The following is a 49,097-nucleotide window of genomic DNA, read 5'->3' on the forward strand; positions in this document are numbered from 1 at the left end:
GAAGGCAAGCAATTGCTGGTATTGGCAGGCGAGCTTGGGCTAAAGGCCGACGGAGGCGTGGAATGACCCGCAAACAAAAGCGCCTTGTGATCATTGGTGGCGGTGTGACGTTCATCGCCGCAGCCGTGCTGCTGGTGATGGTCGCGTTCAGTCAGGCAATCGCCTATTTCTACGTCCCCGGCGATCTCGCCAAGGCTGATCTTGTCCCGGGGACCCGTATACGGCTCGGTGGTTTGGTCGAGAATGGGTCACTCAAGCGCGGTGAGGGCATGACCATCACGTTCAGTGTCACCGATACACTGGACAAGGTACCAGTGACTTATACCGGGATTTTGCCGGACTTGTTCCGCGAAGGGCAGGGTGTTGTCGCTGAAGGCAGTTTCAAGGAGGGAAGCCCGGTTTTCGTTGCCGATACCGTGCTGGCCAAGCATGACGAAACCTACATGCCCAAGGACGTAGCGGACCGGCTGAAGGCGCAGGGCGTCAATCTCGGCGGCAAGGAAAATATTCAATGATCATCGAGCTTGGTCACTACGCGCTGGTTCTGGCGCTCGCCACATCGCTTCTGCAGGCGGTGCTGCCGATTATCGGCGCATTGCGAAATGACCAGGCTCTGATGGAGATCGGCACCGTGGCGGCCAAGGCCACTTTCCTGCTGATGGCTTTGTCGTTCGGTGTTCTCACCTATGCCCATGTGACATCCGATTTCTCGGTCCAGAACGTCTGGGAGAATTCGCATTCGCAGATCCCGCTGATCTACAAGTTCTCCGGCGTCTGGGGCAATCACGAAGGCTCGATGCTGCTGTGGGTGCTGATCCTGACCTTTTTTTCAGCACTGGTGGCGGTGTTCGGCAACAATCTGCCGGAGACGCTGAAAGCCAATGTACTGGCAGTCCAGGCCTGGATCACGGTGGCGTTCTCGCTGTTCATTCTCTTGACGTCCAATCCTTTCAACCGGTTGCTGGACGCACCAGGCGAGGGGCGGGACCTCAATCCGGTGCTGCAGGATATCGGCCTCGCCATCCATCCGCCGCTGCTCTATCTCGGTTATGTCGGCTTTTCCGTCTGTTTCTCCTTTGCCATCGCTGCGCTGATCGAAGGCCGCATTGACGCTGCCTGGGCCCGCTGGGTGCGGCCTTGGACGCTGGCGGCCTGGACCTGTCTGACGGCCGGCATCTCGATGGGGTCTTACTGGGCCTATTACGAACTCGGCTGGGGCGGCTGGTGGTTCTGGGATCCGGTCGAGAACGCGTCCTTTATTCCGTGGCTGGCCGGGACGGCGCTGTTACATTCGGCGCTGGTCATGGAAAAGCGCGAGGCATTGAAGATCTGGACCGTGCTTCTGGCGATCATGACATTCTCGATGTCGCTGCTCGGCACCTTCCTCGTCCGCTCCGGCGTGCTGACATCGGTTCACGCCTTTGCCACCGACCCGACGCGCGGCGTCTTCATCTTGATCATCCTCATCCTTTTCATCGGTGGCGCGCTGTCGCTGTTTGCCTTCCGTGCAGCGCACCTGAAGGCGGGCGGTTTGTTCGCGCCAATTTCGCGCGAGGGCGCATTGGTCCTCAACAATCTGATCCTGACGACCGCAGCGGCGACCGTGCTGATCGGGACACTCTATCCGCTGGCGCTGGAAGCGGTGACGGGCGCGAAAATCTCTGTCGGTCCGCCCTTCTTCAACATGACCTTCGGATTGCTGATGCTGCCGTTGATGCTGGCCATACCCTTCGGCCCGCTTCTGGCATGGAAGCGCGGCGATCTCCTTGGCGCCGGGCAACGTCTGTTTGCAGCAGTGGCCTTCGGTTTGGTTGTCGGGAGTGGCATCTATTACGCACAGAATGGCGGTCCGATCATGGCGCTGTTCGGCATCGCACTCGGCGCCTACATGATTGCCGGTTCGCTGACTGAACTTTATCTGCGGTCCGGCCTTGGCAAGGTAACGGGCGCTATCGCTCTGCGCCGCCTGTCCGGTTTGCCGCGTTCGGTTTTCGGTACAGCGCTGGCCCATATCGGCATGGGTGTGACGCTGATCGGCATTGTCGCGGTCACGGCCTTCGAGACTGAGCATATTGTCGAGATGAAGCCGGGTATGACGACGGACGCTGGCGGTTACACGCTGCGTTTTGATGGTTTACGTAACGGCAACGGGCCGAATTATAGCGAGGAATCCGGGCATTTCACCGTCAGCAAAGCAGGCATTGAGGTTGCTCAGGTCTGGTCGTCAAAGCGGTTCTATACTGCAAGGCAGATGCCGACCACCGAGGCTGGGATCCGGACGTTCGGCCTGAGCCAGCTTTATGTTTCGCTCGGAGACGACATGAAAGACGGCGGCATCGTCGTCAGGGTCTGGTGGAAGCCGATGATCCTCTGCATTTGGCTGGGCACGGTGTTCATGATGGCGGGTGGTGCCGTTTCACTGAGCGATAGACGCCTCAGGGTCGGTGCACCTGCACGCGCCAAGAAGCAGAAGAATCCGGTTCTGGAGCCTGCGAAATGATCCGCCGGTTGCTCGTCATCGTCTTTCTCATGCTATCGGCGTGGCCAGCCTTTGCCGTCAATCCCGACGAAGTCTTGGCTGATCCGGCGCTGGAAGCACGCGCACGCGGACTATCGGCGCAATTGCGCTGCATGGTCTGTCAGAACCAGTCGATCGACGATTCGAATGCCGAGCTTGCCAAGGATCTGCGGCTCCTGGTGCGCGAGCGGATCACCAACGGCGATAGTGACGAAGCGGTCATCGCCTACGTCGTATCCCGCTACGGCGAGTTCGTTCTGCTCAATCCCCGCTTCGAGACAAAGACGTTGATTCTGTGGGGTGCGCCGGTGCTGTTGCTTCTGGCCGGTGCTGCGGCAATGCTTGTTGCTGCAGGGCGCAGGACTGGCAAGGTGACGGGAACGGCACTGTCTGCGGAAGAGCAGGCGCGGCTGGATGCTGTTTTGAAGGAGTGATTTTCTTCCGTTTTGCTGCGGGAAGGGGCTTGCTCAAGCGCCGCTCCTTTTTCCGCCGTGTCCTGCCTTAGAGACCCGCTTCGATTAATTCCCTAACATTACCAAAAGTTCATTCTACGGACACAAGTCAGTAAGGTGCGTTCGACTATTCCTTTCTCATCGGCTGTTCCTCCAGTCAGCCAAATACACATAAAGAGAAAAGGCAAACCGGATGTTTCAAACAAACGCACTGCGTCCTTCCCTCAAGACCGTTTTGAAGACCACGACCGTTGCTGGTTTGGCGGCCGTCATGCTGTCGACCGGCATCCCTGCTGCCATCACCCAGTCCTTTGCCGCCGCCGTTAAGATCGAGGCGCCGCAGGTTCCAAGTTTTGCCAATGTCGTCGATGCTGTTTCGCCTGCCGTCGTTTCGGTGCGCGTGCAGTCGCGCGCCAACCCGGTTTCCGATGACGCCAGCGGCGGCAACGGCTTCAGTTTCGATTTTGGCGGCCGTGGACTGGATGAACTTCCAGACGATCACCCGCTGAAGCGTTTCTTCAAGGAATTCGGCGGCCCGAACGGCGATAAGCGCGCCGAGCGTGGCCATGGACCGCGCGACGGCAAGCCGGGTCGCCTGCGTCCGACCTCGCAGGGTTCGGGCTTCTTCATCTCTGAAGACGGCTATCTCGTTACCAACAATCATGTCGTTTCCGACGGGTCCGCCTTTACCGTCATTCTCAACGACGGCACGGAACTGGATGCCAAGCTGATCGGCAAGGACAGCCGCACCGACCTCGCTGTGCTGAAGGTTGATGACAAGCGCAAGTTTGCCTATGTCGGCTTCGCCGACGACAGCAAGGTTCGGGTTGGTGACTGGGTCGTTGCCGTGGGCAACCCATTCGGTCTCGGTGGTACTGTGACCGCCGGTATCATCTCGGCGCGTGGCCGTGATATCGGTTCCGGTCCGTATGATGATTACCTGCAGGTCGACGCTGCGGTGAACCGTGGCAACTCCGGCGGCCCAACTTTTAATCTCAACGGCGAAGTCGTCGGTATTAACACCGCGATCTTCTCGCCATCGGGCGGCAATGTCGGTATCGCCTTTGCCATTCCGGCATCGGTCGCCAAGGATGTCGTTGCCGATCTGATGAAGGATGGTGAAGTCTCCCGCGGTTGGCTCGGCGTTCAGATCCAGCCGGTCGACAAGGACGTGGCCGAATCGCTCGGCCTTGCCGAAGCAAGCGGTGCGCTTGTCATTGAACCGCAGGCCGGTTCTCCGGGCGAAAAGGCCGGGATCAAGAAGGGTGATGTGATCACCGCCGTCAATGGCGACACGATCAAGGGACCGCGCGAGCTGGCTCGCAAGATCGCGTTGATGCGTCCGGGGACCAGCGTCGATGTCGCCCTGTGGCGCGACGGTAAGGCAGAGAGCGTCAAGCTCGAAGTCGGGACCTTGCCTGCTGATACCAAGGACGCTGCTGCAACGACTGACCAGCAGCAGGAAGAACAGCAGCCTTCAAGCGAAAAGGCTCTGGCCGACCTCGGCGTGACGGTAACGCCTTCCGAGGATGGCAAGGGCGTGACGATCTCTTCGGTTGATCCGGAATCCGACGCCAGCGATCGTGGCCTGAAGGAAGGCCAGAAGATCGTCTCGGTCAACAACCAGGAGGTCAAGTCGGCTGACGACATCCTCAAGGTGATCGAAGCTGCAAAGAAGGACGGCCGCACAAAGGCTCTGTTCCAGATTGAGGCTGACAATGCCAGCCGCTTCGTGGCGCTGCCCATCAGCCAGGGCTGACGAGGGCTGACGTAGCTCCACTTGACGGGCGCCGCGGACCTTCACCAGGGTTTCGCGGCGTCTGGCGTTTCAGGGCACGGCTTATCTGCGCAACCGGGCAGGCAGGTGTGATTTCCCCAGGGCAAAACCGGTTGTGGAAGATACGGGTCAGGGACTATGGTCACGCGTATGAAGATTCTGATTATCGAAGATGACCTCGAAGCGGCCGCCTATCTGGCGAAGGCCTTTCGCGAGGCTGGTATCGTCTCCGACCATGCCAGCGACGGCGAGAGCGGCTTGTTCATGGCGAGCGAAAATAGCTATGACGTGCTCGTCATCGATCGCATGCTACCACGCCGCGACGGACTATCGGTCATCTCCGAATTGCGCCGAAAGGGCGTTCACACTCCGGTTCTCATTCTTTCCGCCCTCGGCCAGGTCGATGACCGGGTCACGGGATTACGCGCCGGTGGCGACGATTATCTGCCCAAACCCTACGCCTTCAACGAGCTTTTGGCGCGCGTCGAAGTGCTCGGACGCCGAAAGGGGGCTCCTGAACAGGATATGGTCTACCGTGTCGGCGATCTGGAGTTGGACCGGCTGTCGCATACGGTGCGCCGCCAGGGCCGCGAGCTCTTGCTGCAGCCACGCGAATTCCGGCTGCTTGAATATCTGATGAAGAATGCGGGGCAGGTGGTGACGCGCACCATGCTGTTGGAAAATGTCTGGGATTATCATTTCGATCCGCAGACCAATGTCATTGACGTGCATGTGTCGCGGTTGCGCGCCAAGATCGAAAAGGATTTCGATCAGCCGTTGCTGCGCACCGTGCGCGGGGCAGGGTACATGATCAAGGAAGACGGACGCACCGACGCATGACCAGGTTGCGCGTTCTCTTCCGCACCACGGCCGTTCGTCTGTCAGCGCTTTACCTCCTGCTCTTTTCGCTCTGTGCCGCCTTTCTGGTCTTTTACGTCACTGCCATGTCGCAACGGCTGCTGGAACAGCAGACGAAGGATGCAGTGACGGCAGAAGTTTCCCAGATCGAGCAGATCTACAGCCGCGCAGGCGTCAACGGGTTGCTGCGAACGCTGGAGCGGCGGGCGCGGCAGCCGGGTGCCAATCTGTATGTCATTGCCGGGCCGACCGGCGAAATCCTGGCGGGCAATGTTGCGTCGCTGCAGCCCGGGCTTCTGGATAAGGAAGGCTGGACAGGCGAAGCATTCCGCTACCAGCGCTATACCGACGAAAGCCGCAAGGAGGGCCACGTGGCATTGGCGCATGTGCTGGTGCTTGACAACGGCCTGCGCATTCTCGTTGGCCGCGACTTGCAAGAGCCCGAGAAATTTCGAGTCCTTGTGCGGCAGGCTCTTGTACTCGCCCTCGGCATCATGGGCATTGGCGCGCTGATCATCTGGTTCGCGATTGGCCGCAACGCGTTGAAGCGGATTGATCGCATGTCGGACGCAAGCACGCGGATCATGGCAGGAGACCTCTCGCAACGTTTGCCGATGAGTGGATCCGGTGATGAATTCGACCGATTGTCGGAATCGCTCAATGCCATGCTCGGACGGATCGAAAAGCTGAACGAGGGCCTGAGGCAGGTCTCCGACAATATCGCCCATGACTTGAAAACGCCGTTGACACGTCTGCGCAACAAGGCCGAGGCCGCATTGGCGCACAAGGCAACCAATTCCGGCTATCGCGCCTCGCTGGAAGAGATCATCGGCGAATCCGACCAGTTGATCCGTACATTCAACGCGCTGCTGATGATCTCCCGTGTCGAAGCTGGGGCTGCGGCTGCGGAGATGAGCGATGTCAACCTTTCGCAAAGTGTCGCCGACTGCGTTGAACTTTATGAACCGGTGGCCGACGAACAGGCGTTGAAGCTGGAGGCCGACGTGCCTGCCGATATTCACATTTCCGGCAATCGGGAACTGATAGGGCAGGCCCTCGGCAACCTGATCGACAATGCCATCAAATACGCTGACGGCGCGGTCAATCCGTTGATCAAGGTCAGTCTCGCCAGACGGGACGGGGCAATCGTCTTGTCCGTGGCAGATCATGGTCCCGGAGTGCCTGCCAATAAGCGGGAGGACGTGGTGGAGCGTTTTGTGCGGCTCGACGAAAGCCGTAGCAAGCCGGGAACAGGGCTGGGCCTATCGCTGGTCGAGGCGGTGATGGAGATGCACCAGGGTTCTCTTGAACTGAGCGATACCGTTCCAGATGTTGAAAACAATCGTGGTTTGACCGCCAGCATGGTTTTCCCATTGCGCTCTGCCTGATAGGCATAGGGCAGCCGAAATCGGGAGCGGCTGGGAGAGACCAATATGCAGATGGATACGCGGCGGTTATCGGACATCGGCACATGCGCGCTGCGGCCGATGAGCCAGACGGATGCCAGGTCCGTGCTTTCAAGTCTCAAGGATATGGCCAAGAGCCATCCGGATATTGCTGATCTGCTGGCCTCTGAAACGCCGCTCAGGGATTTTGTTGTCGCGGCATTTTCGCTTTCGCCTTATTTGCGGGACACGGCTGTTTCCCATCCGCAGGTCCTCGTACGGGCTCTTGCCGGACCTCTGATCCCTTATCTGGAATCCTGCATTCATGCGGCCCGGGACGCATGGAAAAACGCCGACGCAGGCAAGGCGCTGGCCGATACCGAGATCATGACGCGTCTGAGGCAGGCAAAGCGCGACATCGCCTTTGCAATCGCGCTCGCCGACTTGTCGCGCCTTTTCGATGCGCGGGAGACAACGCGCTGGCTGAGCGATTTCGCTGGCGCGGCGGTGTCCGCTACCATCGACCATCTGCTGTTGAGCGCTCATGACGGTGGCAAGCTGACCGTCGTCGATGTTGCCCATCCGAGCGACCGGTCGGGTGTGGTCGTTCTCGGCATGGGGAAGCTGGGCGCCTTTGAGCTGAATTATTCCTCGGATATCGATCTGGTGGTGTTTTATGAGCCGCATGCGCCTTTAATCAAGGCCGTGGACGACGCGCCGGAGACGTTTGCCCGGCTGCTCCGCCGGCTGATCCGCATCCTGCAGGAGCGCACCGGCGATGGTTATGTCTTTCGTACCGACCTGCGCCTGCGGCCTGACCCCGGCGCGACGCCGCTTGCCATTCCGGTGGAGGCGGCGATGCTCTATTACGAAAGCCGGGGCCAGAACTGGGAGAGGGCAGCGTTCATCAAGGCGCGTCCGGTGGCGGGAGATATCAGAGCAGGCGAAGCGTTCCTGCGGGAACTCACCCCGTTCATGTTCCGCAAATATCTCGACTATGCGGCGATTGCCGATATTCATTCGATCAAGCGGCAGATTCATGCGCACAAGGGGCATGGCGAGATCGCGGTCAAAGGCCACAACATCAAGCTGGGCCGCGGCGGGATCCGGGAAATCGAATTCTTCGTGCAGACGCAACAACTGATCGCAGGCGGGCGAATGCCGGAGCTGAGGTTGCGCGCCACAGAGCCGATGCTGGATGGTCTGGCGCGGGCAAACTGGATCGACACGGAAACCGCCGAGGAACTGATTTCCGCCTACTGGTTCCTGCGCGATGTCGAACACAGGGTGCAGATGGTGCGCGATGAGCAGACGCATGTCCTGCCGACCACCGACGCCGAACTGAAACGCATCGCCTACATGATGGGTTTAGCCGATGTACCGTCGGTTTCCGCCGAGTTGTCGCGGGTGCTGAAGACCGTGGAGCGGCGGTATGCCCAGCTCTTCGAGCAGGAGGCGAAGTTGTCGACCGAGACCGGCAACCTTGTCTTCACGGGCCAAAGAGATGATCCCGACACGTTGGATACTCTGAAGAAGCTCGGGTTCGAGCGGCCCCAGGATATTTCGCGCACCATCAGGACCTGGCATTACGGTCGGTACCGGGCCACGCAATCGGTGGAGGCACGCGAGCGGCTGACGGAGTTGACGCCGGAACTCCTGCGTGTCTTTGGCCAGAACAAGCGCGCCGATGAGGCGTTGCTGCGCTTTGACCATTTCATCGCCGGTCTGCCGTCCGGCATCCAGCTGTTCTCGCTGCTCGGCAACAATCCCGGTCTTCTGTCATTGATCGTCAACATCATGTCATCCGCGCCCCGGCTGGCAGATATCATTGCCAGCAAGCCGCATGTCTTCGACGGCATGCTCGATCCCAGGCTTCTCGTCGAATTGCCGACACGGGATTATCTGGCGGAGCGGATCAAAGGCTTTTTGGCCTCGGCGCGGCACTATGAAGATATTCTCGACCGGTTGCGGATCACCGCATCGGAGCAGCGATTCCTGATCGGGATCAGGTTGTTGACCGGTGTCATCACCGGCGCGCAGGCAGGGCATGCATTCACCGATCTGGCCGACCTGATCCTGACCGCAGCGCTGGACGCCGTGCTGCGTGAGGTCGAGAGGGCGCATGGGACGTTCCCGGGCGGCCGCGTCGCCGTTATCGGTATGGGCAAGCTTGGCAGTCACGAACTCACTGCCGGGTCCGATGTCGATATCATCCTGCTCTACGACTATGATGATGAGGCGGGAGATTCCGACGGTGCCAAACCGCTCGATTCCATTCGCTACTTCACCCGTGTCACGCAGAGGCTGATCGCGGCGCTTTCGGCGCCTACCGGTGAAGGTGTGCTTTACGAGGTCGATATGCGGCTTCGCCCTTCCGGCAACAAGGGGCCAGTCGCCACCCGGATCAACGCCTTTGCAAAATACCAGCGCGAGGAGGCTTGGACCTGGGAGCACATGGCGCTGACACGTGCGCGTGCGCTCTGCGGCGAGGAAAGTCTGGTCGCGGAGGTCGATATGATATTCCGCGAAGTCCTGGATCAGATCCGCGATGTTGCCAGGGTGACGGCTGACGTCGCCGAGATGCGCGGGCTAATCGATAAGGAAAAGCCGCCGAGCGATGTCTGGGATTTCAAGCTCATTCCCGGCGGGTTGGTCGATATCGAGTTCATTGCCCAATATCTTGCCCTGATTGCGCCAGCGCGCGGTGTAGCACCGCCACCAAACGGTACATCCACGGCTGATGTCCTGGCGCTGCTTGGACCGGCTTTGATCTCCCCGGCGGACCTTGAGACCGTGCAGGAGGCACTGAAGCTGTTTACAGATCTCTCGCAGATCGTACGATTGTGCATCGAGGGGGATCTGGAACTGAAGGATGCGCCGGCCGGGTTGGTCGAGCTTTTGTGCCGGGCCGGGGATGCGCCGGATATCAAGGTGCTGGAGGCTGATATCCGGCGTCTGTCGAAGGCCGTTCGCCGGATATTTCAAGCGACCGTCAAGCTCTGAGACGAGCGATAGGCTCAAGCCAGATTGGCCTTTGTTTACTATATGACGCGCGGTGACGTATCGGGTATGCGCAGGGAGATGATCGTGCCGACATTCTCCTGGGAATGAATTTTCATCGCGCCGCCATGCAGGTTGGTCAGTGACCGGGAGATGGCAAGACCAAGTCCGGAGCCGCCCTTGCTCTTGGCATACTGGCTCTGCACCTGTTCGAAAGGCTGGCCGATCTTGTCCAGTGCGAGGCGCGGGATGCCGATGCCGGTATCGGCTATGGTCAGCGTCACGGCACCAGCGACCTTGCGGGCACGCAGGGAAATCTTGCCGCCCTCGTTGGTGAACTTGACCGCATTCGACAGCAGGTTGAGTAGGACCTGCTTCATGGCACGTCGATCGGCAGTGATCGTCAAACCGGAGGAAATCTGCTGATCGACGCAGATGTTCTTCTGCTGCGCCGGAATGGTGGTGAACCGCAGAGTTTCCATGATCAGCGGCGCGAGATCGATGGTTTCCCGGTTGAGTTTCATCTGGCCGGCCTCGATCTTCGACATGTCGAGGATGTCGTTGATGACGTTGAGCAGATGTTTGCCGCTATCGTGAATGTCGTGGGAATATTCGTCGTATTTTTCCGAGCCGAGTGGTCCGAACATCTGGTTCTGCAGGATTTCCGAGAATCCGAGAATGGCGTTCAGCGGCGTGCGCAACTCGTGTGACATGTTGGCGAGGAATTCTGATTTGGCCCGGTTGGCCGCCTCCGCGCGTTCCTTCTCAGCCTGGTAGTTGGAGTTGGCAACGGAGAGCTCTGCTTTTTGGCGCTCCAGAGTGATGCGCGAGGTCGAGAGGTCGCCGATGGTCGCCATCAGGCGGCGCTCGGATTCGCGCAGGCGCACTTGGTGCCGCTTCAGCAGGGTGATGTCAGTACCGACAGATACCAGACCACCGTCGCGGGTCCGCCGGTCGTTGATTTGCAGCCAGCGCTGATCCGACAACTGAACCTCTGACGTCTGTGATTGGTTGGACCGGTCGGGGTCAGCAATGCGCCGTTCGATGATCGGGCGTGCGGCAGCGGCATTGACCGCGGACCGTTCCGTGCCGGCAACCAGAACCCGGTCGGGAAGCTTGTAGGCTTGTTGATAGTGGGTGTTGCACATCACTAGCCGGTCATTCTTGTCCCAGAGCACGAAGGCCTCGGATGTACATTCGATCGCATCGGCCAGCCGCTGGTCGGCTTCCGCGTAACGCTGGGCAAGGCGATGCTGCTCGGTGACGTCCATGGCGATTCCGATCAGGTGCACGCGGCCTGAGGCGGTGCGGATCACCTGCGCGCGCGCCCTCATCCAGACATAATGGCCATCGGCATGGCGCATCCGGAAAATCTGATCGATCTGGCGGGCATCGCCCTTCGCGATGGTGCGCGCGACCTTGTAGATGCTGCCATCATCCGGATGCATCAGCCGTGCGGCGTCACCGAACGAGAGAACGTTGCTCTGCGGTGGCATGCCGAGCATTTCGTACATCGAGCGCGACCAGAAAAGCCGGCGGTTCGGCATGTCGAAATCCCAGAGGCCGCAGCGTCCGCGTGAAAGGGCCGTTTCGACCCGCAGGTTGGATTCGGCGAAAATCTGATCAGCGTCGCGGGCGCGCTTGGCTTGGATGTAGTAGGCGTAGAGCACGATAAGCAGGATCGCCGAGATGCCGGCAAACAGTGTGACGTTCAACGATACCTCGTCGCGCCACAGCTTTTGGATACCGGCCAGAGGCGTGGCCACGAGCAGCGTTCCGGCACCGCCCGGAACCTGCATCAACGCGACGATATATTCGCCGCCGCCGATGAAAGTCTTCATCACCGTCGACCGTTCGCCAAAATACTGGAAGGCTGCGACTTCCGGTGCCACAGCGTTGAGTGTGCGTCCCGTATAAACAGCACCGTCTGGAGAACTGGCGAAAATTCGGCCGTCGTTGCGCACGGTCAGAACGAAGGCACCAGCTTCCAGCATGTCGGGCGTGATGACGGCGTTCAGCCGCTGCTCGACATCCCATTTCTGCGCCTTGTCGAACAGGGCCACGCCGTTTTCTTGAAGGGCAGCGCTTGCGGTGGCCGCGGCAAGAACGGTGACCTGACGCGCGCTTGCTTCCATGCGCGCATATTCTACCATGATGCCGCTGATGCGGGAAATGGCAACGACGAGAAGAAACGCGGTGATCAGGATCGGGATCGAGCGCTTGAGCAATGGCTCAGCACCCGCAAGACGGCGCACTGCCGGCTCGGTAAAAATCCGTGCGTGCTGGATAACGTCCCGTTCCAGCCTCGAAAAGCCTGGAAATCTGGGACGCAACCGCTCACCGGCTGCGCGTCCCCGCTGCGCTTCCGCCATCTTCGTCAATTCTGTAAACCCTCATGTGATTCGAAGCGCCGCTCGCTCGAACCTGCCCCAATGAATCAATTGTGATTCGCCTTGTCCAGAGGGAAAAGTAAAACTTCATTAACCATTTATCGTCATGGGAAAATTGCACTATTGGCGTTTCAGCCTCGGCAGAAACGAAAAACCCCGCAGTTGCGGGGTTCCTCGATACTTCCTGTTGATTTCTCTATCCCTTGAGCATGCGCTCGACGATGTCACTGACATCGGCCGATAGCTTCGGCGCGGCCGCGATTTCGCGCAACGCGTTGCGGGCCTGATCGGCGCGGCCGGTTTCCAGCGAACGCCACGACCGCATCGAGGTGAGGATGCGCGCAGCCAGTTGCGGATTGCGCGGGTCTATGTCGAGAATTTGACGGGCGAGGAACCGGTAGCCCTCGCCATCGGCACGGTTGAAACCGGTCGGGTTGGAAAAGGCGAACGTGCCAACGAGTGCGCGCACCCGGTTCGGATTGGAGGCGTTGAACAGCGGATCGGCCATCAAGGCTGTGACGCGGGCAAGGGCTGCGGCACCTGGAATTGTCGCCTGGATGGTGAACCATTTGTCGATCACCAAGGCATTGTCCGCAAAACGTGTCTTGAACGCGGCAAGCGCATCCGCCGTTTCGGGAGCGTCCGGAAAGCGGTGGGCGAGGATCGTCAAGGCTTGGCTGAGATCCGTCATGTTGTTGGCGGATTTGAACGCTGCCACGGCCCTGGCCGGCACGTTTTCCGCATAGACGAGATAGGAGAGGGCGGTGTTGCGCAGTGCCCGGCGTCCCGCACTTGCAGCGTCGGGGCTGAACGGGCCGGAGACGACCATCTCGTCTACCAATTTTTCGAAAATCGCCCGGCCGGCTGCGGCAATCGCGGCCATGATCCGCTGGCGTCCGGCGTGGATGGCATCCGGGTCGTTGTTTCCACCGATTTCACGGGCGATATCGGCTTCGCTCGGCAGTGCCAGTGCCTGCGCTCTGAAGGCCGGCTCAAGATCGTCGTTGGCGGCGGCTGCAAGCAAAGCGTCGACCAAGGATGTGTCACACACCACAGGCTCGCCTGCCTTGGCGCTGGCCGCGGCGGCGACAAGATTGGGCAGAGCAAGATCGTTCAGGGCCTGCCAGCGGGCAAACAGATCGCTCTCATGCTTGGCGATGTGGGCGCGATCCGCTGGTGTCTGCTCGAAATGCAGGTTGATCGGCGCCGAGAAGCCTCGGTTCAGCGACAGCACCGGGCGCGAGACGATGCCGCTGAAGACGACAGTCTGCTTGCGCTCGACGAGATGCAGCACGTCGCCGGTCATTTCGGCACCGGTGACAGCGCTAATGGCGGCCTCCGAACCATCCTCCAGCAGAAGGCCGATGCGCAGCGGAATATACATCGGTTCCTTGGCGCTTTGGCCGGGCGTCGGCGGCACCATCTGCTCGAGCGAGAGCGTCAACGTCTGTTTGGCGGCGTCATAAGCCGTCGAGGCACTGACCAGCGGTGTGCCTGCCTGGTGGTACCAGAGCGAAAACTGGGTGAGGTCGCGCTTGCTGACTTCGGCGAAGCAGGCGACGAAATCCTCGATCGTCACGGCCTGTCCGTCATGGCGGTCGAAATAGAGATCCATGCCCTGCTTGAAGAGATCAGCGCCCAGCAGCGTGGCGATCATCCGGGTGACTTCGGAGCCTTTTTCATAGACGGTCGTCGTGTAGAAGTTATTGATCTCGCGGAATTTTGTCGGGCGAACCGGGTGTGCGAGCGGGCCGGCATCCTCCGGAAATTGCTCGGCTTTCAAGTGCCGGACTTCGGCGATGCGCTTGACTGCGCGTGAACGTTGGTCGGCCGAAAATTCGTGGTCGCGATAGACTGTCAGACCTTCCTTCAGGCAAAGCTGAAACCAGTCGCGGCAGGTGATACGGTTGCCTGTCCAGTTGTGAAAATATTCATGCGCGATGATCGCCTCGATATTGGCGTAGTCGGCATCGGTCGCGGTTTCCGGGTCGGCCAGAACGTACTTGTCGTTGAAGACGTTCAGACCTTTGTTCTCCATGGCGCCCATGTTGAAGTCGGACACGGCAACGATCATGAAAATATCGAGATCGTATTCGCGGCCGAACCGTTCCTCGTCCCATGTCATCGAACGCTTCAGCGCATCCATCGCATAGGCGGCGCGAGGCTCCTTGCCGTGCTCGACATAGATTTTCAGCGCGACCTCGCGGCCGGACATCGTCGTGAACGTGTCTTCGACTACACCGAGATCGCCGGCGACCAGCGCGAACAGGTAGCTCGGTTTCGGATGCGGATCATACCAGGCGGCAAAATGCCGGCCGTCGCCCATGCCGGCACCGCCGAGATAATTGCCGTTGGATAGCAGCAGCGGCGCGGTTGCCTTGTCGGCGATGATGTTGACCGTGTAGACGGCAAGCACGTCCGGACGATCCGGAAAATAGGTGATGCGCCGGAAGCCCTCGGCCTCGCACTGTGTGCAATAGACATTGCTGGTGCGGTAAAGGCCCATCAGTGTGGTGTTGGCTTCAGGGTTGATCTCGGTGGTGATCGTCACTTCGAACGGCGCCGTGGCCGGCAGGTTGCGGATCGTCAGTGTGCTTTCTGCCGCATCGTAGTTCGCAGCAGCGATTTCTTCCTGGTCAAGCAGCAGGCCGGTCATCTTCAGTTCGTCGCCGTCGAGAACCAGCGGCGCATCCGCACTGACCCCTTCGCGCCGGTGGAAGATCAATCTGGCTTCGACCTTGGTTTCGGTCGGATCGAGTTCGAAAGTAAGGTCCACCCTCTCAAGGACGAAATCCGTCGGCCGGTAGTCTTCCAGATGAATGATCTCGCCCGTATCTGTCCGCATTGTTTGTCCCGCTTGCATCGACCGCTGCGTCCAGACGCTGGCGGTGAGGCTTTGTCTCGATGAAGAGGCTGCGCTGAAGATGCGAAGCTTCCGGTGTGATCGCAAGGCTGTTCTTTTCGCTGGCACATGCCGTTTTCCGGCGCGCCTGATCTGTCCCATTCTTTGCTTGTTCAGAGACTTACGAAATTCGCCCTAACAATATTTAAACCAGTCGTGTATTTTTGGCACAGGTTGCGTATTTTTACAGCCGTTATCAGTCTTCTTGGTTCGAAAACGGTATTTTGGCTGGCGGATTGCTTGGGCAATGCCTCATTTTGCAGTTCTGGTCGAGACTAGGGGATCGCTGCAGGCGCATCAAATATTTCCGCCACTCATCACGAAAATTGATGCCTCTTTCGGATATCCCGCGTTAAGGTGACAGGGTCTCAGCGACGGATTCTCCGGTCGTGTATTTCCCCCGCAGCTCGTCGTTTCCGATGATTTCCGGCCCGCTGCCCTCAATCCGATGAGTGCGACCCGCATGGATTCCGAATTTCCTCACCCGATGAAGGGCATTACCCTCAAGGTTATGTCCGTGCTGGTGTTTGTCTGCATGTCGACGCTGATCAAGGCGGCGGGAACAGAGATCGCCACCGGCCAGATCACTTTCTACCGCTCCGCCTTCGCCATGGTGCCGATCCTTGGCTACCTCGCCTTCAAGGGGCATCTGCGCACCGCCTTCCACACCAAGGATATCGTTGGCCATCTGGCACGCGGCTTCATCGGCATTCTGGCCATGAGCTTCGGGTTTTACGGTCTGGTGCACCTGCCGCTGCCGGAAGCGATCGCGATCGGTTATGCCATGCCGTTGCTGGCGGTCGTCTTTGCGGCCGTTTTCCTCAAGGAAACGGTGCGGGTCTATCGCTGGTCAGCGGTGCTGATCGGACTGGTCGGGGTGATGATCATCACATGGCCGCGTGTGACGCTGTTGCGTGACGGCGGCTTCGGCTCGCAGGAGGCGCTCGGTGCGCTGGCCGTGCTTCTGTCGGCGGCACTCGGCGCCGTCGCCATGGTGCTGGTCAGAAAGCTGATCGCCAAGGAACGCACCCACACGATCGTGCTCTACTTCTCGCTGTCAGCCGCCTGTTTTTCGTTGCTCACGCTGCCGTTCGGCTGGGAGCCCTTGCCTTGGAACAACTTCCTGCTTCTGATGGGGGCGGGCTTTTGTGGTGGTGTCGCACAGATCCTTCTGACGCAGAGCTACCGTTATGCCGATATGTCGACAATCGCGCCGTTCGAATACACGTCGATCCTGCTCGGGTTGCTGATCGGCTATTTCCTGTTCGACGAAGTACCCACGGGTGTCATGCTGATCGGTACGGCAATCGTCGTCGGCGCCGGGATCTTCATCATTTTTCGCGAGCATCAACTCGGTCTTGAGCGCCGGGGCGCACGCAAGCACATCACGCCGCAGGGCTGAGCTATCGCGTCAATGATCAGAACGCCGCCGGTGGAGCCGTGTCGTCTTCGATCAGATCGGTCGGCCGCACCGCCTGGTTCATCGCATTGACGGCTTCTGTCCCCGGGGTGGGTACGGTATTGGCCTGGAAATCGGTCTTGGAAACGAGCCCGTCGGTATGGCCACGCTGGGCAATACGCCAGGCGGCATAGGCTGCGTAGAGCGCGAAATACACGGCCAGAAGCACGAACAGCGACGGCGGGCCAAAATGGTCCATCACCGGGCCGACCATCAGAGGGCCGGAGATCGTGCCCATGCCGTAGGTGATCATCATGCCGGAGGACACCTCGACATACTCGTTCGGGCGGGCAAGGTCGTTGGCATGGGCGACGTTCAATGCATAGATCGGAAACAGGACCGAACCGACAAAGGCGGCGATCACATAGAGCACCAGCGGGCTGGAGCCGACAAAGGCGACCATGGCAAGGCAGGAGATGACGCCGACGACACCACAGCCGACCATGACGATGCGCCGGTCGATCCGGTCGGATGTTCGCCCGATCGGGATCTGTGAAACAGCGCTGCCGGCAAGAAGCGCTGCCAGCAGCGTCGCGCCTTCGGCGGTGGACAGGCCGATCTTCTGGGTGAAAACGCCTCCAAGATTGAGCCAGGCGCCAGACATCGCACCGGCGAGAAATGCGCCGACGACGGCGACGGGTGAGCGGCGATAGAGCCCGGGCACGTCGAAATTGGCCTGAGCCGGTGGAGCAGGCATTGCGGACGAGGACAGCGCCGTCGGCAGAAGTGCCAGTGAGAAAAGCACGCCGCAGAGAATAAACAGCGACGAGTTCGTCGGATCACCGAGCGGAACCAGATATTGTCCGCCAATCGTGCCGACCATCGTAGTGATCAGATAGAGCGAAAACAGCATGCCGCGGTTTTCATTGGTGACCCGTTCGTTGAGCCAGCTCTCGATCACCAGATAGCTGCCGGAGATCGCAAAGCCGGAGATGGCCCGGAAGAAGATCCAGGCGCGCCAGTCGACCACGAGCCCGCACAACAGGATGGCGATGCTGAGCAGCGTGATCAGGGCTGCAAACACCCGCACATGGCCGACGCGCAGGATGAATTTCGGGGTGATGATGCAGGATATGGTAAAGCCAAGCGTGTAGCCGGTGGCGATCAGCGAGATGGTCAGTGTCGACCAGCCCTCGGCCACGGAGCGCACCGGCAGAACATAGCTCGCCAGCCCGAAGCCGATCATCATCAGGAGCGTCGAAAGCATCAGGCTGAATACGGATCTGAGGCTGGTCAGCATGAGGGCTCCCGGCGCGGATCTGCCGGTGCCTGTGACGCACAAGCCTCAGGAGAGACGCTAGACATGTTGGAGCGGATTGCGCGCTTGAAAACCGGTGCTCGACACGCCGCTGTTGGAATCAAAGAACGAGTGTCGCTCTATCCAGTTTTGCTGACGCTGTCGATTGCGACAAGGTTTGGCGCAGAAGAGGAATGTGGCCGCGGCGCGGCCAGAAGCCGGGAATTTATTTTGGCAGGAAAGCGCTGACCGCGTGACGGTCGGCGTTGGCAGCCGGGGCTTCCTTGCTCAGGCGGCTATATTCACCGGAGGCACGCACGGCGGTGCCGATATCGGCAAGCAGGATCCGGAGCGAGCGGATAGATGCTGTCATGATCGGATACCTTTCATCTTTGGCCTGATGTCCAGGCAGCGGCACGCGCAATTGCGCAGGCCTTGAAAAATCAACGCTGAATGAATTCTGCGAAAATCTGGGCCGGGCGAGTCTTGTGGCCATAGCCTGCAGCGGTCATCTGTTCGTTCGCAGCCGAGCCGAAGCTGTTGAAGGGCGTGCGCAGGGCCGAGCCAGCGTGGCGGAGCGTTTCAAAGCTCGAATGCAGAGGGCGAAAACGGGTCGTCATGGTTCAATTCCTTATTCCAGTCCTCCCGTCGTTCTATATTGCACTGCAACATCGATTCCGCAACGAACGCATTCGCGTTGCTGGTATGCGCAATCCGCATGGCTTTTTTCATCGTTTGTTCACAAATGAGGCAGGTGCGCTGTTCAGGCGCTTTTAACCACGAATCCGGGCGCGAAACGCCAGAAGATCCTGCCAGGCGAGCCGCTTGCTGGCCGGGGCCGAGGTCAGGTCCTGCGGGTGCAGGGTGGCGAGGGCCGGCACAGTCGTGCCGCCAACCTGAATATCACGCCATTCGCCGCGCATGTGGTGGATCATCTCATTGCCGCCAAAGAAGAAACGTGCGGCAAAATTGCCGAGGATCAACAGGTGGCGTGGTTCGCTCAGCGCGATCTGGCGTTCGATGAACGGACGGCAGATATCGGTTTCACGCGGCGAGGGCGGGCGGTTTCCTGGCGGCCGCCAGGGAATGACATTGGTCAAAAGCACCGATGTCCGGTCCAGCCCGATGGCCGCCAGCATACGTTCCAGCATCTGGCCCTGCTTGCCCGAAAAGGGAATGCCCTCCCGGTCGTCGTCGCCATTCGGCACGGGGCCGATCACCAGGATACCGGACGTGGGATTGCCGTCGGCAAAAACCATGTTGCGGGCGCTATTCCTCAAATTGCAGCCAGAAAAGGCTTCCATGGCACTTTTGAGTTCAGCAAGGGAGCGGGCAGAACCGGCGGCAAACCGGGCTTCCGCGATGGCCTGCTCGTCGGGAATGGCCATTTGCGGCGTGGTGACAGGCGCCGCTGGCGCCTTGTTGGTGGAGCGATTGCCATTGTCCCGCGCGATCGGTGCGCTCAGCGCATCATTTCGCTCTGAGGATTGCGCTCGCTGCATGGCTTGCGAGGCGCCATTGCCACGTGCCGCCTTCGCCTGAGTAAATTCGGCGAAGCGATCGACCGGCTCGTCTTCCAGCAGCCATTCAACCCCTGCTTCAGCATGGAAATGCAGAAGGGCGGCAAGTTCGGCCGGGCTCATGGTGTCGCTGGAGATCATGCTTTGCTTGTACAGAAGCTTGAGGAGGCAGGGAAGCCTCTTGCCGCTTATGCCGCCATCGCTGTCCACCGTTCGATGTCGTCGCGCTCGCCGATCAGCGCCAACCCGTGGGCAATCGAGAGAAGCTCGCCGCCGCTTTCGATGCGGTCGCTGGCAAACCGCGCTTCGAAGATGCTGCGGATCGCCGGAACGAAGGAGGTTCCACCGGTCAGGAACACCTTGTCGATGCCTTCGGGCGCTGTGTTGGTGGCGACCAGCACCTCGTCCAGCGCTTCCTCGATCTTGGCGAGGTCCGGAGCGATCCAGCTTTCGAAGTCGCTGCGGCGTACCGTCTGCCGGCTCTTTTCGCCAAGCGGCTTGAAGAAGAACTCGGTCTCTTCCTCATGTGACAGCCGCATCTTGGTGGCGGAGATCGCCTGATAGAGCGGATAACCCTCGTCGTGATCGACGAGATCGACGAAGGCTTCGAGCTTTTCCGGTTCAACGGCGGAGCGCACCAGTTGCTTCAGGTCGGTAAAGTCCTTCAACGTCTTAAAGATCGACAGCTGGTTCCAGCGGCCGAAATTGGCGTAGTAGCTGGAGGGTACGTCAAGCAGCTTGTCAAAACTCTTGAACTGGCTGCCCTTGCCGATCAGCGGCGAGACCACCGTGTCGATGATGCGGAAATCGAAGTGATCGCCGGCGACGCCGACGCCGGAATGGCCGACGGGAACTGCCGTCAGCTTGCCGGCATGGCTTTCAAAGCGGATGATCGAATAGTCGGTCGTGCCGCCGCCGAAATCGGCAACCAGCACCGTCGCGTCCTTCTTCAGGTTCTGGGCAAAGTAGAAGGCCGCCGCCACCGGCTCGTAGACATAGTGGACTTCCGGAAAATCAAAGCTCGAAAGTGCCCGGTCATAGCGCTCCAGCGCCAGGTTTTCATCCGGGCTGGTACCGGCGAAACGAACGGGACGGCCAACGACGATACGCTTGAAATCCTGTTGCCAGCCATCGCCGGCATAATCGGCGATGCGGGAGAGGAAGGCGCGCATCAGGTCTTCAAAGCTGTTGCGGCGGGCAAAGATCAGCGTGCCCTGAAACAAAGGGCTCGCGGCAAAGGTCTTGATCGACTGCAGGAAGCGCGCTTCGCCGGGATTGTCGATGAACTGCTGGATCGCCGCCTGGCCGGCCTCAATCGACACAGCGGCTGCGCCCATCTTCGCGTGCTTCATGAAGGAGAGCGCCGTGCGCATCGAATCGGTGGTTCCGGCCCTGCTTGAAAAGCTCAGCGACTGCGTCGTGTCGCCCTGCGAGGCGGCGAGTACCGAGTTGGTCGTGCCGAAATCGAAGCCGAGTGCCTTGGCCATGAATGTCTCCGTCTGAAGTGTCCGCCGGTAGGCGGCGGAAGTCGCATCGCCTGCGCACGCACGAGCCCGGAATGCCTGTCGGCAGCCGGAATGCGTTTGATGGCGGAGGGCTTGGTTATTTGGAGGGCGCGTATTCGCATGGGTCGAAGGCCAAAGCAAGGCAGGTTAGGCTGAGATGCGTGAGCAATGGTGCATTTCGATATTTTGACGTTTACGTGCACGTCATGTATTTGTATCCTGCCGCATGACCTCATGCGCAAATGCGCTTGGCTGCCGTCGCAGACTGGCTCGACAAGTCCGGCCGTATTTGCCATGACGGAGGTCAAGAAATGGGAACAAAACCGCGCAAAAATAGCCGGGCGAGACTGGAGACGATGAGATGACCGACATGGTGGAATTGCCCGAACGCGAAAGCATGGAATTCGACGTGGTGATTGTCGGGGCAGGCCCTGCCGGTCTGTCGGCTGCCATCCGTCTGAAGCAGGTCAATCCGGATCTCTCCGTCGTTGTTCTGGAAAAGGGTGCCGAAGTCGGCGCGCATATCCTGTCGGGTGCCGTGGTCGATCCCATTGGCATTGATCGGCTGCTGCCGGGCTGGCGCGAGGAGGAGGGGCATCCCTTCAAGACCAAGGTGACGGACGACCAGTTCCTGTTGCTCGGCCCGGCCGGCTCCATTCGCCTTCCGAATTTCGCCATGCCGCCGCTGATGAACAATCACGGCAATTACATCGTCTCGCTCGGTCTCGTCTGTCGGTGGCTGGCCGAGAAGGCCGAAGCGCTCGGCGTCGAGATCTATCCGGGTTTTGCCGCAACCGAAGTGCTCTACAATGATCAGGGCGCCGTCATCGGCGTTGCCACCGGTGACATGGGCGTCGAGAAGAACGGCGAACCGGGTCCGAACTTTGCCCGCGGCATGGAACTGCTCGGCAAGTACACGCTGATCGGCGAGGGTGTGCGTGGTTCGCTCGCCAAGCAGCTGATCGAAAAGTTCGACCTCTCCAAGGATCGCGAACCGCAAAAATTTGGGCTCGGCATCAAGGAACTCTGGCAGGTCAAACCGGAGAACCACAAGCAGGGCCTGGTTCAGCATTCGTTCGGCTGGCCGCTCGGCATGAAGACGGGCGGCGGTTCGTTCCTCTATCACCTCGAAGACAATCTGGTCGCGGTCGGCTTTGTCGTGCACCTGAACTACAAGAACCCCTATCTCTACCCGTTCGAGGAATTCCAGCGCTTCAAGACGCACCCGACGATCCGCGGCACGTTCGAGGGGGGCAAGCGGTTGACCTATGGCGCCCGCGCCATCACCGAGGGCGGCTATCAGTCGGTACCGAAGCTGACCTTCCCGGGCGGCGCACTGATCGGCTGTTCGGCCGGCTTCGTCAACGTGCCGCGCATCAAGGGCAGTCACAATGCTGTCCTGTCCGGCATGCTCGCCGCCGAAAAGCTCTCGGATGCAATCGCGGCCGGCCGGGCCAATGACGAAGTCATCGAGATCGAAAACGGCTGGCGCGACAGCGCCATCGGCCAAGACCTGAAGCGCGTGCGCAACGTCAAGCCACTCTGGTCGAAGCTCGGCACGGCAGCCGGCGTCGCACTTGGCGGTCTCGACATGTGGACCAATACGCTGTTCGGTTTTTCGTTCTTCGGCACGCTGAAACACGGCAAGACCGACGCCCAGTCGCTCGAACCGGCGTCGATGCACAAGAAGATCGACTATCCGCGCCCGGATGGCGTTTTGACCTTCGACCGTCTCTCCTCGGTGTTCCTGTCGAACACCAATCACGAGGAAAACGAGCCGGTGCACCTGAAGGTCAAGGACATGGCCCTGCAGAAATCGTCCGAGCACGACATCTATGCCGGTCCCTCGACCCGCTACTGTCCGGCCGGGGTCTATGAATGGGTGGAAAAGGACGGCGAGGACGTCTTCGTCATCAACGCCCAGAACTGCGTTCACTGCAAGACCTGCGACATCAAGGACCCCAACCAGAACATCAACTGGGTACCGCCGCAGGGCGGTGAGGGGCCGGTCTATCCGAATATGTGATAGATCGTTTCCCCTAAAAGGCGTAGGCGGGAGCCATCATAGCCAATCAATCAAGGATTGCGGCCGTCTAGCGCTTGCGCTACCTTATGGCTGCGCCTTGTTGGGGGTGAAAATGAGCAAGATCGCAGCCATTGATGCCGCAATTCGTCTGCAGCTCGCCGAGGACGGAAAGTCGATCGGATACAGCGATCCTCTCACCGGGGGCGAAGGCTATACCGGTGCCACGGACGTCGAGGAATTTCTCCTGGGCATCGCTAAACGGCTGCGGCTCGATACGCCGCCGCTCCGTTTTCCGTGGATGGAGCTGGACGCAGCGACGATCATCATCAGTAAGCTTCATGTCGTTCATGCAAAGATCGCAGAGAGAACCGCTGTGGAGAAGTCAGATGACTGATGTCCCTTTCGTGGAATTTCCTCTCATATCCGAAGACCTGTCTGAAGAAGACACGTCGGCTTTCTTACGAAAAGAAGGCTTCGCGGTCTCGGTGGGCACCGAAGGGCTTCGCATCATGTCTGCGACGGCATCGTCCCGAGCCGCTTTTCTTGTGCTGGAAGACCGATCTGGAATTCTGCAGGGGATCGTTGATCTTCCAGCCGGTGATCGCCCGGATGGCTATGTGCGGTACAACCGAGGTCTCTGGAATTTTGCACCGGGAAGAACACCGGGAACAATGCGCCGCAGTGGCGGAGGAATGGTTCGCGTTGACAAAAATGTGGTGCGAACAGTTGATAGCGGCAAACTCATCGCAGTCTTTGGTCACGATGATCCGTCGGATGTGCAATCGTCATTGCTGCTACTTGGGCTGTTCGACAAAAAAGATGTCTGCCGAATAGTTACCGGCATATGGGCCTGTCCGCTCGACGGCGAAATTTTTCGCAGCAATGGCACCTGTCCCGTCCATGGCCGCAGGCTCGTCAGAAAGGCATAGGGTGCGGGCACGATGTTCGCAGAAGTCCTCGGAAAGATCGATAGCTGGTTCGGGCGTTCTTTCCTGTTGGCGCGCTATTTTCCGTGGCTTCTTTTCTGCTTCGCCAATGCCTTGGTCGCAGCGATCGAATTCGAGGCGGTACGCGCGTTTCTGCTTGAGGAATATCGCAATCTCGGTTCCGGCGAAAAACTCGTCAACCTTGTCATCGCCCTGAGCACGATAGCCGTTATCGCATTCACACTCTCGCCCGCGGTCCAGCCGATAACGCGCTTGCTGGAAGGCAGAAGACTTCCCTGGTGGATTGCCGAGCCTCTTGCCTTCGGCCATGTGCTGAAGCGCGACCGGCGGATTGCGCGCGGCGATACTCTTTTCAAGCGGCGGGCAACACTACCGGACAGTGACGACGTTATCAGCAGGTTGGCGCGCGATCGCGTCGAAGGCGCGTTCAGCCACGGTGTTGCCAATCCAAGCGACATCGCGACGGCGGAAGCCGCCATCCAGCCGCTGCGTATCGCGCGTTATCTCAATCGCCCGATTGAGGTCGATACGCTGAAGAATGCCATCGAATCGCTATCGACAGCGCTGAAATCGAATTGTGCTGAAGAGAAGCAATTGCGGCCTACCGCTAATGACGAGGCCAAAGCCGACGCGGCGGCCTTGAACGCATTGCATCGGGAAATGGCCGACCAGTACAAGGGGCTGGTGACCTATGCCACGGACGTCGCCCAGGCCCACGAGGCGCATGAATTTGAGGCCTACCAGACACTGTTCGCGACGGTGGAAGTGGCGCCAACCCGTTTCGGCAACGATATCGCGGCGCTTCGCAGCTATTGCGACACACGCTACGGCTTCGACTTCGATCTTTTGTGGCCGCGCCTGCAACTGGTCATCAAAAACGAGGCGCTGCTGGCCAAGCTGGACAATGCCCGCATCCAGCTTGATTTCTCGATCATCAGTCTTGTGCTCGCCGGCCTTTTCACGGTGATCTGGATGGCTGTGCTTGCCATCTGGGGCAATTCCCTCGTCGCTCTCATGATCGTCATCACCTTCGGTCCCGTGATGACGGCGCTCTGGCTCTGGACCGTTCATGAAAGCTTCTCTGCCTTTGCAGAGATCGTTCGTGGCGCGATCGATATCTGTCGCTTTGATCTTCTCAAGGCCATGCAGCGGCCGCTGCCGAAAACCGTCGGTGATGAACGGGCTATCTGGGCTGCGGTAGAAAGAATGTTGTCGCTAAACGAGACTGATAACGATATTGCCTATGAGTATGGGCCATGAGTACAGACCGCACGGATCTGTTGCTCGGCTTCGTTGTCGTCGTCAGGGCCGTCCCCCTCCTTGTTTTCGCAAGTCTGGTTTTTTGGACCATCACGCTTGTCGCCAACCGCTCGGAGGCACCTGAGCCGGTTACCCGGGTGACCTTGCAGCGCAATCATCTGATCGGCTACGGCGATCTGCAGACGCCTGCGCTCACCGGGCTCGTCGGAAAGTATCTCAAGGAAGATGTGGCGGCTGGCGGCAAGGTGACAAACAACATGGTTCAAGGCAGTGCCCTGCCGCCGCGGATGGCCAATACCATGGCAGCGATTATCTCTATCCCGGTGCTCGCCAGCCAGTCCGTTGGGATCAAGCCTGGCCTCGATGTTTACATCTGCGATCGAAAACGCCAGGGTGTAGGCGGGTTGACGAAGGTCATTTCCGTGGATTGCGATGAAACCTTCTGCCAGGTCACGATAAAGCTCTCCAAGATTCCCGGACAGACGGTTGATCCCGACATCCTGAAAGATGCCTCGCTTGTCGGCGCTCAGTATCAGAACTGTTCGATGACAAAGAACTGAACCAGTATCGGCATCAGTCTATCGCCGGCTTATCGCTTTATTAACCATGTTTTCCCTATTTTCGGTTGCATCAACCGGATCTTAAGGAAACTCACGATGTCGATCTCCCGCCGTGGCCTGCTGCTCGGCTTGTCTGCACTTCTTGCCGGTTGCGCCACCAACGGACCAAACCACGCAGCCAACTATGCTGCCATTCCGGACGAGAAATTTCCGATGCCGGCCATGCCGCTGGAAAAGGTCAAGCCGGAACTGCGCCGCCAGCAGGTGGCCTATTCGACGAAATACGATAGCGGCACCATCGTCGTCGATACGCCGGCGCGGCGGCTCTACTACATTCTCGGTGACGGGCAGGCGATGCGTTACGGCATCGGCGTCGGCCGCAATGGTTATGCGTTGGCCGGCTCGGCCACGATCGGCCGCAAAGCCGAATGGCCGACATGGACACCGACCGACAACATGATCCGCCGTGATCCCGGCAAGAACCGCAAATATGCCGGTGGTGTTCCCGGCGGCCCGAACAACCCGCTCGGCGCCCGCGCAATCTATCTTTACCAGAACGGCAACGACACGATGTTCCGCATCCATGGCACGACGCAGCCCTGGTCGATCGGTCAGGCGATGTCGAGCGGCTGTGTCCGCATGCTCAACCACGATGTGGTCGATCTCTATGAGCGCGCCAACGTCGGCGGCCGCGTCGTCGTCCTGCAGGCTTAGGCCGCGGGAAACTGGACCGGACAACCGGGCTCATGCATTCATCAAAGGCGCCGTGAGTTTGATCGCTCCGGCGCCTTTTTCGTCTTATCGGCGCGGCCAGGTGCGCTCGACGAATTCGGCGATCAGCGGCGCGATCTCCGGCAGGCGTTCCTCAAGCGCGAAGTGACCAGTGTCGAACAGGTGCAGTTCCGCCTCCGGCACGTCGGCCAGAAAGGCGCGGGCGCCAGCTTCGGTGAAGAACGGATCGTTGCGGCCCCAGGCAATCAGCGTCGGCGGCTGGCGCAGGCGCAGCCATTGCTGCCACTCGGGATAGCGGGCGAGGTTGCTCTTGTAGTCGAAGGCGAGGTCGATCTGTGGCTGGCGGCGATCGGGGCGGTCGAGAAAATGCTGGTCCATCGTCCAACCGTCGGGCGCGACAAGTTCCGGCTGGGCCGTGCCGCCTTCATATTGTCCGCGGGTCATGTCCAGCGTCAGCAGTTGACGCACCTGGTCCACCGCACCCTCGCCGGACGGGGCAAGCGCGATGAAGTCGCGGGCGATATCGGACAGGCCCTCCAGATAGGCATTGCCGTTCTGTACGATGAGTCCGGCGATCAGCCCTGGCCGCCTGCTGGCCAGCCGGAAACCGACCGGAGCACCGAAATCGAAGGCGTAGAGCATGAAACGATCCAGCGAAAGCGCATCAACAAAGGCCTCGATCACATCAGCGAGGCTGTCGAAGCTATAGGTGAACGTGCCGTTTTCGTTGGTGGAGGCGGGCGCTTCGCTATGGCCGAAACCCGGATAATCGGGTGCAATCAGCCGGTATCGGTTGCCAAGCGCATCAATCAACCGGCGGAACTGGTGTGATGAGGCCGGGAAACCATGCAGCAGCAGGATGGCCGGCGCGTCTTCAGCCGTTTCCGGCACGCTTTCCCGATAGAAGATGCGGACACCACCAGCCTCGATAAAACGGTGACGGATCAGGGGAATGCTATGCAAAGCCATTTTAACGCCCATAATTTTCAATTTTATGCGTTAGATTTGCATTCGAATGGCTAATGTGTCAATTGGGAAATTACACATTATAAGTGGAGCCTTGAGTATGGACTTGATCCCCTTCGTCGGTGAGCCTCTGGCGCTCGATCTCGTCAATACCCGGCCCTTGACAGGTGAAGGCCGGGTGGATCTGCTCGAAACCGGTGAGGGGCTGCGGCTTTGGCTGGAAAGCGAGGCTGAACGGATACCCGTGTTATCGGCGGCGGAATCGGCTGCCATCGAGGTGGGAGACTTCAGGCCGATTATCGCCGTGCGCGACTATATCACCTCGGCGATCACGCATTTGCGCGATGGTAAGCCGGTGCCAATCAAGGACATCGATGGTTTGAATGCCGCGATGCGTGCAGCGCCTGTCATGAGCCAACTCGTATGGAGCGATCGGCCGGTACTCTCCAGCGAACGCGTAGGGGCGCCGACGATCCGGCTCGCAGGTTTTCTGGCCGAAGATGCCGCCGCGCTGCTTGCCGGCGGTGAGGCGGCACTGATCCGCAAATGTGCGGCAGAGGACTGCGTCATGCTGTTCGTCGGAACCAATACTCGCCGCCGTTGGTGTTCGGCCGCTCGTTGCGGCAACCGCGTCCGTGTTTCCCGCTACTATCAACGCAGCAAGATGGTCTGAGGGTCTGCGCGGCATCAGCCGTTTGGGATATTGCCCGGTGTGCCGCGCTACCTCCCGTTTATGGTGAGACCGGACAACCCGGCTTTGCCGCAGGAACAGCGGCAAAGCCGGGTTGTGGAGATGGGATGCGCGTTAGAACCCCGCGAGGACAAGCTTGCCTTTGGTTCGGCCGGTTTCGATCAGGGCGTGCGCCTTTTTCAGGTTTTCAGCGTTGATCAGCCCCAGTGTTTCCGTCAGCGTCGAGCGGATTTTTCCGGTATCGACCAGCCGGGCGATCTCGGTGAGAATCCTGTTCTGCTCTTCCATGTCCTTGGTTTTGAAAAGCGACCTGGTGAACATCAGTTCCCAATGGATCGAGACGGCCTTGCGCTTGAAAGGCATGACATCCAGCACTTTCGGATCGTCGATCAATCCGAATCGGCCCTGCGGTGCGATCAGTTGGATGATCTCGTCGAGATGATCGGAGGTGTTGGTGGTCGAAAAGACAAAGGCCGGTGCGCCGAGCGCCAGCTGATCGATCTGCTGCGCCAGCGGTTTGGAATGATCGAGCACGTGATGGGCGCCAAGATCGTAGGCCCATTTCTGCGTTTCGGGGCGCGATGCGGTGGCAATCACGGTCAGATTGGTGAGCGTCCGGGCCAGCTGGATCGCGATTGAGCCAACGCCGCCCGCACCGCCGATGATCAGGATCGCGTTGGCAGCACCAGGCACCGGATCGTTGACCTTCAACCGGTCGAACAGCGCTTCCCAGGCGGTGAGCGACGTCAGTGGCAAAGCAGCGGCTGCCGGGAAATCCAGTGTTTCCGGCTTCTTGCCGACAATGCGCTCGTCGACGAGATGGAATTCGGCATTGGATCCCGGCCGGTCGATGGCACCGGCATAGAACACGGCATCGCCCGGCTGGAACAGTTTCACGCCCGGACCAACCGCCTTGACGATACCCGCCGCATCCCAGCCGAGCACTTTCAGCTGGTCCGGCTCCGGCTTGGCGTTGGCGCGCACCTTGACGTCGACCGGATTGACCGAGATCGCCTTGACTTCGACCAGGATGTCGCGGCCTTCCGGTGTCGGCATGGGCAGGTCCACATCGATCAGCGATGTCTCGGCGGAAATGGCTTGGGGGATTTTGTAGGCGATTGCGCGCATGGCGGGCTCCTTCACGTGCATCTGGCGGGTTTTTCTGGAGGCTAAATGCGCATTATGGTGCAAGAGCGCAAGAATGCACAAAAAGTGTCTATAGTACACAAAAGGATACCGTGAATGCCGCGTGTTCGCCACAAGCTCCTGACCTGTTCCCCCGGCTGTCCGGTCGAAGGCGTGCTGCATCTGATCGACGGAAAATGGAAGGGCGTCATCCTCTATCATTTGCTGGATGGCACGATGCGTTTCAACGAAATCCGCCGCCGGCTGACAAGCGTCACCCAGCGCATGCTGACCAAGCAGCTGCGCGAACTGGAAGCCGATGGACTTGTCGAACGCACGGTCTTTGCCGTCGTGCCGCCAAGGGTCGATTATTGCCTGACGCCGCGCGGCCGCAGCCTTGAACCCGTCATCATGGCGATGAAACTGTGGGGCGACGAACATATCATGCTGCAGGCTGCTCAGTAGCAGAGCGCAATTAGCCGATCTTCCGCCCGAAATAATAAACACTCGTCATTTTGCAGGCGCTGGCTGAAAAAGCCTCGGCGCCGCTCCATATGTAGCCCAATAGCTGCAAGGAGCACGAATGAAGATCAAGGCCATATTCAATCGCGACGGCGGAACATTCCGCACCACCGATATGGACGCCTATAGCAAAAAGGCCGCAGAGGTTTTCCGCGCAGCAGGGCATGAGATCGAAATCACCGTTGCTTCCGGCGATGGCATGACGGACATCCTTGAAAAAACGGCGCGGCGCGGCGATCTGGATGCGATGCTGGCCGGTGGAGGTGATGGCACGATTTCGGCAGCGGCGGCCGTTGCCTGGAAAAACGGTATGCCGCTCGGCGTGGTTCCAGCCGGAACGATGAACCTGTTTGCCCGGGCACTGAAACTGCCACTTGATATCTGGAAAGTCTTGGACGTTCTTGCCGAAGGCAGAATTGTCGAGGCCGACATCGGCAGCGCTGATGGCCGCGCGTTCGTGCATCAGTTTTCTATGGGCTTGCATGCCCGCATGGTGCGTTACCGCGAATCCTACAGCTTTGCCTCAAGGCTCGGCAAAATTCGCGCCAGCACGCGTGCGGCACTGGGTGTGATGTTCAATCCACCGGAATTCGAGATCGAGTTCGAGGTCGATGGCGTTCGTGAACGGCGCGAGGTGTCGGCCATCTCGGTATCCAACAATCATTTCGGTTCGAACGCGCTGATGCATGCCGATGATGTGACTGGCGGGCATCTGGGCTTCTACACGGCTCCCGTGCTCAAACCGTCAGGGGTCGCAAAGCTGACCTTTGATATCCTGCGCGGAAAATTCCGCGAGAGTCCACTGATCACCGAGATGAGCGTGACCACCGTCAATCTGCATTTCCCCAAGGCGCGCCACAACACCAATTGCGTCATCGATGGCGAACTGCTGCCCATCGGCCGCGATGTCGCGTTGCGCGTCCATCCCGGCGAGCTAAAGTTGCTCGTCGGAAAATGACCGGGATTTACCCCGGAGCTATGGCTTCTCTTGTGTCAGCCAGAAATAACCGAAGCCGTAGCGGTCATTCTCTTTGCCGAGATAATAGAGCGGCGTGCTGTAGAGCGGCACGATCTCGTCGCTCGGCACGCCATCTTCAAGAAGCTTCTGTCTGAAGCCTTCGGGAAGGACGGGTTCCGCTTCTCCGTCGCCGCGCCAGATCACCAGGACCGGCCCGGCCGACCGCCAACCGGCCGCAAGAGGCGATAGCGGGCTGTAAGTCGTGATGACGGTTGACTGCGGCAACTGCAAGCGCACGCTGCCGGCGAGATTGGTGTCGTTGGTAATCACCAGGGCAGGCTCGACGCTGCGATTTTGCATGATGTCGCTGACAAACGCAGCATAAGGAATGTTGAGCTTGTTGTAGGAGCCCAGCATCGGCGAAGTCAGAACCCGCGCTGAAACACCGATGAGCACGGCGAAGATCATGATGAAAAGCGGAATGGCGAATCGCTTGAGCTTGCCGGTCGTTTCGATGCCGGCCGCATCGATCTTCAGACAGAGATAGAGCGGCAAAAGCATGATGAACAGCGCCAGCCATTTTTCGCGGATATGGGTGGCGCCGAGGCCGAGAACGATCAGCAGAACGGCGACCAGACACAGAACGATCATCCGCCCTGTTATCCGGGTCCATTGGCTCTCGGCGAGACAGATGCGCTTGATATCGAATGGGAAGACCACGGCAAAGAAGACGAGCGGGAGAATGCTGGCGCCAAAGATCGCCGAGATCAGCGAGCCGGTCCCGCTGAACGCCTGGGCCAGGCGTCCGCCTGACAAGCCTTCCTTCATCTCGTGGATGGTGCTTGCCGAAGCCGATGTGAGGTTGTGAACAATCCAGTAGGCGTGAGGCAGAACGATCGCAAAGGCGACCGCAAGGGATGCGATCATCCGCCAGTCGAAGATGCGCTGACGCAAATCCCGCTCCGGAAGAACGGCAAGAACGGCGGCAGCCGGGATGAGCGCAAAGTTATATTTCGAAATCAGCCCGATACCGACGGCAATGCCGGTCAAAAGATATGAAAACAGGCTTGGGCTGCGCAGCGTCCTGAAAAACCCATAGAGAAACAGCGACACGGCGAAAAGAGCAGAGACGGTGTGCGAAAGGTCCCGCTGAGCCAGCAGAAAAATCGGCGGCAGGGTCAGCAAGCCCAGCATCGCCATGGCTGCCAGTGACCGGTTCTTGATGATGATCCGGGCGGCGAAGCCATAGAACATGCAACAGAGGAAAAGGAGGAGATGTTTGAGGACGGTCAGCGCCGTCAGGGAAACGCCGAATATCTCGAATACTGCATATTGCAGCCAGTTGTAAAAGGGAGGTTGCGGGCCGTACCCAAGGGCAAGGAACTGCGAGACAAAGGCCTGCTCGCCTTCATCGACTTCGAGCGCCGGAGAGATGAAGACGCGCAGGGCCACGCACAGCGCAAAATAGGCGGCGACAGCAAAAATCATCGCATCGGCGCGACGGAAATCAATTCTAGGCATCAATTCTGTCCAGTTCGAAGACCTTGCGCACGATGTAAGGTGGTGTGTCGTTTTCGCCGGAATAGAGTCGTGCCATCATTTCGGCGAGAATGCCGGTGGTGATCAGCTGAACCGACGAGAGGAACAGCATGACGCCGACAATCAGCATCGGCCGTGTGCCGATGTCGTTACCGAACACGAACTTGTCGATGAACAGGTAGAATAGAATGATTGCGCTCAGGCCGCCGGCAGCAAGTCCTATCGACCCGAAAAAATGACCCGGCCGCGCCTTGTAGCGCATGAAGAACAGCACCGAGAGCAGATCGAGAATCACCCGGAAGGTTCGCGAGATCCCGTATTTCGACGTTCCGTGCTGGCGGGCATGGTGGGTGACCGGCATCTCGCCGATCCGGCTGCTCGGAACCACGCCTGCGACCCAGGCCGGAATGAAACGGTGCATCTCGCCCATCAGCTTCACCTGCTTGATGATCGAGGCCTGGTAGATCTTCAGGCTGCAGCCATAGTCGTGCAGCTTGACGCCGGTGATCTTGCCGATCAGGGCATTGGCACACCAGGACGGGATCTTGCGCAGCAACAGCCCGTCCTGACGGTTCTTCCGCCAGCCGACCAGAAGGTCGAGTTCGCGTTCCTCGATCGCCTTGACCATCGCCGGGATATCGCGCGGGTCGTTCTGCAGATCGCCGTCGAGCGTGGCGATCAGTCTGCCGGAGGCGAGATCTATACCGGCTTGCATCGCTGCGGTCTGGCCGAAATTGCGCTGCAGCTCGACGATCTTCAGCCGCAGGCCGCTACCCAGCTCCTTGCGGGCGCTGACGAGCGTACCGTCGGTGCTTCCATCATTGACGAGAATGAGTTCCCAGGGCTTGTCGAAATCCGCCATGGCTTCCCGGATACGAGTGACCAGCGGTCCAACGCTTTCCTCCTCATTGTAGATCGGCACGACGACGGACAGTTCGACCGGCGGGGCAGTATCGGTTTCTGCCCTGTTTGCTTCCAAGATGGTGTTAGATAAATCAGTCATATCAATACCTTAGTGTGTATTATGAGGGCATAGTGTCCCATTGATAACACTATTATTTCACCATGCCTTCCCTCACCATAACAGCGACAGAATGGGTAACTGCTATGCTAGGTTTCACGGTTGCCGGTCTAACGACCGTTCTTACAGTGCTTATGTTGGCTTGGACAGGTCTGCTGAATAGACATCGACCATTACGGGGGGCGCATTACGCTATTGCTTTGTAATATCCATGGAGCTGTTTGTTCGAGAACTATCAGTCCGCAGACAATCAGTAACGCGCTGCAGAAATGAAATATTTTTGTGTGGGGGTATCTAAGACATGAACGGCGCGTCTCTCCCCCGTACCTGTTCCGCACCAGAAGAGAAGCGTGTTGCTTTTAGGGTCATCCAAGAGCCTAGCGATAACGATTGATCACACGTTTGAATAACGGGAGGGGGGGATGGACCGTACATAAATGTATACCTTTTTGGACAAAGGGATTGACCGTACACATTGCGTACATTAACACGTCGTACACAGACCTCTTAAAGGAAGTGTACAGATGTCATCGATTGTCGGATACGCAAGAGTTTCTAGCACCAGCCAAGATCATGCATCGCAGATTGAACGCCTACAGAGCGCAGGGGCTACAAAAATCTTCAGCGAGAAGCGTTCAGGGCTAGATAGCGACCGCCCTGCGCTGCAAGAATGCCTAAGATATGTACGAGACGGTGACACGTTGATTGTCACTAAGTTGGACCGATTGGCACGTTCCACAGTAGACCTCTACCGCATTGTGTCCGATCTCAATACACGAGACGTGGCCTTCAAAGTTTTGGATGACAGCGCGGTTGATACAAGTACCCGAACAGGAAAGCTGGTGATGGGGATACTTGCCTTGATTGCAGAATTCGAGACTGAGATAAGGCGAGAGCGTCAGATGGAGGGCATCGCCAGAGCAAAGGCAGAAGGACGAACCGGTGGGCGGCCAAGGCTTGTTACTGAAGAGATGGCAGCTAGGGTTTCCGAACTGAGATCGGACAATGTGAGTATCCGAAAGATTGCGGCCATAGTCGGTACATCGAAAGCCACCGTACAGAAGCTGCTCTCACCACGTCAGGATGATGCACACTGACCTAGCAGCCATCTCTCTATATGCACACTGATAGCCGACGATATCCGACCTGCTCCTAAGCCGCACTACTTGGAACATATAGGGCCTGCTAGCTGATACAGTTGCGTATCAGTTTCGCCATGGGCCATGGATTAGAACGGTTACACCTATACATATAAATATATAAATAGATGCAACTAGATATACGCATCCATAGAGCCGGATAGATACTCAGTCATAGTACTAAATAGAACTAGTTCACTCATGCCATGGCTTAGGGGTAAATACGTATCCCTAAAGACACATTAAATGATAGCAGATATAGAGATCATACCCTGCTGATATCCATAGCAATAATAGAATCATTAAAGTATATAATTAGATATTACAGTTAATTGAATATATTAACATCTACCATCATAATGATTGTTAGATAGAGATACTAATATGTAATAGATATAAATATATCAAAACAATATTCTGAAATGCATTGCATCGGCATATTTACAGTGGAACTGTTATAACAGTAAACAATACCGGCTTATATCTGCTCACTGTATCGGGTTAGATTGCTGCTTTTCACTAGCCTGCCAGTGCGAGCCTCTGAACTTCCGCAGTGCAGCGGCTTATGGGCGTCAATCGGCCACAGGGGCTCGCCAGAGCATTTTCTAGCGTAGCGGGCGCACATGGGAGCGCGAACCGGCCAATGCCACCCTGGTGCGCGGTCTGAGCCCTTTTCGATTTAATTTTGCCAGTCAAAGTTCCGAGGACAGAGGTGGTGTGGCTTGGTCTTTATACCATTGAGCTAGCGTCAATGGATTAACACGGTCTATGAATGCTAGTCTCTGCCCTTCATCATCTGCAAGCTCGACCCAATGCAGATCTGTATCACTTTTTCCAGAAAGCCTTTTTAGCTCCTTTAGAAATTCTGTATAATACCTCGCGTACTCCGCCTCATCAAAGTCAACCTTACTTTGAAGGTCGGCCTCGACTTGGGCTAGCGTGATAGGCTCGTGGAACTCCAGTGCTGCTTTAATAGCGCATCGCCTATACCAACCGGGCATGTTCGACTGCAGACCTTTGATATATGCAACGCCAATGAATGGAAGCTGGCGACCCTTGAAAAAGGTATCGACAAAATCCTTAGCTGCCGTGATGACACTCGTAGGTACGTTCAAAGGTGACATATTGACTAAGGGGCTTGGTCGTTCTCCATTAGCTAATCCGCGCAGGAAGATGAATGCTCGAACAGTCTCTGTACCTGTCTTTACATTGAAACGAAAAAAAGCATATCCAGCTCCAGAAATTAAAGCGACGAAGACCAGCAACATGTGCATTCCCTACTATATGTCTTATCTATTCTTTGTTAGAAATACTGCACTATCGATCAATTAGTCAATCGACCCTCGTATAAGCTCTCTGAATATAGGTCATATTGATTACTGCAGTTCGATCTTAACAACATCTATCTGCACTTCAAAATATCATCAAGCAGCTTAATATGGCCTCCATTCCGCATATTGATCGAAGGCGTCCGCTAAATTGCGGATTACAGATTCTCGGAGGAGTAATTATGTGCAAGAACTAGACTGATCCGGACCGCTTATTCATTTGAGTAAGTGTTGGATCGGCGCTGCACGGCCTGTCACTCAAGGAATACAGTTATGATTATCATTCCGCGCAAACTCCCACTGCATGTAGTTAAGCAGCGCACACAACACGGGAAGGTTGTGTTCTACTTTCGTATAGGTCAAGGAAAGCGTACACGGTTGCCTGACATTGGCGCCAAGGATTTCAAGGCTGCATACAGAGCATGCCTGTCTGGTAATCCTATTCCCGCTAAGGGTACGGAAGATGCCCGCTCAATTGCATGGTTGCTTGCAAAATACAAGGAAAGTCCAGAATGGAAACTTATTGCTCCAGCTACACGGCGTTCAAGGGACTACGCCTATAAGGGTGTGCTTGATAAGAGTGCAGAAGTTCCATACCGATCTATTACTAAGCGGGCTGTGGAGAATGGTATGGAAGACCGTATGCATATACCCGCTACAGCTAATTCATTTCTTAAGGCGATGATTTCACTGTTCAAGTGGGCTGTGAAGAAAGAATATATTGATGTTAACCCTACTACGGGTGTTGATAGACTTACATATAAGACTGACGGCTTTCCTGTGTGGACATTGGAAGACGTGCACAAGTTCTGTGAGGTATGGCCTATTGGTACTAAACAGCGGCTTGCATTCGAACTAGCATTGCATACGGGGTTGAGGCGTAGTGATCTCTGTCGGATCGGCATTCAGCACCTGAAAGGCGACACCCTGACTGTTAGGACGCACAAAACGGCTGCTGTCATCACCGTGACGCTCACTCAGCGTGTTCTAGACATAATCCGCGACACACCCACCGGAGACCTGACTTTCCTCGTCAGCGAGCTTAAGCGACCGTTTGTGGTGGATGGATTTGGCAACTGGTTCGCTGCCGCAGCGCGTAAGGCCGGTATCGACAAGAACTCGCACGGTCTACGCAAACTGTCTGCTACACTAGCGGCAGAGGGCGGGGCTACAGGCTTTGAATTGATGGGTCAATATGGCTGGTCAAACATGAAACAGACAGAGCCTTACACAAGAGGCGCTGATAGAGTGAAGCTTGGTAAATCTAATTCCAAGATCGTTGCAGAACAGATCGAGCACATAATAAACCCTCACCCAACTACCGGTGAGGGATCAAAGCTGGAAGATGCAGACAAAACAGCTAGTTAGCTTTTGTGTGGTATTCCAAGATGGGATCCAAGATCAAAGCCTTTTAAAAACGCTGCAGGTTCTCTCGCCTGGGTTATCGTGATAACCAGCCGTGCCATAGCACCGGACAGGAAAGTACCAAATATATGAATGCAGGAGAGGATGCCAGCCGGGGCTCATGGCTTGTCCGCAACCGGATGACCGCCATCTCCCTTGTCACCGTCATCGCCTATGCGGCTTTCATCCAGTGGATCTGGGGCTGGCCGGTTCTTTTACGGCAATGGGCAGAGATTGGCCTCGTTCCGGTCCTGTCTGCGCTTCTGCTCCTGGTCGGAACCTATTTCATCCGGTGCTACCGGATATACGACTATTTTCCGGGCGAAACCCGGGGCCGTTTCCTGACGCTGTTGCGCGTGACACAGGTTCATAATCTTCTCAATATCATGCTGCCCTTCCGGGCAGGCGAGACCAGTTTTCCCATCCTGATGCGCTCGGAATTTGCCGTCCCGCTGACGCGCAGCACGTCTGCGCTGCTGTTGATGCGGCTTCTCGACCTGCATGCTCTTTTTGCCGCCGCCGGCGTAGGTCTCATCATCGGCCGCGATAGCCAAGCGCTCGGCTGGTTGCTGTGGGGGCTCTTTCTCGTATCGCCGCTGGCAATGTTCCTGTTGAAAGGCCACGCGCTTGCCGTTTTGCAGCGGCGCCTGCCGGAAAAGCTTGGCCGGTTGCTGGTCGAAGTGGAGGCCGGACTGCCGGCCAATGCGCTGGTGTTCGTCAGGGCATGGCTGATGACGGTTCTCAACTGGTCGACGAAGGTCGCGGTGCTTGCCTGGGTGCTGGCCACCATGGGCGTCCTGCCGCTTGCCGCCTGTTTCGGCGGTGCGCTTGGCGGCGAATTGTCATCGGTTCTGCCGGTACACGCACCGGCAGGCGTCGGTACCTATCCGGCCGGAATTACTGCCGGCGCCATATCCTTCGGCGCGCCGGCCAAGGGTGCAGCCTTCGATCTTTTGGCCAGCGCCAGCGTCAATGCCCACCTGATGATCGTCGTGTCGGCGGTTGCCGGCACGCTTTTGTCGATTCTGTTGTCGCCGCGCCGCTGAGGCTTACTGGAACGCGGTCTCGAAGAAGCTGCGCAGCTTGCGCGAATGCAGCTTTTCCGGCGGCATCGCCGCCAGCTTCTGCAATGCCAGAATACCGATCTGCAAATGCTGGCTGACCTGCGTCTTGTAAAACGCCGTCGCCATGCCCGGCAGCTTCAGCTCTCCATGCAGCGGCTTGTCGGAAACGCAAAGCAGCGTGCCGTAGGGTACGCGGAAGCGAAAACCGTTGGCGGCGATCGTTGCCGATTCCATGTCGAGCGCGATGGCACGCGACTGCGACAGCCGCTTGACCGGTCCGCGCTGGTCGCGCAGCTCCCAGTTGCGGTTGTCTATCGTGGCGACGGTGCCGGTCCGCATGATCCGTTTCAGGTCATAGCCCTCATAGCCGGTTACTTCCGCCACCGCGTCCTGCATCGCGACTTGGACTTCGGCGAGCGCCGGGATCGGAATCCAGACCGGCAGGTCGTCGTCCAGCACGTGGTCTTCACGCACATAGGCATGGGCCAGCACGTAGTCGCCCAGCGTCTGGCTGTTGCGCAAACCCGCGCAGTGACCAAGCATCAGCCAGGCATGCGGGCGCAGCACGGCAATATGGTCGGTGATCGTCTTGGCATTGGAAGGTCCGACGCCGATATTGACCACTGTAATGCCGCCATGGCCCTTCTTCTTCAGATGATAGGCAGGCATTTGCGGCAGGCGGGCCAGCGTCAGGTCCGAGTCGGGTTTGTCCGATCCGGGCTGCGTAATGATATTTCCGGGTTCGACGAAGGCGGTATAGCCATTGCCGCCGTCAACCATCTGCTGACGCGCCCAGAGGCAGAATTCGTCGATATAGAACTGGTAGTTGGTGAACAGCACGAAATTCTGGAAATGCGTCGCGCTGGTCGCCGTATAATGGCTGAGCCGGGCCAGAGAATAGTCGATACGCTGGGCGGTGAATGGCGCGAGCGGCGAGGGTTCGCCGGGGCCGGGTTCATACGATCCGTTGGCGATTTCGTCGTCCGTGGTTGTCAGGTCCGGCGTGTCGAACAGATCGCGCAGCGGGATATCGATATTCTCAGCCATAGCCGCTTCGACATAGGCACCTTCGCCGAATGCGAAATGCAGCGGAATCGGCGTTGTCGATTCGGATACGGTAACGCCGACGCCGTGGCTGCGGATGAGAAGGCCAAGCTGTTCTTTCAGATAGTGCTTGAACAGTTTTGGCCGGGTAACGGTGGTCGTGTAGACGCCGGGCGCGCTGACATAGCCGTAGGACAGGCGCGAATCGACATGGCTGAAGCTGCTGGTCTCGATGCTGACCTGCGGATAGCAGGCGCGATAGCGCGAAACCGGTGTTCCGGTCCGGCCAAGCTCGGTGAAGGCATCGACCAGGAATTTCGTATTGCGCTCATAAAGCGCCAGAAGCGCATCGACGGCAGCAACCGGATCGTCAAACGTCTGCGGTTCGAAAACGTCAGGCGTTGCGATGGAAAGGGCGGAGAGGGAAGAGATTCGATTGTTCATGCGGCATTATAGGATGCCGTTTTTTACAAGCAAACGACAAGTGGGCAAACGACAAGATTGAGATGCACAACGGCCTGTTCGGGACATGCCGGTCAGCGCGGCCCACCGAGGATGATGGCGGTGCCAACGAGGGCGAATGCAACGCCGGTTGCATCCCATCGATCAGGCCGGACGCCCTCGACAATCCACAACCAGGCCAGCGACGCAGCGATATAGATGCCCCCATACGCCGCATAGGCGCGTCCGGCCGCTGCCGTTTCAATCAGGGTTAGAAGCCAGGCAAACAGGGCGAGGCTTGCCATGCCGGGAATGAGCCACCAGATCGGCTTGTCCAGCTTCATCCATGCCCAGAAGGCGAAGCAGCCGGCGATTTCCGCAACAGCGGCAAGGGCATAGATGGCGAATGCGGAAATGGGCATCAGGTTCCTTCCTTGGCTGAACAATAGGAAGGCAGTCGATTCAAATGTGCAAGCGCTCTTGAGCGCCGAAGGCAGGCTTGCTGCGTCAGCTCATCGACTGGCGCTGCAGCGTGACGAACAGGACAAGGCCTGCTCCTTGCTTGCCGATACCAAGGCCGGAGGCCTTGCTGTAGGCAACTGCGCCCATCGGAGCCATCAAAAGGGCTGCGAGCGTCAGCATGCGCAGGGCGATGGTTGCGGAATGGGCGAGGAGGAACATGGTTTTTGACCTTAGAGCTTGGCTTGTTCGCAGAACTTCGTGGTGTGCACGGTGCAGTCGGCAATAGAGCCGGCGTAGTTATGACGGCGACGTTGGCTATCGGCACTGACAGCGGCTGCGAGCGTCAATGCGAAGACGACCATAAGCATGCTGATGATGGTGAGGCGGCGGGCGAGAATGTCCATGGCTTTGTCCGTTTGATCTGGTGTGTCGATCGGGGTTCAACTCGATGATCACCTTTTCGCACAGGCAAACTGAACTCTTCCTGAGACCTCGGTTCATCTCCCGTTCATCTTCGCGGTTTTTCGTTCAGGAAACGCCTCAAGCGACCGGCAACGTGCCGGCCGGCAACGCCGATAGATGAACAGAGAGGTTCAGAACGTCATTCGTGAATGAGGGAGGGCGGCGGCCTGAGGATGCGTCACAGGGCGGCAAGGCTCGCAAAGTTCAGTCCGGTCAGACGGTGGGCTGTCCGCTGCCGTGCGGACGACCAGAAATGGTATCCGGCGGGTATGCCCGCCGGATGATTGGCGCAATTACATCCGTGTCCAGGTCTGCGATTTGCAGAGAACTTTGAGAACGCAGCCCTGCATTTTCAGCGAAGCACCGCTGATCGACGCATTGCCGCTATAGGTCTTGTCATTGGCCGGATCGGTGATCTCGCCGGAATAGGTGTCGCCATTGCCGTTCATGTTGCCAATGCGCTTGCCGGCATGCTTGCCCGTCTTCAGGGTGATGCAATAGCCGCCGCCGCAGGACGCGATAGCGGCGGTCTCGCCGCTTGCCGTTTTCCAGTTGCCGACGATCGGTTCGGCCGCGAAGCCTGCCGCCGCCGTTGCCATCGTCATGGCTGCTGCGAGTATCAATGTACGAATCATCATGTGCCTCCCGTAGAATTCGCCGGATAACGCTGGTTTCGGGCGAAATGTTGCCAGAGCAGGTCTCCTCACCGCTCAATGGCTGGAAAATAGCTTACGCGGACGTAAACGTAAATATCTGGCCGGCCGCTTTTACGGTGAAAACTTCCAGCAGAATGCGGTGTGTCGCACCGCCTCTTTTCGCGAGTCGGAAGAGGCGACCGTTTTGCGTGGTTACCGATTGGTTGAAATCGCCGCCTGAATTTTCCGTAAAGATTGAGGCAAAAGCCAGCATTTCCGGTCAGTGCGATGTTTAACAAAAAACCAAGTTTACCAATCGTTTGAACTTTGTTTGCCTCACATTAATCATGCATTTTAAGCGTGTATTGAAACCGCTGATGCATATTCAAATCCATAAGACGAGCAGGGAAAAACACCCCGCCGACATCCTTCAGGGGGCCAAAGCCGCACAAGACGGCGGCCCCTTCAGGGAGCCTAAAAAGGCAAATAAAACAGGGACTGTAGACGCAAGAAACCAGTTAAACAGGGACAGAGACAATGGCACGCTTTGACATTCAGAATGCTTCGGATGCCACGATGGGTGGCGAAAACCGCGCGGACGTCTTTTGCGAAATGGGTTTGATGTATGCAACCGGACGTGGTTGCGATGTCGATCTGATCGCCGCGCACAAATGGCTGAACATCGCCGCCATCAAGGGCTCGGACCGGGCAGCAGCGCTGCGCGCCGACCTGACGATGACAATGAGCAAGACTGACCTCGCCACGGCCCTGCGCGCCGCCCGGGAATGGATGACAGTGCATTGAAACAGAATTGTATCGACGACAGGCGCTAGGACCGAGACCTCCGAAGATGAGGCGCGGTTTCTACTGCCTGCCGAGCGATCCCAGCACTTTCGGCAAGGCTTCTTCCAGAAGCGCCATGTCCGTCTCCGGTCCGGTGCTGATCCGGATGCAACGGTTTAAAGGCGCAACACCCGGCATGCGGATGAAAATGCCGTGGTCGGCCATCAGCCGGTCGACTATCGCCCGGGCAAAAACGGCGTCAGCGCCGCAATCAATAGTCACGAAATTCGTTGCCGAGGGCAGGGGCTTCAGCCCGTTGCGAACGGCGATTTCGGCGATCCTGTCGCGGGACGCGGCAATCCTTTCAAGCACCTCAGCCAGATAGTCCGTGTCCGCCAGTGCAGCGATAGCCGCTGCAGTCCCGATCCTGTTCATGCCGAAATGGTTGCGGATCTTGTCGAAGGCCTGCGCCGTTCCCGGCGTGCTGATGACATAACCGACACGGGCACCTGCCAGGCCATAGGCCTTGGAAAATGTGCGCGTGCGGATGACGTTCGGCATGTCGATCAGCGATGGGATCGAAGGAATGGTGCCGGCCGGCGCAGTCTCGCCATATGCCTCGTCGAGGATGAGCAAGCACGTTTCCGGCAGTGCCCGCGCAAACGCGACGACGCTGTCTGCATCCCACCAGCTGCCCATCGGATTATCAGGATTGGCGAAGTAGACGAGTGGTGCGTCTTCGTGTTTGACGGCGGCAAGCAGCCCGTCGAGATCTTCGCGGTCGTTGACATAAGGGGCCGTCACTAGACGGCCGCCATGACCTGCCACATGAAAATTGAACGTCGGATAGCCGCCAAGTGAGGTGATCACCGGCATGCCAGGCTCCATCACCATGCGAACGATCTGCCCGAGCAGTCCGTCGATGCCTTCACCGATGGCGATGTTTTCCGCCTTGGTGCCCAGATGGCCGGCAAGCGCCTTCTTCAGCTCGAAATTTTCCGGATCATTATATTGCCACACCCCCGCCGCTGCCGCCGTCATAGCCGCCAAAACCGAAGGCGCCGGACCGAATCCGCTCTCATTGGCGCCGATTCGCGCCGCGACCGGGCGGCCCCGCTGGCGCTCGATCGCCTCAGGCCCGACAAAGGGAATGGTGGAGGGGAGCGAGGCGACGAGCGGGGTAAATCTGGAAAATGCGGACATGCGGATGATCGAGCCTGTCAATGGATGAAATCGCGGCGGAGACTAGCGATGTTTCCGCGCCATGGAAACAACATCCGGGCGCGAAACGCGCCTTCACATCAATCCGTTGTCAAACTCCGTTAAGGACTCAGTGCTTTTTCAGCTCGCCGCCGGTGAAGAACTCGTAGCGGACGATCTGATGCAGGAATGCATCGTCGATCGGCTTGATGAAATGCACCTGGATCCGGTTGTCGCGCCTGTAGACTTCAGCGCAGCCGATTCGCTTTTTCGTGCCAACGATGGTCAGATAATAGTGCTGGGGAAGGCCGATTGTCGTATTGACGACGAAGCTTGCGCCGCCACGCGAAATCTCGGTCATCTTGCAGGTTCGGGTGGAGACCCCGCCAAGTGCCGGTCTGACGGCCATCAACGTGCCGGCTTGTCCGATCTTAAAGCGTTCGAAGCGCTCCTCGTAAAGTTTGGAGCTGACCACGGAATACATTGTCGAGTTTTGCATCGTCACTCCCCCGATAGCGATGAGGCCTGGATGATCATCCACATCTGCCGCATCGTTTGCGTCCGTCGCTCTTACCCTCCTCATGAGGGCAGCGTTCGATTGGCTCAGGATCAGTCAGGGGTATTGCAATCTTTTGAAAACATTCCTTAAAAATTTAATGAGGGTGTAAATTGACGCACTCTGCCTGCCGTGGCGTCGCGAATCAGGACGTAGCGCTGACAAAATAGCGGCAGGCGAGCAGGCCGCAGCTTGCGGAGAGCGCCGTGACAAAGGTGCCCCAGGCCATATCGACTGCGCTGACAATCGGTGGCCAGCCCTTCAGTGTCGCGAGATTTGTAATGTCGTAGGTGCCGTAAGCCGCAAGGCCGAGTACCGCGCCATATCCCAGCGCTGTGAGAAGAGAGCCAGCCTTGACCCCAGGCATGACGGCTAGGAGCACGATGGCCATTGCGAAAAATACATAGAAGATCGAGGCGATAGTGAGGTTCGGCGTTGGCAGCATGAGGTCACCGAGCTGGTCGCGGTAAAACGTCCGTGCCACCAGCCCGAGCCAGATGGCATCGGCAATCAGCAGGGATGCGAGCGTTCCCGCGTAGGCGATCAGAACAGTCTTCATGATGATTGGCCCTCTTTCTTCCTTGCTACGGCAGGCAACGCTGTCTGGATTGCCACCGGGCGAAAATAGAAGAACCCTTTTGTGCCCAGCCGCCAGCTTTCAGATCAGGCCGCTGGTGAAATTCATCCGGATCAGGCGGCTCAGGAATTCCGGCGCCAGCTGCATGTTGAAGCGTACGCCGAGTTCGCTCCGGTGCCGATGGACCTGCGAGCAGCCGATTTCCTCCTGAAAGCCGTCGATCTGCAGGAAAAAATGCTTCGGCAGCAGGATATTGGCATTGAAATCCACCATGGCACCTCCGACGGAGATGTGGCGTAGCAGGCACTGATATTTCGTCTTCGTCTTCAAATGTTGCCCGACCACAAGGATGCGGCATGGGCGCTCTATATAATAGTGCTTGTAGCTGGTGGTCAGTTGACCCGGCTTTGCCTCGGCGAGATGCATCACCATCGACATGGGAAACTCCGGAAAATCTGCGGCGGCGCGCCGTTTCTGTTGGATGTTGCAACCTTTATCAGGTGTAAACACTGCGTTTCGCCACACCGCATGCTGCTATGGTAGCAGTTTCCAACGGCATCCTTGCACTGAGCTTGCGCTTCCGGCGGCCTTGTCTTCATCCTTGCTTAAAAAAGCTTGAAGGCGGACATTGAAACACACCCGCCCATACGTAATAGTTTCATGCAAAGCGTGCTGGCAATGAAAATGCCGGGCGAAACAGGGATCATGTTTGCGCAGTTCGGAAGGGTATAATACACCCGGCAGACTGCACGGGCGCGGAGGGAAAATCATGTTCAGGCGTTATTTCCATGGCTGGCTGCCGATCTTCGCTCTGGCGCTGTCAATTGTCGTATGTCAGGCCGGTTCAGCGGAGGCGGCAAAACGCGTCGCGCTGTTGATCGGCAACGAGAAATACGAGGCCACATCGCAGCTGAACAACCCGGCCAACGATGTCGAGCTGATGAAGGCCTCCTTCGAGGATGCCGGCTTCGATACCGTGACGGCTGTCCACGATCTCGACCGTGCCGCGATGGTCCGTGCGCTCCGCGATTTCGAAGACACCGCCGCCGGCGCTGATGTCGCCATCATCTATTATTCCGGCCACGGCATGGAGATGAACGGTCAGAATTTTCTTCTGCCGGTCGATGTCAGCCTGAAGACCGACAAGGATGTCGAAGACGAGGCCATTCCGCTCGATCGTGTGCAGCGTTCGCTCGAAGGTGCAACGCGGCTGAAACTGGTGATTCTCGATGCCTGCCGCAACAATCCCTTCGAGCAGTCGATGTCCCGGTCTATCTCCACCCGCGCCGTCAGCCGTGGCTTGGCGCGCGTCGAGCCCGAATCGGCCGACCTCCTGGTCGCCTTCGCGTCGAAGGCCGGTACAGTCGCGATGGACGGCGAGGGCAAGAACAGCCCGTTTGCCACGGCGCTGGCGAAATATCTGACCGAACCCGGCGTCGATGTGCGTATCGCGCTTGGCAAGGTCCGCGATGACGTGGTGACGGCGACCAATCGCGAGCAGGAACCGTTCGTCTACGGTTCGCTCGGCGGCGCGCAGATCTTCCTCAATATCAAGGAAGTGAACATCAACATCACCAACAATGGCAACACGCAGGAAGTCTCGCCAAACGGCCAGTCTGCCGCCGCTGCCGACTGGCAGAATATCCGCGATCTCGCCGACAAGGACCTGATCGAGGTGTTTTTGGCCAAGCATGGTGCCGACCCGGTCTACAAAATGCTTGCCGAAAAGAAGTTGAAGCTTCTGGAGGAAGCGGCTCAGACGACGGTGACGCCGGACGAAATCGCCTGGGAGGCGCTCAAGCAATCGACCGATGGTGCTGCGCTGACCCGTTTTGTCGAGCGTTATCCCGACAGCAATCATCGGGCGGAAGCCGAAACCCAAATCGCAGCACTAGAGCCGAAGAAGGGCCTGAACATTTCCCGGACCGGCAAGGACACGCAGGCTTCGCGCGATTGTTATCTGCTCGCTGGCGAACCGCAATCAATGCCGGGCTTCCTCGGCGTGAATTTCCTGAAGATCGATTCGGCGCGCGCGCTCACCGCCTGCGCCCAGGCGGTCAATGAGAATCCCGATGACATGATGCTCGTCAACATGCTCGGCCGGGCGCAGGACGCGGGCCGCAACTATGTTGATGCGCGCAGCAGCTATCAAAAGGCAGCCGACGGCGGCAATATGTATGGCCTGACGAACCTCGCCTGGTTCTCGATCTACGGCACCGACGGTCCTGTCGATGTCGACAAGGGCAAGGACATGTTCGAACACGCCGCCAATAACGGCAATTCCTATGCGCAGGCATCGCTCGGCTGGCTCTATCGCGATGGCTACGGCAGCATTCAGCAGGATTACGCGGAATCGCTGAAATGGTACCAACTCTCGGCCGATCAGGGTTACGCCAATGCCATGGCGACCGTCGGCTGGTTCTACCGCGAGGGTAATGGTGTCGCGAAGGATCTCGACCAGTCGCTTTCCTGGTATCAGAAGGCGGCCGAAGCCGGCGATGCCAATGCGATGTCCTCGCTCGGCTGGGCCTATCAGAATGGTCTCGGTACGCCGCAGGACTATACCCAGGCCAAGGTCTGGTATGAAAAGGCCGCCAATGTCGGTGACGCCTATTCAATGGCGCTGCTCGGCTGGTTCTACGATGACGGCAAGGCTGTGCCGCAGGACTATGCGCAGGCGCGCAACTGGTACGAAATGGCCTCCAATGCCGGCAGCGCCTATGCCATGGGCAATCTCAGCCGCCTCTATGACTGGGGGCTGGGCACCAGGGCGGATCCGAAAGAGGCCGTGCGCTGGGCAGCGGCAAGCGTCGAAGGCGGCGATCCGGCCAAGCTTCAGGAGCTAAAAACATCCCCGGACAATTTCACGCCCGCCTTCCGCAAGGAAATTCAGGCGCTGCTCAAGGATCGCGGCTTTTACAGCGGTCCACTGGACGGCGATTTCGGCGCTGCTACCCAGAATGCAATTGACCGGCTGGCGAAAAAGACCTGACGCTTTAAAGCCTGAGTCAAAACATCAAAGGCCGGGCAGCGAAAAACTGGCCCGGCCTTTTTTAATAGAGAGAAAACGATACGGCTTATCGTTTGGCCTCAAGCGCCTTGAGCGCGGCCTGTCCAGCTGAAATGGCCTCGATCTGGCTGGCGAACTGGCCATGCGCCGGATAAACGACGGATCCACGCTTGAGAACGAACGCCCACCGTCCATTGCGAAGCTTTTCGATCGTTACCTGTGTCGCCGGTTTGCTGTCGTTGCTCATCGTGTGTTTCCGAACCTGTTGTTATCAGTCGTTCCGCAGAGAGGAATGACATTACTAAGGATAAGGACTAGCCCAATTGAGCGGTGACGGGCAATCGGCAATGAATGCCAACTCTCCGTTCGCAGCCTGATAGGACAGGCCCGACGTTCTCTTCTTCAGATCTTTATCTGCAAAGCGCGCGTAGCCTCTAGGGTGAAAATGCGAGACTACGAGACCGGACTGATCCGAAGCACGGTGTTGCGAGCCCTTCTGCGGCCAGTCAGAGCGCACCGAGACCCGTGGAAAAGCAACTTTGTCGCGGGAAACCGTAAAAACCCCTTGCAATAACGGGCGCCTGACTCTAGTCAGGCGCTAACGGAGAGGTGGCCGAGTGGTCGAAGGCGCTCCCCTGCTAAGGGAGTATACCCGGAAGGGTATCGTGGGTTCGAATCCCATCTTCTCCGCCATCAGACCTTATCCTTGAGATTTTCTATCAGACACGACGGCAAGCATCGATTGCTGCGGCTGTCATCAACTCCATGATTCACATCGTCGGTTCTTCAGGCGCCAGACATTTCGCTGCGTTTGATCCCATCTCCCGTCAGCATTGTTCGCAGACAGTGAAGCCGGAGATGCTCCCTTCATCCTCTACACATGAACGTGAGTTTGGCAGGCGTGCCGGTCTTGGTTTTTAACCCGCCACCGATTCCCGATGAACTACACTCGCAGTCAAAGCTCAGCCGTGTCCGTTGTCGTCCGTCAGGCCGGGAGTGGGATAGGTGGGAGGGCGTTGTTTGGCCGTTCGCTGGGCGCATACGAATCGTGCCGCAGGCACCGCGCGGCGATGATTCTACGATTCGCACTGCTAATCTCACCAAATGGCATCGTGATTTCGGTTCTTCATTGTTCGTGATTGTCGCCGCGGCAGCAGTGGCGCCCCCTGCGCGCCGCCGCGAATCCGGCTGCGCAGTGCCGTTTTGCCCCATTTCCGCCCCGTTATGATACGGAATACTCGGTCCAAAGTGCGGCTAAGTCCCGATGAATAAAGGGTTTTCTTAATGCTTTGTTAAGATCTTTCGGCCGCTTGGGGCGATTTTGTGTCGTTTCAGCAACAGCGCAGGGGGAAGGGCGGGCCAAACATGACGAACTGGCAAGTTGGTGATTGCGCCAGCGGTCCCGTCTTGTATTTTCAACTCCGGAAGCAAGGGCGGTTGATCGTCCGACTTCTTAAATGTTGGGGATGGGGCAGGGAATACTGTCCTTCAGTATAATACCCAAACCCGTTTGAAACTTTTGACTGGAGGTCAGAAATGAACATCAAGAGCCTTCTTCTCGGCTCCGCTGCAGCTCTCGCAGCAGTATCCGGCGCCCAGGCAGCTGACGCAATCGTAGCTGCTGAGCCGGAACCAATGGAAT

46 protein-coding genes, 1 tRNA gene and 1 pseudogene (1 of these 48 running past the window's edge) are annotated in these 49,097 nt (G+C 58.2%); 26 read left to right on the forward strand and 22 right to left on the reverse strand.

Features of this window, described 5'->3' with window-relative positions; all coding sequences use genetic code 11:
* From ccmI to R6X40_RS10290, 8 genes are all read left to right on the forward strand, one after another.
* Window positions 1-66 carry the 3' portion of a c-type cytochrome biogenesis protein CcmI gene (gene ccmI / locus R6X40_RS10255; protein ID WP_318413144.1) on the forward strand. 1,086 nt of this gene lie to the left of the window's left edge, so the window shows 66 of its 1,152 coding nt (coding positions 1,087-1,152); the start codon falls outside the window, past its left edge; it ends in the stop codon at window positions 64-66.
* On the forward strand, window positions 63-515 hold the full coding sequence (gene ccmE / locus R6X40_RS10260) for a cytochrome c maturation protein CcmE (RefSeq protein ID WP_318413146.1): 453 nt from the start codon (window positions 63-65) through the stop codon (window positions 513-515). Before ccmI ends, ccmE begins: the two co-directional genes overlap by 4 nt.
* The gene (locus R6X40_RS10265) at window positions 512-2,500 is read left to right on the forward strand and encodes a heme lyase CcmF/NrfE family subunit (protein WP_318413147.1); all 1,989 of its coding nucleotides are present in this window, start codon (window positions 512-514) and stop codon (window positions 2,498-2,500) included. Before ccmE ends, R6X40_RS10265 begins: the two co-directional genes overlap by 4 nt.
* A complete protein-coding gene (locus R6X40_RS10270) occupies window positions 2,497-2,952 on the forward strand; it encodes a cytochrome c-type biogenesis protein (protein ID WP_318413149.1) in 456 nt (151 codons plus the stop codon). Before R6X40_RS10265 ends, R6X40_RS10270 begins: the two co-directional genes overlap by 4 nt.
* 211 nt (window positions 2,953-3,163) lie before the next feature.
* Complete coding sequence (locus R6X40_RS10275; protein ID WP_318413151.1) at window positions 3,164-4,729, forward strand: Do family serine endopeptidase; 1,566 nt, start codon at window positions 3,164-3,166, stop codon at window positions 4,727-4,729.
* 156 nt (window positions 4,730-4,885) lie between these two features.
* A complete protein-coding gene (locus R6X40_RS10280) occupies window positions 4,886-5,587 on the forward strand; it encodes a response regulator transcription factor (RefSeq protein WP_060503644.1) in 702 nt (233 codons plus the stop codon).
* Window positions 5,584-6,993: a sensor histidine kinase gene (locus tag R6X40_RS10285; protein WP_318413153.1), complete on the forward strand. Its 1,410-nt coding sequence runs from the start codon at window positions 5,584-5,586 to the stop codon at window positions 6,991-6,993. Before R6X40_RS10280 ends, R6X40_RS10285 begins: the two co-directional genes overlap by 4 nt.
* A gap of 45 nt (window positions 6,994-7,038) precedes the next feature.
* On the forward strand, window positions 7,039-9,993 hold the full coding sequence (locus tag R6X40_RS10290; protein ID WP_318413155.1) for a bifunctional [glutamine synthetase] adenylyltransferase/[glutamine synthetase]-adenylyl-L-tyrosine phosphorylase: 2,955 nt from the start codon (window positions 7,039-7,041) through the stop codon (window positions 9,991-9,993).
* A gap of 38 nt (window positions 9,994-10,031) precedes the next feature.
* Here the strand turns inward: R6X40_RS10290 and R6X40_RS10295 are convergent, their stop codons facing one another.
* A complete protein-coding gene (locus R6X40_RS10295) occupies window positions 10,032-12,371 on the reverse strand; it encodes a PAS domain-containing sensor histidine kinase (protein WP_318413157.1) in 2,340 nt (779 codons plus the stop codon).
* A 205-nt stretch (window positions 12,372-12,576) separates the two neighbouring features.
* Window positions 12,577-15,225: an aminopeptidase N gene (pepN, locus tag R6X40_RS10300; RefSeq protein WP_318413159.1), complete on the reverse strand. Its 2,649-nt coding sequence runs from the start codon at window positions 15,223-15,225 to the stop codon at window positions 12,577-12,579.
* A gap of 520 nt (window positions 15,226-15,745) precedes the next feature.
* On the opposite strand from pepN, the gene R6X40_RS10305 reads away from it, so the two are divergent.
* On the forward strand, window positions 15,746-16,684 hold the full coding sequence (locus R6X40_RS10305) for a DMT family transporter (protein WP_318413161.1): 939 nt from the start codon (window positions 15,746-15,748) through the stop codon (window positions 16,682-16,684).
* 16 nt (window positions 16,685-16,700) lie between these two features.
* Here the strand turns inward: R6X40_RS10305 and R6X40_RS10310 are convergent, their stop codons facing one another.
* The gene (locus tag R6X40_RS10310; protein WP_318413163.1) at window positions 16,701-17,981 is read right to left on the reverse strand and encodes an MFS transporter; all 1,281 of its coding nucleotides are present in this window, start codon (window positions 17,979-17,981) and stop codon (window positions 16,701-16,703) included.
* 63 nt (window positions 17,982-18,044) lie between these two features.
* On the opposite strand from R6X40_RS10310, the gene R6X40_RS10315 reads away from it, so the two are divergent.
* Entirely contained in the window at window positions 18,045-18,227 is a 183-nt protein-coding gene (locus tag R6X40_RS10315) for a hypothetical protein (RefSeq protein WP_318413165.1), read from the forward strand.
* Here R6X40_RS10315 and R6X40_RS10320 read toward each other — a convergent pair.
* From R6X40_RS10320 to R6X40_RS10335, 4 genes are all read right to left on the reverse strand, one after another.
* Window positions 18,205-18,351, reverse strand: a complete 147-nt coding sequence (locus R6X40_RS10320; protein WP_318413166.1) for a hypothetical protein — start codon at window positions 18,349-18,351, stop codon at window positions 18,205-18,207. The genes R6X40_RS10315 and R6X40_RS10320 overlap by 23 nt on opposite strands.
* Before the next feature lie 70 nt (window positions 18,352-18,421).
* A complete protein-coding gene (locus tag R6X40_RS10325) occupies window positions 18,422-18,598 on the reverse strand; it encodes a hypothetical protein (RefSeq protein ID WP_112834538.1) in 177 nt (58 codons plus the stop codon).
* A 153-nt stretch (window positions 18,599-18,751) separates the two neighbouring features.
* On the reverse strand, window positions 18,752-19,639 hold the full coding sequence (locus R6X40_RS10330; protein ID WP_318413168.1) for a uracil-DNA glycosylase: 888 nt from the start codon (window positions 19,637-19,639) through the stop codon (window positions 18,752-18,754).
* A 47-nt stretch (window positions 19,640-19,686) separates the two neighbouring features.
* Complete coding sequence (locus R6X40_RS10335) at window positions 19,687-20,985, reverse strand: Hsp70 family protein (RefSeq protein WP_318413170.1); 1,299 nt, start codon at window positions 20,983-20,985, stop codon at window positions 19,687-19,689.
* A 379-nt stretch (window positions 20,986-21,364) separates the two neighbouring features.
* On the opposite strand from R6X40_RS10335, the gene R6X40_RS10340 reads away from it, so the two are divergent.
* From R6X40_RS10340 to R6X40_RS10365, 6 genes are all read left to right on the forward strand, one after another.
* On the forward strand, window positions 21,365-23,029 hold the full coding sequence (locus R6X40_RS10340; protein WP_318413172.1) for an electron transfer flavoprotein-ubiquinone oxidoreductase: 1,665 nt from the start codon (window positions 21,365-21,367) through the stop codon (window positions 23,027-23,029).
* A 112-nt stretch (window positions 23,030-23,141) separates the two neighbouring features.
* Entirely contained in the window at window positions 23,142-23,423 is a 282-nt protein-coding gene (locus tag R6X40_RS10345; protein ID WP_318413174.1) for a hypothetical protein, read from the forward strand.
* A complete protein-coding gene (locus tag R6X40_RS10350; protein WP_318413175.1) occupies window positions 23,416-23,958 on the forward strand; it encodes a hypothetical protein in 543 nt (180 codons plus the stop codon). Before R6X40_RS10345 ends, R6X40_RS10350 begins: the two co-directional genes overlap by 8 nt.
* Before the next feature lie 12 nt (window positions 23,959-23,970).
* Window positions 23,971-25,236 (forward strand): hypothetical protein, encoded by a 1,266-nt coding sequence (locus R6X40_RS10355; RefSeq protein ID WP_318413176.1) that lies wholly within the window; start codon window positions 23,971-23,973, stop codon window positions 25,234-25,236.
* On the forward strand, window positions 25,233-25,796 hold the full coding sequence (locus R6X40_RS10360) for a hypothetical protein (RefSeq protein WP_318413179.1): 564 nt from the start codon (window positions 25,233-25,235) through the stop codon (window positions 25,794-25,796). The genes R6X40_RS10355 and R6X40_RS10360 overlap by 4 nt, the downstream gene beginning before the upstream one ends.
* A gap of 96 nt (window positions 25,797-25,892) precedes the next feature.
* Window positions 25,893-26,510, forward strand: a complete 618-nt coding sequence (locus R6X40_RS10365; protein ID WP_318413181.1) for a L,D-transpeptidase — start codon at window positions 25,893-25,895, stop codon at window positions 26,508-26,510.
* Between the two features lie 84 nt (window positions 26,511-26,594).
* Here R6X40_RS10365 and R6X40_RS10370 read toward each other — a convergent pair whose 3' ends face one another.
* Window positions 26,595-27,497, reverse strand: coding sequence for an alpha/beta hydrolase (locus R6X40_RS10370; protein ID WP_318413183.1), 903 nt, complete (start codon window positions 27,495-27,497; stop codon window positions 26,595-26,597).
* Window positions 27,498-27,594: 97 nt separating this feature from the next.
* Between R6X40_RS10370 and R6X40_RS10375 the strand changes: the two genes are divergently transcribed.
* Entirely contained in the window at window positions 27,595-28,167 is a 573-nt protein-coding gene (locus R6X40_RS10375; RefSeq protein WP_318413185.1) for a CGNR zinc finger domain-containing protein, read from the forward strand.
* Between the two features lie 132 nt (window positions 28,168-28,299).
* Here the strand turns inward: R6X40_RS10375 and R6X40_RS10380 are convergent, their stop codons facing one another.
* Window positions 28,300-29,313 (reverse strand): zinc-binding alcohol dehydrogenase family protein, encoded by a 1,014-nt coding sequence (locus R6X40_RS10380; RefSeq protein WP_318413187.1) that lies wholly within the window; start codon window positions 29,311-29,313, stop codon window positions 28,300-28,302.
* A gap of 114 nt (window positions 29,314-29,427) precedes the next feature.
* Here R6X40_RS10380 and R6X40_RS10385 point away from each other — a divergent pair, with 114 nt between their 5' ends.
* Window positions 29,428-29,775, forward strand: a complete 348-nt coding sequence (locus R6X40_RS10385) for a helix-turn-helix domain-containing protein (RefSeq protein ID WP_318413189.1) — start codon at window positions 29,428-29,430, stop codon at window positions 29,773-29,775.
* Window positions 29,776-29,893: 118 nt separating this feature from the next.
* On the forward strand, window positions 29,894-30,790 hold the full coding sequence (locus R6X40_RS10390; RefSeq protein WP_318413190.1) for a diacylglycerol kinase family lipid kinase: 897 nt from the start codon (window positions 29,894-29,896) through the stop codon (window positions 30,788-30,790).
* Window positions 30,791-30,808: 18 nt separating this feature from the next.
* On the opposite strand, the gene R6X40_RS10395 is transcribed toward R6X40_RS10390, so the two are convergent.
* The gene (locus tag R6X40_RS10395) at window positions 30,809-32,311 is read right to left on the reverse strand and encodes a glycosyltransferase family 39 protein (protein WP_318413192.1); all 1,503 of its coding nucleotides are present in this window, start codon (window positions 32,309-32,311) and stop codon (window positions 30,809-30,811) included.
* Window positions 32,304-33,332 carry a glycosyltransferase family 2 protein gene (locus R6X40_RS10400; protein ID WP_318413193.1) on the reverse strand — a complete coding sequence of 343 codons (1,029 nt, stop codon included), beginning with the start codon at window positions 33,330-33,332 and terminating at the stop codon, window positions 32,304-32,306. Before R6X40_RS10400 ends, R6X40_RS10395 begins: the two co-directional genes overlap by 8 nt.
* Before the next feature lie 542 nt (window positions 33,333-33,874).
* Between R6X40_RS10400 and R6X40_RS10405 the strand changes: the two genes are divergently transcribed.
* Window positions 33,875-34,447: a recombinase family protein gene (locus R6X40_RS10405; RefSeq protein WP_318413194.1), complete on the forward strand. Its 573-nt coding sequence runs from the start codon at window positions 33,875-33,877 to the stop codon at window positions 34,445-34,447.
* A gap of 734 nt (window positions 34,448-35,181) precedes the next feature.
* On the opposite strand, the gene R6X40_RS10410 is transcribed toward R6X40_RS10405, so the two are convergent.
* Entirely contained in the window at window positions 35,182-35,757 is a 576-nt protein-coding gene (locus tag R6X40_RS10410; protein ID WP_318413195.1) for a hypothetical protein, read from the reverse strand.
* A gap of 333 nt (window positions 35,758-36,090) precedes the next feature.
* Here R6X40_RS10410 and R6X40_RS10415 point away from each other — a divergent pair, with 333 nt between their 5' ends.
* Both R6X40_RS10415 and R6X40_RS10420 read left to right on the forward strand, forming a co-directional pair.
* A complete protein-coding gene (locus R6X40_RS10415) occupies window positions 36,091-37,185 on the forward strand; it encodes a tyrosine-type recombinase/integrase (protein WP_318413197.1) in 1,095 nt (364 codons plus the stop codon).
* Window positions 37,186-37,310: 125 nt separating this feature from the next.
* Window positions 37,311-38,267 carry a lysylphosphatidylglycerol synthase domain-containing protein gene (locus tag R6X40_RS10420; RefSeq protein ID WP_318413198.1) on the forward strand — a complete coding sequence of 319 codons (957 nt, stop codon included), beginning with the start codon at window positions 37,311-37,313 and terminating at the stop codon, window positions 38,265-38,267.
* Between the two features lie 3 nt (window positions 38,268-38,270).
* On the opposite strand, the gene R6X40_RS10425 is transcribed toward R6X40_RS10420, so the two are convergent.
* The 5 genes from R6X40_RS10425 to R6X40_RS10445 all read right to left on the reverse strand — a co-directional run bounded on the left by R6X40_RS10425 (window position 38,271) and on the right by R6X40_RS10445 (window position 41,329).
* Entirely contained in the window at window positions 38,271-39,773 is a 1,503-nt protein-coding gene (locus R6X40_RS10425; RefSeq protein ID WP_318413200.1) for an AMP nucleosidase, read from the reverse strand.
* A gap of 92 nt (window positions 39,774-39,865) precedes the next feature.
* Window positions 39,866-40,186: a YnfA family protein gene (locus R6X40_RS10430; RefSeq protein WP_318413280.1), complete on the reverse strand. Its 321-nt coding sequence runs from the start codon at window positions 40,184-40,186 to the stop codon at window positions 39,866-39,868.
* A gap of 91 nt (window positions 40,187-40,277) precedes the next feature.
* Window positions 40,278-40,451, reverse strand: a complete 174-nt coding sequence (locus R6X40_RS10435) for a hypothetical protein (RefSeq protein ID WP_318413202.1) — start codon at window positions 40,449-40,451, stop codon at window positions 40,278-40,280.
* A gap of 11 nt (window positions 40,452-40,462) precedes the next feature.
* Window positions 40,463-40,636: a hypothetical protein gene (locus R6X40_RS10440; RefSeq protein WP_037107006.1), complete on the reverse strand. Its 174-nt coding sequence runs from the start codon at window positions 40,634-40,636 to the stop codon at window positions 40,463-40,465.
* Between the two features lie 351 nt (window positions 40,637-40,987).
* Complete coding sequence (locus R6X40_RS10445; RefSeq protein WP_318413282.1) at window positions 40,988-41,329, reverse strand: DUF2147 domain-containing protein; 342 nt, start codon at window positions 41,327-41,329, stop codon at window positions 40,988-40,990.
* Window positions 41,330-41,866: 537 nt separating this feature from the next.
* On the opposite strand from R6X40_RS10445, the gene R6X40_RS10450 reads away from it, so the two are divergent.
* Window positions 41,867-42,133, forward strand: coding sequence for a sel1 repeat family protein (locus R6X40_RS10450; protein WP_318413206.1), 267 nt, complete (start codon window positions 41,867-41,869; stop codon window positions 42,131-42,133).
* 60 nt (window positions 42,134-42,193) lie between these two features.
* Here the strand turns inward: R6X40_RS10450 and R6X40_RS10455 are convergent, their stop codons facing one another.
* From R6X40_RS10455 to R6X40_RS10470, 4 genes are all read right to left on the reverse strand, one after another.
* Entirely contained in the window at window positions 42,194-43,315 is a 1,122-nt protein-coding gene (locus R6X40_RS10455; protein ID WP_318413208.1) for a pyridoxal phosphate-dependent aminotransferase, read from the reverse strand.
* Window positions 43,316-43,442: 127 nt separating this feature from the next.
* Window positions 43,443-43,811 carry a PilZ domain-containing protein gene (locus R6X40_RS10460; RefSeq protein ID WP_318413210.1) on the reverse strand — a complete coding sequence of 123 codons (369 nt, stop codon included), beginning with the start codon at window positions 43,809-43,811 and terminating at the stop codon, window positions 43,443-43,445.
* Window positions 43,812-44,013: 202 nt separating this feature from the next.
* On the reverse strand, window positions 44,014-44,427 hold the full coding sequence (locus tag R6X40_RS10465; protein WP_318413211.1) for a DUF2177 family protein: 414 nt from the start codon (window positions 44,425-44,427) through the stop codon (window positions 44,014-44,016).
* A gap of 99 nt (window positions 44,428-44,526) precedes the next feature.
* On the reverse strand, window positions 44,527-44,883 hold the full coding sequence (locus R6X40_RS10470; RefSeq protein WP_318413213.1) for a PilZ domain-containing protein: 357 nt from the start codon (window positions 44,881-44,883) through the stop codon (window positions 44,527-44,529).
* A 331-nt stretch (window positions 44,884-45,214) separates the two neighbouring features.
* Here R6X40_RS10470 and R6X40_RS10475 point away from each other — a divergent pair, with 331 nt between their 5' ends.
* On the forward strand, window positions 45,215-47,437 hold the full coding sequence (locus R6X40_RS10475; RefSeq protein ID WP_318413214.1) for a caspase family protein: 2,223 nt from the start codon (window positions 45,215-45,217) through the stop codon (window positions 47,435-47,437).
* An 85-nt stretch (window positions 47,438-47,522) separates the two neighbouring features.
* Here the strand turns inward: R6X40_RS10475 and R6X40_RS10480 are convergent, their stop codons facing one another.
* Window positions 47,523-47,702 (reverse strand): hypothetical protein, encoded by a 180-nt coding sequence (locus R6X40_RS10480; protein WP_318413215.1) that lies wholly within the window; start codon window positions 47,700-47,702, stop codon window positions 47,523-47,525.
* Between the two features lie 356 nt (window positions 47,703-48,058).
* Here R6X40_RS10480 and R6X40_RS10485 point away from each other — a divergent pair.
* Both R6X40_RS10485 and R6X40_RS31590 read left to right on the forward strand, forming a co-directional pair.
* Window positions 48,059-48,148, forward strand: a tRNA-Ser gene (locus R6X40_RS10485).
* A gap of 843 nt (window positions 48,149-48,991) precedes the next feature.
* Window positions 48,992-49,097, forward strand: a pseudogene (locus R6X40_RS31590) (porin); the annotation flags it as partial.

Origin of the sequence: Rhizobium sp. PL01, assembly GCF_033447125.1 — a bacterium.
Lineage (GTDB): Bacteria > Pseudomonadota > Alphaproteobacteria > Rhizobiales > Rhizobiaceae > Pararhizobium.

What these genes read in the sequence shown, in the direction of transcription:
- ccmE (WP_318413146.1), top strand. Translation starts at nt 63, where the DNA reads ATGACCCGCAAACAAAAGCGCCTTGTGATCATTGGTGGCGGTGTGACG.
- R6X40_RS10265 (WP_318413147.1), top strand. Translation starts at nt 512, where the DNA reads ATGATCATCGAGCTTGGTCACTACGCGCTGGTTCTGGCGCTCGCCACA.
- R6X40_RS10270 (WP_318413149.1), top strand. Translation starts at nt 2,497, where the DNA reads ATGATCCGCCGGTTGCTCGTCATCGTCTTTCTCATGCTATCGGCGTGG.
- R6X40_RS10275 (WP_318413151.1), top strand. Translation starts at nt 3,164, where the DNA reads ATGTTTCAAACAAACGCACTGCGTCCTTCCCTCAAGACCGTTTTGAAG.
- R6X40_RS10280 (WP_060503644.1), top strand. Translation starts at nt 4,886, where the DNA reads ATGGTCACGCGTATGAAGATTCTGATTATCGAAGATGACCTCGAAGCG.
- R6X40_RS10285 (WP_318413153.1), top strand. Translation starts at nt 5,584, where the DNA reads ATGACCAGGTTGCGCGTTCTCTTCCGCACCACGGCCGTTCGTCTGTCA.
- R6X40_RS10290 (WP_318413155.1), top strand. Translation starts at nt 7,039, where the DNA reads ATGCAGATGGATACGCGGCGGTTATCGGACATCGGCACATGCGCGCTG.
- pepN (WP_318413159.1), bottom strand. Translation starts at nt 15,225, where the DNA reads ATGCGGACAGATACGGGCGAGATCATTCATCTGGAAGACTACCGGCCG.
- R6X40_RS10305 (WP_318413161.1), top strand. Translation starts at nt 15,746, where the DNA reads ATGGATTCCGAATTTCCTCACCCGATGAAGGGCATTACCCTCAAGGTT.
- R6X40_RS10310 (WP_318413163.1), bottom strand. Translation starts at nt 17,981, where the DNA reads ATGCTGACCAGCCTCAGATCCGTATTCAGCCTGATGCTTTCGACGCTC.
- R6X40_RS10315 (WP_318413165.1), top strand. Translation starts at nt 18,045, where the DNA reads ATGTTGGAGCGGATTGCGCGCTTGAAAACCGGTGCTCGACACGCCGCT.
- R6X40_RS10320 (WP_318413166.1), bottom strand. Translation starts at nt 18,351, where the DNA reads ATGACAGCATCTATCCGCTCGCTCCGGATCCTGCTTGCCGATATCGGC.
- R6X40_RS10325 (WP_112834538.1), bottom strand. Translation starts at nt 18,598, where the DNA reads ATGACGACCCGTTTTCGCCCTCTGCATTCGAGCTTTGAAACGCTCCGC.
- R6X40_RS10330 (WP_318413168.1), bottom strand. Translation starts at nt 19,639, where the DNA reads ATGATCTCCAGCGACACCATGAGCCCGGCCGAACTTGCCGCCCTTCTG.
- R6X40_RS10335 (WP_318413170.1), bottom strand. Translation starts at nt 20,985, where the DNA reads ATGGCCAAGGCACTCGGCTTCGATTTCGGCACGACCAACTCGGTACTC.
- R6X40_RS10340 (WP_318413172.1), top strand. Translation starts at nt 21,365, where the DNA reads ATGACCGACATGGTGGAATTGCCCGAACGCGAAAGCATGGAATTCGAC.
- R6X40_RS10345 (WP_318413174.1), top strand. Translation starts at nt 23,142, where the DNA reads ATGAGCAAGATCGCAGCCATTGATGCCGCAATTCGTCTGCAGCTCGCC.
- R6X40_RS10350 (WP_318413175.1), top strand. Translation starts at nt 23,416, where the DNA reads ATGACTGATGTCCCTTTCGTGGAATTTCCTCTCATATCCGAAGACCTG.
- R6X40_RS10355 (WP_318413176.1), top strand. Translation starts at nt 23,971, where the DNA reads ATGTTCGCAGAAGTCCTCGGAAAGATCGATAGCTGGTTCGGGCGTTCT.
- R6X40_RS10360 (WP_318413179.1), top strand. Translation starts at nt 25,233, where the DNA reads ATGAGTACAGACCGCACGGATCTGTTGCTCGGCTTCGTTGTCGTCGTC.
- R6X40_RS10365 (WP_318413181.1), top strand. Translation starts at nt 25,893, where the DNA reads ATGTCGATCTCCCGCCGTGGCCTGCTGCTCGGCTTGTCTGCACTTCTT.
- R6X40_RS10370 (WP_318413183.1), bottom strand. Translation starts at nt 27,497, where the DNA reads ATGGCTTTGCATAGCATTCCCCTGATCCGTCACCGTTTTATCGAGGCT.
- R6X40_RS10375 (WP_318413185.1), top strand. Translation starts at nt 27,595, where the DNA reads ATGGACTTGATCCCCTTCGTCGGTGAGCCTCTGGCGCTCGATCTCGTC.
- R6X40_RS10380 (WP_318413187.1), bottom strand. Translation starts at nt 29,313, where the DNA reads ATGCGCGCAATCGCCTACAAAATCCCCCAAGCCATTTCCGCCGAGACA.
- R6X40_RS10385 (WP_318413189.1), top strand. Translation starts at nt 29,428, where the DNA reads ATGCCGCGTGTTCGCCACAAGCTCCTGACCTGTTCCCCCGGCTGTCCG.
- R6X40_RS10390 (WP_318413190.1), top strand. Translation starts at nt 29,894, where the DNA reads ATGAAGATCAAGGCCATATTCAATCGCGACGGCGGAACATTCCGCACC.
- R6X40_RS10395 (WP_318413192.1), bottom strand. Translation starts at nt 32,311, where the DNA reads ATGCCTAGAATTGATTTCCGTCGCGCCGATGCGATGATTTTTGCTGTC.
- R6X40_RS10400 (WP_318413193.1), bottom strand. Translation starts at nt 33,332, where the DNA reads ATGACTGATTTATCTAACACCATCTTGGAAGCAAACAGGGCAGAAACC.
- R6X40_RS10405 (WP_318413194.1), top strand. Translation starts at nt 33,875, where the DNA reads ATGTCATCGATTGTCGGATACGCAAGAGTTTCTAGCACCAGCCAAGAT.
- R6X40_RS10410 (WP_318413195.1), bottom strand. Translation starts at nt 35,757, where the DNA reads ATGTTGCTGGTCTTCGTCGCTTTAATTTCTGGAGCTGGATATGCTTTT.
- R6X40_RS10415 (WP_318413197.1), top strand. Translation starts at nt 36,091, where the DNA reads ATGATTATCATTCCGCGCAAACTCCCACTGCATGTAGTTAAGCAGCGC.
- R6X40_RS10420 (WP_318413198.1), top strand. Translation starts at nt 37,311, where the DNA reads ATGAATGCAGGAGAGGATGCCAGCCGGGGCTCATGGCTTGTCCGCAAC.
- R6X40_RS10425 (WP_318413200.1), bottom strand. Translation starts at nt 39,773, where the DNA reads ATGAACAATCGAATCTCTTCCCTCTCCGCCCTTTCCATCGCAACGCCT.
- R6X40_RS10435 (WP_318413202.1), bottom strand. Translation starts at nt 40,451, where the DNA reads ATGTTCCTCCTCGCCCATTCCGCAACCATCGCCCTGCGCATGCTGACG.
- R6X40_RS10440 (WP_037107006.1), bottom strand. Translation starts at nt 40,636, where the DNA reads ATGGACATTCTCGCCCGCCGCCTCACCATCATCAGCATGCTTATGGTC.
- R6X40_RS10445 (WP_318413282.1), bottom strand. Translation starts at nt 41,329, where the DNA reads ATGATTCGTACATTGATACTCGCAGCAGCCATGACGATGGCAACGGCG.
- R6X40_RS10450 (WP_318413206.1), top strand. Translation starts at nt 41,867, where the DNA reads ATGGCACGCTTTGACATTCAGAATGCTTCGGATGCCACGATGGGTGGC.
- R6X40_RS10455 (WP_318413208.1), bottom strand. Translation starts at nt 43,315, where the DNA reads ATGTCCGCATTTTCCAGATTTACCCCGCTCGTCGCCTCGCTCCCCTCC.
- R6X40_RS10460 (WP_318413210.1), bottom strand. Translation starts at nt 43,811, where the DNA reads ATGCAAAACTCGACAATGTATTCCGTGGTCAGCTCCAAACTTTACGAG.
- R6X40_RS10465 (WP_318413211.1), bottom strand. Translation starts at nt 44,427, where the DNA reads ATGAAGACTGTTCTGATCGCCTACGCGGGAACGCTCGCATCCCTGCTG.
- R6X40_RS10470 (WP_318413213.1), bottom strand. Translation starts at nt 44,883, where the DNA reads ATGTCGATGGTGATGCATCTCGCCGAGGCAAAGCCGGGTCAACTGACC.
- R6X40_RS10475 (WP_318413214.1), top strand. Translation starts at nt 45,215, where the DNA reads ATGTTCAGGCGTTATTTCCATGGCTGGCTGCCGATCTTCGCTCTGGCG.
- R6X40_RS10480 (WP_318413215.1), bottom strand. Translation starts at nt 47,702, where the DNA reads ATGAGCAACGACAGCAAACCGGCGACACAGGTAACGATCGAAAAGCTT.